Consider the following 57,433-nt stretch of genomic DNA (forward strand, 5'->3'; position numbering starts at 1 on the left):
ACGAAGGTGGTGCCGGTCAGCCAGCCGCCTACGGCCATGAAGGCGCAGGGGAACAGCAGGATGCCCGACCACCCAATAAACACAAAGCGATCGCGCTTTAGCCAGTCGTCAAGAACGTCGAACCATCCTCGCTCGGCTTGCGCGCGTCCCATTGCTATGGTCATACGCTAATCTCCCTAACTATCTAACAACAAGGTATATACACGGAAGATGATGCCGCTACTTCTAAATCGAAGACAGCCAACTGACTAGATCAGTCAACTCCCTACCAATTATGAGTAGTGTTTACTATTCTTTACCGTACGTATCATTATAAGGGTTATTTTTAGGAGGGCTAGTCTTGGAACCCAGATTGTCTTTGAATTTCAGCGGTTTTGGTGAGTATTTTTGCTTATCCCTCAAGGGGAAAATTTTGGCTTGTCTAGTTCAGGCTGCTCTTAATTGTGGCTTAGCCTGAGTATCGGAAGGGAGCAGCGAGATCTCCTTACTCTGATCAAGACTGTAGTTGTCGAGTAGGAACCCTTACACTCTATATATAGATAGGCGAGCTTAGTTCAAGCTGCCTACGTCTCTAAATATTCTATTTACTGAGTAGTAGTCAACCATGTTCACGATCGAGTTAACGCTGAAACACACGCCAATGCCCCTCTCTGTGCAAAAGAAAGAACCAAGTGAGGCACAGGCTCTTTTTGGCTCGATTACAGAGAGCCTACGCAACAACAATGGTCACCTAATCGAAATCACCTGCGACCAACAGCCTCACAAACGCATCAGCATTTTGGGTAGCGAAATTGCAGCCGTCCAAATCTTTGAGAAAAGCGGTACCGCTACGGCATCGGGTCGCCCACCAGGGTTTTTCGCCCTAAGTAGCGATCAATAAGCGATCGCTACTCAAGGAGTCAAAATCAGTGCCTGGTAACATTGCTTCAGCTCAAGAGCCTAGTGCCATTTGGGTCAGTCGTTTGCAGTTCCAGTGGCCATCAGGGCTGTCAGTGCTGCAAGATTGCTCGCTCACGGTGCAGCCCGGTGAGTTTTGCATGCTGCTGGGCAACAATGGTAGTGGCAAATCAACTTTGCTAAAAATCCTTGGCGGGCTGCTGCAACCCCAAGCGGGAGAGTGGTCGGTTGAAAAGCCGTTGGGCTTTGTCTTTCAGAACCCCGACCACCAGTTGGTGATGCCTACTGTGGGGGCTGATGTGGCGTTTGGTCTAGTGGATGAGCACCTTCCCTTAGCAGAGATTCGCAATCGGGTTGACGATGCACTGTCTGCCATCAATCTGTTGGAGCTAAAACGTCGACCCATCTATGCGCTCAGCGGCGGGCAAAAGCAGCGGGTAGCAATTGCTGGAGCCATTGCCCGACATTGCCAGGTGCTATTGCTGGATGAGCCTACTGCCCTACTCGATCCCGATAGCCAAATTGATTTGGTGAAACGGGTAAGAAATCTGGTTAAAGAGCGGGGGCTGACGGCTCTATGGGTAACCCACAGACTGGTGGAACTCGACTACTGCGATCGCGCCTTCCTGCTGGAGTCGGGGCGAGTATTAGACGAAGGCAATCCGGCTCGCATTAAGCAGCGGCTACAAAGTCAAGTCTGAATATCCTCATGGTTGTCTAAAACCTAACGCTAGGCAATTACGCTCAACCGGAGGCGGTGATACCGAAAATTTTTGATAGGATGAGGGCTTGAGTTATTTATTCAGGTTGTTATGGCTAAGCGCTCTCCTTTCGATAGTACACAGGTTATGCGACGCACCGAAGACCTGATTCGGGCTGCTTCAAACCGCTACCGCATCACGGTGCAAGTAGCCAATCGAGCTCAGCGGAGACGCTTCGAAGATTTTGAAAACTACGAAGACCCTAAGATGAAGCCTGTGCTGCGAGCCATCATCGAGATGTCTGATGAGTTGACTCAGCCTGAAATTATTGGCGAGTAGTAGCGTCAAGGCTGGCCGCGTTCATGGGTGAGCGGTTTACAAAGGAAGGTAATGGGTGGCGGCTCGGCTGGGACGCCACCGCCCCCAAATACTGTGGACTGTTAGCTGGCTCTAATTGGGCCATAGAGTTAACCAAGACCGAGTTTCGTGCCTTTCGGCGGTTAGCGATGGAAATAAGTGAAACTATGCAGGCGATCGCCAGCGAGCTTATGGACGATGAACGCGTTACCTGTGAAGCAGAAGCCGATCACCTATGGATAGAAGCAGAGGGCTTTCCAGGAGCCTACGGCATACGGTTCATTCTCAAGTCAGGCCGTCAATGCGAAGGTGAGTGGGACGTGGAGGCGACCCAGCAAATGCTACAGGCCATCTTCCATCTCACGGTGTTTTAAGGATTTTCTAGAACCGGTTGCAAAATTCTCGGATTTCATCTGGCTGTGTACCGCCCTGTGTTATTCTAGGTAAGCACGATTAAAAGACCGGGGCGTAGCGCAGCTTGGTAGCGCACCACTTTGGGGTAGTGGGGGTCGTGGGTTCAAATCCCGCCGCTCCGATTGAGTTAAAAGCCGGAATCGCTGTTAAGCAGTGATTCCGGCTTTTTAAGTTCTGGCGTACTAAAGTACATTTCGGCGCATTTTGGCAGTACTTAACAGACTGGTCTTATGACAACCACCCTCAACCCCTACCTCACTGGTAACTTTGCCCCTGTCGAGACAGAGTTAACGGTCGATCAGCTGCCTGTCGTTGGCGAGTTACCAGCCGAACTGGCTGGCATGTTTGTTCGCAACGGTCCCAATCCTCAGTTTTCACCCTTGGGGCTTTACCACTGGTTCGATGGGGATGGCATGCTGCACGGCGTTCACATCCAAGACGGCAAAGCGAGCTACCGCAATCGCTATATTCGGACGCAGGGATTTGAACAGGAGCGACAAGCAGGGCAGGCCGTGTTTGGTGGATTGCTCCAACCGTCTCAGGCAGGCTTCAAAAACGTGGCCAATACAGCGCTTGTATGGCATCGCGATCGCCTGTTGGCGCTTTGGGAAGGGGGGGAACCACACGCGATTGATGTGCCCGGGCTAGAGACAATTGGTGCCCACACCTTCAACGGCAAGCTGGCCTCTCCCGTGACTGCCCATCCTAAAGTGGATCCGGTTACCGGGGAAATGATGTTCTTTGGGTATTCGCTAGCCCAACCGCCCTACGTCAAATACAGTGTGGTGTCGGCTAAGGGAGAACTGTTGCGAACAGTCCCGATCGATCTGCCGGTAGGGGTGATGATGCATGACTTTGCCATCACAGAGCACTACACCCTTTTCATGGATTTGCCCCTCACCTTCCGCTTGGAGCGACTCCAACGGGGAGAATCTGCCTTTGCCTTTGAGCGCGATCGCCCCAGTCGATTTGGAATTCTGCCTCGCCATGGCGATAACGGGACGATTCGCTGGTTTGAAGCACCCAGTTGCTATGTCTTCCATACCCTAAATGCCTATGAGGCTGGGGATGACATTGTTTTAATCGCTTGTCGCACAGGTAGCACCAACGTTTTGGGGGCGTCTCCTGATGCCCACGAGGGAGACAATCGCCAGGTTGGCAATGACGTGCCTTTGCTCTACCAGTGGCGGTTTAACCTGAAGACAGGAGCTGTGCAAGAACAGGCTCTCGACGATCGCGCCTGCGAGTTTCCTCGTATCAATGAGCAGTATTTGGGTAGGCAGTCCCATTATGGCTACGCTGGCAAGAGTGCGCCTGCCACGATGCCGAAGTTTGATGGATTACTAAAGTTTGACCTAGACAATAGGAGCGTGCAGGCTCATTCGTTTGGAACCGGACGCTATGGTGGCGAAGGGGTCTTCGTACCGCGGCCAAACGCAACCGTCGAGGATGATGGCTGGTTGATGACCTTTGTGCATGATGAAGCCCAAAACATGTCTGAGTTAGTCATCGTCAGCACGCAAGCGATGACAGATGAACCCGTTGCCCGCATTCAAATGCCGCAGCGGGTCCCCTATGGCTTTCATGGCACTTGGGTTTCCTTGCCATAGTGCCAATGAGCTGGTTCCGGCTCAAGCCTGCCACATCCAACTCAGCAAAAACAGAGCCCCCAAGCAGGCTTCCGCCACCACACCGCCAATATTTTTGAGGGTGACGCTGCGGTCAACGATGCTAGATATCAATCGCACGGCCGCAGCCACTAAAGAAGCCACCCCTAGGACGGTAAAGGCATCTGTAGACTGCAACCACAAACAAGTGGCTCCCAGACCCAGAAAGAAACTACCCAGGGTTGAGCGAATTTCAGAAACCCCGACCGGAGCGATGGGACCAAGACCCACAAAGGCAGCCATTGTTTTGGGAAAGAGCAGTGCTGCTCCCCCCAGCAGCATCAAGAGCACTGACGCTAGATTGGGAGCAATCTGAATGGAAGTTTCCACAGGCATTACGGAATTACGACTCCCTCTATTGGAGGCGATTAGGATTGGGGCAGGGTACTGTCGGTTGGTAGACTTCCTGCTGCCTCTAGCTCTCCTATCTCTCAATTTGCTGGGCAAAGGACAGCAGGTGATCCGCAACGACCTGGGGTTGATCAAAGTGGGGAACATGCCCGGCTCCCTCAACCCAGACCAGCTGACTACCCGCAATTGCTTGCTCAAACCGGGTGGCATCTGCTGTTCCGAAGACATCGTCTGATTTTCCCCACAAAATGAGGGTGGGATGCGTGACTTGGGTGATGCGATCGCTCAAGTTCGCGTAACCCCCACTTCGCGTAAAAGATGCGATCGCATCCTTCCAGCCCGGCATCTCCTGATGCAGCAATGAGCAGCGCAAGGCGTCAAGCAGGCTCACATCCAATATCGGTAAGGCTGAGGCAGCAGCCAGAGCAGCATGTTTGCGAAAATACAGCCAATTTGCGCCCAGTTCGATTAGTGGACTTGGGAGAAACTGCCCTACGGGAAAGCTGCCAGAAAAGCCGACGCTGTCCATTAGAACGAGCGATATCACCCAGCTCGGATAATGCAAAGCAAAGTCAATCGCTACGGCTCCTCCCAAAGAGGCTCCCACCAAAATGACAGGTCGCCCAATCCAGGCTTTTACAACGCTAAGCAGATGTTGCCGGATGGTCTGGGGATTGACCGCCAGCGTGGCTATGTATTCGGTAAATCCTGAACCCAACAAGTCAATCGCCCAAGTTTCGTGACGATGCGCCAGCAAGGGCAATAACCGCCGAAATTCCAGCAGGGAACTATCAAATCCGTGCAGCAGCAGAATAGGGATTGTGCCAGGTACAGGAGTTGATGAATCAGGACTGTAATGGGCATAGGCGGTTGCGATCGCCGTTGTACTTTCCCTCACCGGCACTTGAACAACACGACGCTGAATGCATTGCAGCAGGGCGATAGCGGCCCCATCTTGGATCTCACGCGTGGAGGACGGTAAAAAATGAGCAAACATGCGTCTCACCCCAAAACGGGCAACCCTGTCAGTACTAGGCCCCAAATGGCAAAGCTGCTATATCCTAGGCCGTCAAGGCAGGGGGGAGTCGCTTATTCGGCAAATAGTTTAGTAATATCTCCCTGAAACGGTGGCTCTGCACACTCAGCATCACAAAGAAAGTTTGCCTTAAAGGTGCGATCGCTTACCCAGGTAAAGCTACTCAAATCAGCAGGGGCAACTGTGTAGTCAAACATCTTAGATTCTCCGGTCTGGAGATCCAACGCGATGAACCAGGTAACCCCTTCCATTGATTCGGCAAACACGGCGTAACGTTCATCTGGTGACCACTGGACCCAATTTTGTCCACCGTACTTAGCGATAGAGATTTGCTGCACTTTTCCAGCTTCACGGTCAACAAGAAACACAGCCCAACACAAACCGGTTTCATCGGTCAAACCTTCGCAGGCTTTGAAGACGTTAAATCTGCCCGATGGGGATGGCTCTGAAACGAACAGCCGCTGAGCATAGGTGACAGTGCCATCACTCGTATAGCTCACTGGAATCTCATTGAGCAGCAATTTCTCCTGATAAAGTAGTTGTCCTTCCTGGCTAAAGGTCAGCCCTTGCGCAGATTCACCCTTTAGGATCGACCTCCACTGCTGCACACCCGGAGTGCTCGGTGCAGCTGGTACAACAGAGGTTGCTGGAGAGGATACAGCATTCGGCGTAGACGCTATAGCACCTGTGTTTGGCTGGGGGCTGAGCCGGTTATACCCTGCGATCGCACTCCAGATCAGCAAGAAAACTCCAGAGAGATAAAACAATAATTGCGTTTTACGGGTGTAGTTGTTCATCTTCAGGGGCATCTCACAGTGCTAATACCACTATAAAGTTCTCTCCGGAGTAGCCCTGGTCTACATGACCACCTCCAACATTGAGAGTCGGTCACGGATAGCATCAAAGCCCACGACGGCCCCTAAGCGTTCTGGACATATTGGCCTTAGTCACTAGCACTCCGAGGACAAATCCTTGGGAATCGACGACGATATGGCGTTTGCAACCCTTAATCTTCTTGCCACCGTCGAAGCCGTAGACTTCCCCTTTTTTCTGTCGTTTTTACTGATTGTGAGTCAGCGCTAGCGACGCTAGAGTCTGGGTCTTGATTCATCCCTTCCTTTTACCTACGCTACGAGCGATCGCCGTCAAACTGTTTGCAGTACACCTCAACGTGTCTACATCGTCGCGCATGCGCACGTTACTTATTTGTTAGCGATCGTGACGGCCCGATTCACATAGGTGTCTGTGGCTAACTGCTCGACGACGAACGTAGCCAGATCAGCGCGGGTTATCTGTCGGCCCTTCTCTACGCCTGCGAGCACGCGCACGGAGCCGACGGCTGGCTGGTCGTTCAATACGGCAGGGCGAACCAGCACATAGGGAGTTCCCGCCTGGGCGATCGCCTGCTCCATGGCAGTCTTATCTGCGGTAGAGCCACGCAGAAAGGTGGGTAGCAACAAAAGCCTGAACGGTAGTGACGCCTGCGCCTTGCTGTCTCCCACACCTAGAGCTGAGATTGCAATGATTCGGCTTGTGCCGTGCTGCTTTGCGGCTGCGACGACGGCGCGGGCAACCTGTTGTTCGATATCTGTCTTCCGCCACGGCGTTTTGCCGCCGACGGTATCGATCACAGCGTCCTGGCCGGCTGTTGCGTGGGATATTGCTGCTTGATCGGCTGCATCCCCAGTAAGGACGCGAACGTTGGGTGGGGAGTTGTATCGGGCACTATCGCGGACAAAGGCTGTCACGTTGTGGCCAGCGGCAACGGCTTGGTCTACCACCTGCCTTCCCGTCTTGCCCGCCGCTCCGATTACTAAAACATTCATCGTGGTACCTATTTGGGGTGGACTGCGAAGCAGGTCAATGGTTAAGGCTTTTCACCTTAGCCATCGACCGATTACTTGCTCTACTCTGCGGTTGCAGCGTGCTCTATGAGGCTAGCGACGGCATCTGGATGAGAAACCATCACGACATGGGATGCGCCACTGACGACCACCGTTTCCTTCGAGTTGGCGCGCTCCGCCATGAACGAGAGGGCTGCCTCGGGAATATTTAAGTCGCGATCGCCATAGATGAACCAGGACGGGATGGACTGCCAGGCAGGTGTACTCGAGGCTTCGTTAAGAGCAGCCTCTGTAATCGGTCGCTGGGTGCTAGCCATTAGCTGTGCAGCGGCGTCCGGCACATCAGCCGCAAACTGAGCGTGGAACTTGTCTTGCTGAATATAAAGATCTTTGCCGCCATCAGGTGTGGCAACTGGTGGTGCGAGCGCTGGCCCAAGCGTGCTGCCAGGATAACGTCCTGAGAGTTCGACGGCAGTCTCGCCTGTATCGGGAGCGAAAGCCGCAACATAGACGAGTGCCTTCACGTTGTCGTTGTCATTGACCGCATTGGTGATCACTGCACCGCCATAGGAGTGGCCGACTAACACTGTAGGCCCCTCAATGCTTTTGAGAACGTTGGCAACATAGTCCGCGTCGCTTTTCACTCCCCGTAGAGGATTGGCTACGGCAACCGTTGAGTAACCTTTCTCGTGCAGTTGGGTCAAGACGCCATTCCAGCTAGACGACTCAGCGAATGCACCGTGAACGAGAACGATAGTGGGTTTGATGTCTTGTGCGTTTGTGGTGTTCATGACAGGTCCTAATGAAGTGATTAGAGTAGTTCCTAAAAAGAGCGCAGCGGTCAAAAACAAGCGGGTGCCGTTTCTAAAAGCAGGCATTTTCATGTCTTGGTATCCTTTGTGTTCGTTTTCTTGTTAGTCAAAGCAATTACCTCTTTGAGCCCTTTTCTAAAGGTTAGCCAGTGCGATCGCAAAGCCGTCGGCAAGTGTAACTAGTAATGAGGAATTGCAGAATAAACTCAAGAATCAGAAAGCTCTGATAAGTTTTGAAGCGTTTGTAGCCTGAGTAACTATGCTAATTTCTTTCTGTACAGCGTTATTCACAAGGTAGGGATTTCCTCGATACATCAATTTATGAGTTGCTGGTTGCACAGAACCTTCACTCTGCTTTGCATTCGGCTCGATACGATAGGGAACTCCACGGTAAACCAACTTATAAGCGTGACCAGCGCCACGAATTGGCTGAGAGGGCTGTCTTCTGGTCTGGCTTTCAAGCTTAAAGGGATCGTATTCGTAGCTAACACCGCGATAGTAGAGTTTCATGATTACACCTTTTGAATGAATGTCATAGGTTAAATTCAATGCGATCGGAGGTGCTAACTCGACATTATTTATTTCGTTGTCATCATTCTTCAACAGATATTCCATTGAGACCACGCAAGTTCCTCCAGTTAAGCCGCAACTTATCGTGAAGCGTGGTATTCTTCGGGAAAAAAGCCCTGATTTGGTGGTTCGCCATTCGTACAATTCGTACAAAAGAATGCAGCCCCTCATAAAAGAGTAAAAAGACTTGCTTAGCCCTTTAATCCAGCAATTTGCTTATGGATACCAATGGCAAGAAATCCAAACGCAGTAGAGTTGCCTCTACACGAGTGAGAGGAGTGATTCTGTCACCGCATGGATGGCAGCGATTTCAAGTGGCCAAACAGCAAGCAGAATCGGAGGAAACCTGGGGTAAGCGGTTCACGCAGGAAGATCTCATCGAGCGCACAGAACTTTCCTCCAATACCCTATCCCGAATCCTCAATCGCGAACTTGGTGTCGATCGGCAGTCGCTCGAGATCCTGTTTCAGGCATTTGGGCTGGAACTCACAAAGGCTGATTATACGCCTCCTGCCGCAGCCTCTAAAATGTTAGAGTCGCAGCGAGAAGATCCGCAACAAGACTGGGATAGTGCAGTTGATGCCTCAGTGTTTTATGGTCGTGAAACCGAATTGGCGCAACTGTGGCAGTGGGTAGTAACTGAACGCTGCCGCGTAGTTGGGCTACTGGGGCTCGGTGGGATTGGCAAAAGTACGATTGCCGTCAAAGCAGCGCTACAGATGCGGTCTGAGTTTGAGATTGTGGTGTGGCGATCGCTTGCCAACGCACCCTCGTTTGATGGGCTCCTGACCAGCCTACTGAAATTTCTGATGCCGATTCAGGGAGATGATCCGATTATCCCGGCTACGCTCGATGAGAAGCTTGTCTTATTGATGCAGTACTTGCGATCGCAGCGGTGTCTGTTGATTTTGGATAATGCTGAAACCATTCTGCACAGTGAGCAGGTGGGTCAGTGGCAATCGGGGTATGAAGCTTACGGGCAATTTTTAAGAACACTGGGAGAAACACCCCATCAAAGCTGTTGCCTGCTGACCAGCCGTGAAAAACCCCGCGAAATCGCCCTGTTGGAGGGCGAACAGAGCGTAGTGCGATCGCTTTCTCTCAGTGGACTCACGTCCGATGATGGACGCGCCATTTTTCAGCAAAAAGGAGCGTTTACGGGTTCACAAGCCGAGTGGCAAACCCTGGTCAATCATTATGGCGGCAATCCTCTGGCGCTGAAGCTGGTTGCCTCTGCCACACAAGATTTGTTCGACGGCAGTGTTGCAGAGGTTCTAACCTATCTTGAGCAGGGCGTTTTTGTCTTTGAAGACATCCGTGATTTGCTCGCTCGCCAATTCAATCGCCTATCGATAGAGGAACAGAAAATTCTCTACTGGTTTGCTATTCACCGAGAACCGGTTGCGATCGCAGAGATTCGTGAAAACGTTATCGGTGTAGCTTCTGGGCAGACCGTTCCCCAACAAGTAAATTCACTGCTCCGGCGATCGCTACTCGAAAAAACAGATGGATTATTTTTCTTGCAGCCCGTGGTGATGGAGTATGTCACGGAACGGTTGATACAACAGGTTTGTACAGAATTTGCAAACCGACAGCTTGATCTATGGCAAAGTCACCCATTAATGCGGGTACAGGCGAAAGACTATATCCGAGAAATGCAACTGCGATTAATTTTGCAGCCTGTGATGGAATGGCTTTTATCGGCATACCGAAACCTGTCGGAAGTTGAAAACAGAGCAAGGCTACTTCTCGCACAACAACGGTCAGAATACGAAGCAGGATATGCGGCAGGCAATTTAATCAACCTGCTGGTGCAGCTCAAAGTAGATTTGCAGGGTTCCGATTTTTCTAAACTTGTAGTGCGGCAAGCCGACCTGCGGCAGATTAATTTGGTAGGGGTCAATTTTCAAAATTCTGATTTAGCAACATCCCTTTTTTCAGAGACTTTGGGGGTACCAACATCGGTTGACATTAGCCCAGATAGCCAAGTTTTTGCTGTGGGCGATATTAATGGTTTTGTGTATTTGTGGAATATTGCATCCCATCAACTCATTGCGACTTTTGAAGGGCATGAAGGCGGGGTTTGGGCAGTTGCCTTTAGTCCCGATGGCACAACACTGGCGAGTGCTGGCAATGATGCAACGGTACGATTGTGGAATGTGCAAAGTGGTGATTGCTTGAGGGTTTTGGCAGGGCACACGGGCCGAATTTGGTCTTTAAGTTTTAGTGCTAATCATCAATGGTTAGCCAGTGGTAGTGATGATCAAACCGTGAGAGTGTGGAATTTACAGGGTGACTGCTTACACGTTTTGGAAGGGCACACCAAAAACGTTTATTCTGTTCATTTCTCACCAAACCATCCAATTTTAGCCAGCGGCAGTAAGGATACCTCGATTCGGATTTGGGATGTTGAGACTGGAAAATGTCTAAATGTGTTGCAAGGACATGCTTCCGGTGTTCGCTGCGTGCGCTATAGCCCGGATGGTCAACGGTTAGCAAGTAGCGACCTTGATGGTTGCATTCAACTATGGAGTCATCCACCTAATTCTAAAACTTATTCATTTAATCCTGAATTATCGCTGCGGGGGCATACTAACTGGGTTCGGAACATTGTATTTAGTCCAGAGGGTGACACCTTAATCAGCGGCAGTGATGATGGTACCCTTCGGTTTTGGAATGTTCAAGACGGATACTGTACGAATATTCTGGGCGAGCAAACGGTATCGGTACTGATGGCGCTCGCTATCAGTACCGATGGTCAGACCTTGATCAGTGCCAACCAGGAGCGAACCGTGCGGTTGTGGCAGATGCCAAGTGGGCAAAGCCTCAAAACGCTAAGCAGCTATACCTATGGAGAACACGCCTTAAGTTTTAGTCCTGTCACAGTTACGGCAGCTCAAAACCAAAATGATTCTGCCTCAGCGGGAACTGGGTTGCCGCATCAACTGCTGGCTACTAGTAGTAGTCAAGCGGGAGCGATTCACTTATGGCAGTGGCAGGTTGATGGCGAGCTACTCAGTTCGACTCCCTGGAAAACTATCTACCGAGAAAACAGCCTGATTTCAAATTTGAGCTTTAGCCCGGATGGTCAAACCATTGCCACCAACGGGCAGGATGGCTCCATTTTTGTATGGGATGTGCAAACAGGACAAGGCGATCGCTGGATTGCTCACAATGCTCCTGTATTAGCGGTGCTGTTTAACCCCGTTGGGCAAACCCTGGCAAGCAGCAGCCGTGACCGCACAGTGCGTCTGTGGAATGTACAAACTCACCAATGCTTACACGTGCTGGAGGGGCATCAAAGCAGCATGCGGATGATCGCCTTTGATCCTCAAGGCCAAATGTTGGCCAGTGGCAGCTATGACCAAACCATTCGGCTATGGGACGCGCAAACCGGGGAGTGTCTGCGGGTGATAGAAGGACACAAGGGCGGAGTTTACACGCTAGCCTTTCATCCAACTGAGCCGATTCTGGCGAGTGGCAGCTTTGATCAAACCATCCGGTTATGGGATGTGCAAAGTGGATCCTGTTTAAGAATATTACAGGGGCATACCGGCATCGCGTTTACCCTCGCTATCAGCCCTGATGGTCAAACGCTGGCCAGCGGCAGTGATGACCAAACCGTTCGCCTCTGGAATTTGAAGACGGGAGAATGCCTTCATGTGATGGATGGACACACCAGTTGGATTGCATCCGTTGTCTTCAGCCCCGACGGTCAAATTCTATTGAGTGGAAGCTTCGATCGCACCCTAAAACTGTGGGATGTCGCTACAGGACATTGTATTAAAACGGTGAAAGGCGATCGCCTCTATGAAGGCATGAATATTCAAGGCGCAACAGGGCTGACGAATGCTCAAAAAACGACATTAAGAGCATTAGGAGCAATTTCACAGTGAAGCGATTGTTTACAGCACTACCTGCTTAGGCTCATAGCTCCTTATTGCTGATTCACCTAAGCTGAACCAGATTTTCCTCAGTCAAAGTGTGATTGATGGCCACAGCAGCAAGCGTCCCAATCGCGACTGCTACGGCAATCTGTGAGTAAGGGCTAGACACATCGCCCACTGCATAAAGTCCAGGAATCGAGGTTTGCTTACTCTCATCTACTTGTACGATGTCATTGCTGCCAAATTTACACCCTAACTTTGTGGCTAGATGGCTGTGCTGATACGATGGAGGGCGCAGCAATATACCACGACGGGGCAGCACTTCATTGTTGGTAAAGACGATCCCTGTTAGTTTGTCATCTTGATATTCGAGTCGAGCAATTTTTTCTTCGCGTAGCTGAACTCCCCAATTTGATAACTGCTGTCGTTGCTCATGGGTTAATTCGGCAGGACCATCTGAACAGAGCACCAAATCGCGCAGCTGGTCAGCATGAATGTCATTTCAAGTCCTACCTCGCCTTTGCCATAAATGGCTAAAGGTTGATCTCGCACTTCCCAACCATGGCAGTAAGGACAGTGGAAAATGCTGCCACCCCAAAGTTCTGCAAATCCATCAATTGCTGGAAGTGAATCTTTCATGCCCGTGGCTAGCAATAGTTTGCGACCGACAAATTGATTGCCATCGCTTAGGGTCACTTGAAAGCGATCGCCCAATTTTTGAGCATCAACCACTTCACCCACCTGAATTTCAACACCATCGTAAAGACTCAATTGCTCTCGTCCAATTTGCAGCAGTTCTGTAGGTGAAATTCCATCTCTAGAAAAGAAACCATGGGCAGCATGAGCAACTTGATTACGTGGCTTTCCAGCATCACAGAGCAAGACCCGCTTGCAGGCTCGTCCGAGCATCAAGGCCGCAGTCAAACCGGCTGGGCCACCACCAATGATGATGACATCAAAAACATTAGTGTGTAAGTTAACGTTCATAGCTTGTTCTACTGTTGTCAGCATTGAGTTACAGTCAAAGAAAATTGAAACTTGCCATCGAGTGGTGTAGATAAAGAAGGCGAATGTTTTGACCAATCGCCTTCTTTAAGCAGATTTGCTTAGCCAAGACACTTATGCAGTAACCCCATCTTCAAAAGCAGAACTGCTAGGTGTTAAACCCACGATATCTGCATAGGCGGCAGCGATCGCACAAGCACTGACCGGAATCGTCACGAGCAGGCCCACACCTAGTAGCAAAACACCCGCTAGATTTAGTAGTACCAACACAAAAGCAAAACCAAGAAAAGAGAACCAATTCTTAGAAATCAGCTTGCGGCTAAACTCCATTCCAACCCAGAAATTCATCTTCCTTTCGAGTACTAAAGGTAGTGCAAAGATATAGGCGACTGCGAGGTAAATACCAGGAACGAGAAGCAGTAACAACCCAATACCAACTGCTAGGCTAGAAACGAGGCTGACCAGGAGAAGGGGCAGGTAGTTATTGAACCCCCTGAAGAAATCGCCAAACGTTGTAGCGCGATTTTTCAAAAGCTTAAATGCTACGATTAAAAATCCTGCATTTAAGGGAGCAGAAATGAAGAGGCTGATGAACCCCTCCAGAGTAACAGACTGGCTAGCTTTGGCGATCGCAACATTAACCAAGAAAAACACAAGTGTAAAGCCAGCAAACTCAACAGGATTTTTCTTGAATATATTCCAGCCGCTGCCAATATACTCGCCAATCTTAACTGTGTAGGCTTCTTGAAGTATGCCTTCAAGCCCCATCGATCTGTAATTTTTCACAATTGTTCTCTCCAAAATACTGTGTGCGTCGAGTTGAAAGTAAGAGAAATTTAAAACGTGCCATTGGATTAAGTTAGGCAATCGCAACTGCATGGACTAACGTGGAATCAACCGTCACGCCATGCTTGGTTGCGACACCATAACAACACAGTCTTTATCCCGAAATGCCCCCCAGCATGGCAATCAATCCGCTGGCCGCAACTACTGTGATCGCGCTCCATTTGATAGGTGGATTGCGATCGAGCCAATCCGTAAAGCTGGGTACGCTCAACTTGCTAAAGTCGCCCTCTACAACGTCGTAACCAGAGAGTGGGGCATATAGGTTGTCGGGTGCATCTGGTGATTTTGGCTCACCGGTCAGTTGAGCAGTAAAGCCAACCTGAAGAAATAAGCGATCGACAATTGCCGGGGCAATGCGTTGCAGCATCTCTAATACTCGCCCCATATCACCTACAACAAAGTCACGGGTAGGATGCTCAGCCACATATAGAATGGCATCGGCAACGGTGCTGGGTTTGTTGTAAGGCGGTAATCCAGCCGGCTCCACGCCCATCTTTGTCCGAATTTTGTTGAAAATGGGGGTATTCGTGATGGCGGGCATCACATTCGTGACGCTGATCGGCTGTTTTTGGTGCTGCAATTCAATTCGCAGAGAGTCTAAAAAGCCTGCTATGCCATGCTTGGAAGCCGCATAGGGACTTTGCAGGGGAAACGGCACTCTCGCCGCTAACGAAGAAACATGAATGAGCGCGCCGCCGCCTTGTTTGAGGTGTGGTAAAGCCACCATCGCGCCATAGGCTTGCCCATTCAGGTTGACATCAATGACTCTTCTAAATTCTTCCGGTGTGACTTGGTCAAACGGTGCAACAACGCTGGTTCCAGAAACATGTACCCAGGTATCAAGTCGTCCGTAAGTGGCAATGGCCTGATCGGCGATCGCTTTCACCTGTTCAAATTCGCTAACATCGGCAATGACGGCGATCGCGTCTCCGCCCAACTCTTTAATCTGATTCACTAACGTTGCCAACCCAAACTCGCTACGAGCAGCAACAACAACCTTTGCTCCTTTTTTGGCAAACCGCAGGGCGGTCTCTCTGCCAATTCCACTAGAAGCGCCAACGATGGCGACTACTTGCTGATTGATCGGCTTTAATTTCATGGGTTCTACTCCTAAAGTTGAATCTTTTTGAATCCAGTCCCCAATGCTTGCGGCGAATAATTGCCCATACTTACACTGGGGTTCATTTCTTTGAGAAAGATGTCTCACCGCAACGTCTGGTATCAGCCCTTGAGGAACGATAGAAGATCGTTGTTGAGTTGTTCTTTGTGCGTGTCGGTCAGACCGTGGGGTGCGCCGGGATAAATTTTTAGGGTGGAATGCTTCACCAGATTGGCGGCAGCGATCGCAGCGGCACCAATCGGCACAATCTGGTCATCGTCACCGTGGAGGATAAGTGTGGGCACGTCGAACTTTTTCAGATCTTCGGTGAAATCGGTTTCAGAAAAGGCCTTGATACTGTCGAAAGCGTTCTTGTGTCCCGCCTGCATGCCCTGGAGCCAGAACCAGTCGATCATGCCCTGAGAAACTTTGGCACCTGGACGATTAAATCCAAAGAAGGGGCCGCTAGCCAGGTCGCGATAGAGCTGCGAGCGATCGGCGATGGAGCCCGCCCGCAGACCATCAAACACCTCGATGGGCAAGCCATCGGGATTGGCCTCTGTTTTCACCATGAGCGGGGGTACCGCTGAGATCAGTGCCGCTTTGGCGACTCGGCTGGTGCCGTGGCGACCAATGTAGCGGGCCACTTCGCCGCCGCCGGTCGAAAAGCCAATCAGTGTGGCATCGGTGAGGCCTAGCGTTTCAATCAGCGTCGCCAGGTCGTCGGCGTAGGTATTCATCTCGTTGCCGTTCCAGGGCTGACTTGAGCGTCCATGGCCGCGACGATCGTGAGCGATCGCCCGAAACCCGTGGTCTGCTAGAAACAGCATTTGAGCTTCCCAGCTATCAGAATTTAGGGGCCATCCGTGGCTGAAGATAACGGGTTTTCCCGCACCCCAATCTTTGTAATAAATCTGTGTGCCATCTTGCGTTGTGATTGTGCTCATGGGATTTTTCCTCAAATAATATGGGTTGGGTTTAGTGCGAACGAAGGCGCTAACTCGACATTTACTTCGTTGTTCTCATTCTTCAACAGACACTCCATTTAGCCCACGCAATTTCTTTGAGTTAAGCCGCAACTTATTCCTCTTTTGCCACTATCTCTAGATAAAATCTGTAATGCTTGAATTGCACTCGTGAAATGTTTTTCCTAGTTGCCATGCCACGAAGAGATAAGGCATTTATTTTTTCCTGAGGCAACAGAAGAGGGAATAATTTACTTCTTACGACATCTTTTGGCCGGGAAGGCGAGGGAGTGAGTTTTCCCCCATCCCTCTCCCTTCCCATATCACTTGGTGTGCTCGACTTCCCTTGAAAAGTCGGCTTCTAAACGGTTTGAGGCTCCTGATAGCGTACAGCCGTTCCACTCACGGCAACCATCAACATACTGCTGCCACCGCCAGAATCGATTGTTTCGTAGTCCAAGGCGATGCCAACCACAGCATTTGCACCTAAAGTTTCTGCTTGATCAGTCAGCTCTTTTAGGGCAGTCTCTTTAGCTGCTCTAAGGGATTTCTCATAACTCGCTGAGCGCCCGCCTACCATGTCACGCATGGCTGCAAGAAAGTCTTTGAGAATATTTGCACCCAAGATAGTTTCGCTACTGACTATCCCGTAGTAATCAACAATTTTTTCGCCTTCAATCGTAGCTGTTGTAGCCAAAATCACTGTTCCGATCTCCTTAAAAAGCAATAGTTTCAAAGTACATTGAGAACGAGGAAGCCGCCTTCACCGCATTATTCAAAGGAACGAAATCGCTGACTCGACATTTACCTCGTTATTCTCATTCTTCAACAAACATTCCATTTAGCCCACGCAAGTTCATTGAGTCAACCTGCAACTTATGGTGAAGCGTGGTGTTCTTCAGAAAAAAGTCCCTGATTCAGTGGCTGTCTCTGATATTGAGTAGTTTCAAAGAATCATTGACCCGACACCGGCTGCGCTTCTGGCTGGTTCTGCCAATCGTGATCGCGCAAATAAGATTCAAAGTCAGTCTGTGCAGAAAAATCACGCTTCAACTGGGCTAGATCTGCCCCGTAGCCAACGTTCTCAAACCAGCGATACATGATGGTCAACTCCTCTCCGATTTGCTGCCCAAACGCTTCAAACGGAATTTGTTGGTATTCGACGGGCTTGCCTAAAACGCGGCTGAACGCAGCAGCAATTTCCGGCATGGTCATGTCCACACTGGCAAGTTCAACTTCGCCCTTCATGAAGTCTGCGGGGCGATCGAATACGTCAGCGACCATCTCCCCATAATCTTCTTCAGAAAGCTGCTGCAACTTCGTCTCAGGACTCAATGGCTGAAAGAGCTTTCCGGTCTCAAGCATCGGGCGCAGCAGGTTGTAGTTGTAGAAGAAGAATACGGGCCGCAGGATTGTATAGGGCAACTCGCTGGCTCGGATGTATTCTTCGACTTGAAACTTGCTGTCGAAGTGGGGAACACCCGTGTTGCGTTCGGCGCTACCCACCGAACTGTAGACGAAGTGCTGGATGCCCGCCGCTTTCGCCGCGTCTGCAACCGTTTTGCCCTGACGGCCTTCGGTGTCTAATCCATCTTGAAAGATCTGTAGCGAAAAAACGCCGTAGGCACCTTGCAAAGCGCGATCGAGGGAAGCGCGATCGTTGAGGTCTCCAACAGCGAGTTCTGCGCCTGCCTGTTGGAGGGCTTGAGCAGCAGGCTTGTTTGGGTCACGCACCAAGGCACGAACCTTGAAATTGCCGCGTTGTAAAAGATGATGGGCGATCGCGCTGCCCTGATTGCCTGTAGCGCCGGTGACTAGGATGAGGCGGTCTGTGCTGGTTGACTGTGTCATAACTGGTTTCTCACGATTGTTTGTGGAAGGGAATGGAAAGAGGACTTAGTGCCCGTCTATGGGTTTCATTGTTCAACGAGAACCTAATTCAGAACACTCAAGTTCTGTGCGTTAAGCACCGAGATAAGTTGAGATGGGTTTTCTATACGCAAAGGTAGACCTTTGAGTAAAACCATCTTGGGATACAGGTTGGATTTTGGATTTCAGAAATCTGGTGCTTCCCCGTACAATCTCACTCTTCTCAGGAGGTTGATTCCTTCTAACCCTTGCTGGCTAACCCATGGCTGACAATACTCAACAATCCAGACGCGGTAGAACGTCCTCTGCACGCATGAGGGGAGTCGTTCTATCACCCCATGGATGGCAACGGTTTCAAGCGACAAAGCAGCAAGTAGAGCCGGAGGAAAACTGGGGTAAGCGGCTTACCCAGGAAGATTTGAATGAACGCACTGGGCTATCTCTCAACACCCTGGCCCGGATTCTGAAGCGTGAACTGGGGGACGATCGCCAATCGTTAGAGATTCTCTTCCAATCTTTTGAACTGGAATTATTAAAGACCGATCATGTTTCTCCGATCGCATCGGTGGAAACGTTGTCTAGCCAGCTAGCCAATCCTCAGCAGAACTGGGACAATGCTGTCGATGCTTCCGTGTTTTATGGTCGTGAAACCGAGCTAGCGCAACTGTGGCAGTGGATGGTGGTAGACCGCTGCCGTGTGGTTGGGCTATTCGGAATTGGGGGCATTGGTAAAAGTACGATCGCGGTCAAAGCAGCCCTGCAAATGCAGTCTGAATTTGATGTGATCGTGTGGCGATCGCTTGCCAACGCCCCTTCCTCGATGATCTGCTAACTAGCCTGCTAAAATTTTTGATGCCGCTTCAAGGAAACGATCCTGTCATCCCTTCAACGGTGGACGGAAAGTTGTCGAAGGTGATGGAGTATCTGCGATCACAACGGTGTTTGTTGCTTTTGGATAATCCCGAAACCATTTTGCACAGCGAAAAGGTCGGTCAGTGGCAATTGGGGTATGAAGCCTATGGGCAATTTTGAGACCGACTTCGTCGTCGTCAACGTCCTGTAGGTCAGGAATATGATTACTAAAAAGCCGGGGCATGACCCCGGCTTTTTGAGTCTGCGTCGTCTCACTTCAACAGCCGTCTGGGCCGCAGAACTTGTGCGCGTACAGTACCTCCGCGTCACAGATATAAGCGATGCCCGCATAATTGTCGAAAAACTCCAATGCGACCCGATCCGAAATCTTCAGGGCCATATCCTGATTTTCGGTAAGCACCTCAAACTTTATATTCGAGGTTGTGTCAGAAACGCTGGGCTGTCCCGACGAGCGCACGCTGCGACTACCTTTACCACCAGTCTCCACTACCGTATAACCAGTTGCGCCGGCTTCGTCGATGATCTTAGCGACCTGCTTCAACAACACTTTTTCTGTGACGATGACGAGCTTTTTGGCTTGCTTAGCCATGTAGGTTACCTCCTTACATATATATTGATTGAACCACTGGTCTGCGGGTCAGGGGAGCACCGACAGACCGGAACCGTTTGGAATTAGCCACCCGTCATAGCCTGGGCAAGCCCGACGAAGAGCGGTATGCACAATGCGATCGCAACCGGGGTGCCGATGGCTGTGGACGCGCCGATGTAGGCGGAGGGGTTGGCCGACGGAATACCAGCTCGTAACGTGGGCGGTCCTGAGATGTCTGAACTGGAGGCGGCAATGACGGCCAGGAGCGCGACGCCGCCAGCGCTGAATCCCGTTACATAGTGGGCAATCATGCCGAGACCGAAGGCGATAAACCCATGCAAGAAGGGCGACACAAAGGCATATAGGGCGTACCACTGGGCCACCTGGCGCAGTTCGTTGAGTCTTGCCCAAGCCTCCATACCCATAATCAGCATCAGAATCGAAAGCAGGCCGCGGAAGAGAGGATCGTAGAAGCTTTCGTAAACACTTTCCGGTCGAGTGAGGATGCCTAGGGCAAGACCAAGCAGCAGTGCCGATAGAGCAGATCCCTGGATGCTTTCCCTCACGATGGGCCAGATCTTGACTCGGCTGCTTGGGGTGCCGCCCGACCCGCTGGAGTACCCGCCTGAGGAACCGCCAGACTCGCTGGGATATCCGTCTGCAGAACTACGTTGATCGCTGGTGGGATAACCGCCTACGGGAACGGGCTGGTCGATGGGAGCCCCGCCTACAGCAACCGGCTGCATGCCGATATACTCCTCATTTTTGAGATACTTCTCATTTTTGAGATACTTATCGCGCTTCTGCTTATTGGTGTAGATGCTAGCTATTACGATCGCAGTCACGAGCGCTGGGATATCCATGAAGGGATAGAGTGCGCCAGCCCAAGCCTCGTATTCGATGCCTTGCCCTTCCAGTACCGTGATGCCAGCGACCATGGTAGAACCACTCACGGCACCGAACAAGCCCCCAGTCGCAACGGCATCCACAACCTTGATGCCCGGCAGCTTAGCGAACGTGTAGCGCGCGATGAGCACGATTACGATCCCCGTTACCACGGCGAACAGCGCGGGCAGCAGCATCTCCGCCAGACTAGCATTTCGGATCGCCATACCGCCGGTTAGGCCGACTTTGATGAGCAGCATGAAGACGATGAACTTATAGATCGCATCGGGAATTTGCAGTTCGCTACCGAGAGCGGCAATGACGATCCCGCCAATCAGAAAGCCAAGGGTCGGGGACTGCAACTGCGCCCCAAAATTCGCTAAGAACTCGGACATGAAATCCATCAAAACCTCCTTCCACCTCCTCAACGAGGAGTGATTGTTGTGATAAGTGAGCTTTAGAAAAGAAAGGGTGAATCGCTTCACCCCTACAGCACAGGTGTTACGGGAGACCTGCCAACAGGATGTTTAGAGATAGCCGCTCTCTAGATAGGGGTGGAAGGTGTGGCTGTCCCGCACCGCCCTGAATAGACCCTTATCTATCAAGACCTAAATCTCTATGTGTTTAACTCTATCCTGAAACGCGCAGATTTTTGTGCTCCCCCAAACTGAATTTGAAACGCAATGTCAAATCCATGTCATAAGTTTTCCTTTTACTTAGTGCGCCCCAGCATATCCCTGGCTAATGCAAATCGCGATCCCAGACTTTTCTCAATGCTCCACGTCGTTTATAAAGATTGAGGGCAATAAGATTGTTGATGCCGCACCGCTGCAACCGTTAACCGAGCTGCGATCGCTCCCGTTAAGCAACAATCTGGTCACGGATATTGCACCACTGACAAACCTAGGCGAACTCGAAGAGTTGCTGCTAATCAACCCACATTTCGGGGGGAGTTGTTGCTGGCCCATAAGGTGTGGACGGATTAGTACTGGCGAGGTTGAACCACCCCACCGCCAGTAGGAGACCGCACCCACAGCCCAACAAAAAAGTCCAGGCGTGAGACGAATCGAGCACGCAGAGCAGGCGGCGATCGCCGCTATATACCTGCACTAGCCAGCCTTCGCTGGTGTTGTCAAATTTGGTTCGCAGTTTAGTTGAGTCAAACTTGTTCATGGTGTCCGCTCCATGCTGATTGAGTGTGTGTGGCGGTGGCGGGCCAGTGCCCGCCGCTACGAAAACACCTGTTAGAAATTCACCTGTGAATAGAGAGTCTCTCAAGGAGAGACTGGGTCGCTCAAACCTGGATATACATATCCAACAGAAGATAGAAGTCTATGCTTCGATTCTGAACGATACCTTTAAGTCTATAGCTAGATTTGCTGGTTGAAGGGTGGTCATCGCGCCAAAAGGATAAGTGTTTTTTATAAAATGCTTCCGATAATTTGAGCTATTGCAGCAGTTGATTTAGTTAGGAGACTCGAAACCCCAGCAATTCTCATTTTGGCAAGAAGCTGTTCCAGCATTAGGGGCCATGGTCTTGTACCCCCCGAGAGACACCCACACCGCCCAAGAGGCCAGCGAACAAGTCGTGCAGAGTTTTCATGAGCATTAGCAACGCATCGTGTGGTTTCCGGCAACCTCAAAGCAACAGAGAGACCGGAGGCAACACCTGCCGAAACCATGCGATCGCCCTTAGAGCTATTTATGGTGACTAAGGCTTTGCCAGGGAACCGCATCCAGACTCTTTAGAGCCCGGCGGGCTCCAATTAGGCGTAGATACTTTTTTGTGCAAAGCTGAGAACTATACAGTGCAGAAGTTTGGGGATTGTGTAGGAGGCAAAAAAATGGACTTAAGCCATACACCCTAAACGGAAAAACCGCAGACAGTCTTGAATAGACTACCTGCGGCGATCGCTCTCGTAACAGCTCTAAACTAGGGATCTACGCCAAGCTCCTGAGGTTGCAGGTAAGCAATCATTTCGTCTACACCGCGCTGAATGCGACGGGTAACGGTCATGGGGCTGACACCAATTTTCTCAGCTACTTCTTTACGGGACAGGCCTTTGAAGAACACAAACTCAATAGCAGTGCGGGTTTTGGACTCAAGCTGGTTCAACGCCCGCTGAATCTGTTGACGATCTTCTTCCAAAGCCTGCATGAGTTGATAGTGAGAGTCAGGCAGGGTTTCACCAAGGGTGATGTTCGAGTCAACCTGCTGGCAGACAGTAGCGTCAAGGCTAAGGGGAAGGCGATTTTTGTGAGCCATCTTAACTTCGCGCCATTCCTTGACCGGTACACCCAGCGCTTCAGCCATTTCGCTATCACTGGGGTTGCGGCCTAAGGAGCGCATCAGCTCCATTTGAAGTTTTTGAGACTCTTTTTGTAGATCTTGCCAGCGGCGGGGAATCTTAACTGTAGTACCGCGATCGCGCAGGAAGTGCAGCATCTCACCGCGAATATAAGGTACAGCAAAGGAGCTAAAGGCGCAGCCCTGACCAGGGTTAAACCGCTCAATGGCACGAATCAAGCCGATGTAGCCAATCTGCTCAAGATCTTCGTAGGGCTCAGAACACTGATGGCTGACGCGGTGAGCAATTTTGCGCACTAGTCCAGCATTGAGTTGCACCAGCTTGTTACGCAGTTGTACAGAGGGAGACTGCTTGTACTGCATCAGCAGTTCCATGCCACGAGAGCGAATTGTCGAAGTTTGAGTAGCCATATCTGCGGGTGTCCTTACGAGAGCGGGTTCGCTGAGAACTGTCCTTATTCTCGGGATTGACACCGATATTCACCATAGTTGATCCACGGTACTCTAGCGGAGGGTAAGCGCTTATCTACGTAGTTTTACGGGACAAGGGTCTGTCGTCTGAAGCGCTGCTAAACGCCTCTAATCTAGAGATGATGTTTGGTTATCCTACCGAACTGAACTGACCCGCAAAACCCCAAACTCATTGATCTAGAAGGCCGGAAGAGCGTTCTTTAGAGGCCAAAACCGGGCTAAGCTAAAGGCTGCATCTTAGGCATTACATCTCTTAATATCCTTCCGACTAGATCAATGGCTCTTAAGGCAGTTTTACTCGACTTTAACGGTGTCGTGATTAACGATGAAGCCATCCACGGGCGGTTGATTGAGGAGTTGCTCCTAGAAGAAAATCTTCGACCTAACCCCCAGGACTTGGCGGAATATTGCCTGGGTCGCTCTGATGCTGCTTGTCTCAGTGAGCTACTTACTCGTCAAGGACGAGTAATACCTGAGGGGTACTTAGAAAAACTGCTTGACCGTAAAGCTACCCGCTATCGAGAAGTGCTGACCACATTGGATCAACTGCCGCTATATCCAGGTCTTGACGATTTGGTTTACCAAATCAGGGCAGCACAGCTCAAACTGGCGATTGTATCTGGAGCACGACGCGAGGAAATTGAAGCTGTACTAGCACAGACGGCCTGGGGCAATTATGTGGAGCTGATTATTTCGTCAGATGATCTGACTATCGGGGTCAGTAAGCCCGCCCCAGATAGCTATTTACTTGCCATTGAGCGCCTCAATCAGCAGTTCACCGACCTAGCTCTACAGCCGACAGATTGCTTAGCCATAGAAGATTCCTTCGCTGGTATTGAGGCTGCTAAACGGGCAGGAGTGCCCGTACTGGGCGTGGCCCATGTCTACCCCTACCAGATGATTCACCGTCGAGCTACATGGGCGATCGATCATCTCTACGAGCTGAGCCTAGACTGGCTCAAACCCTACTACGAATCTGGACCTGGCAGATCTGAACGGGTTTCAGCTTAGACAAGCGTTAACGCAGTGGGTAGCTGCGTGGCTTAGCATGCCATACAGGAACGTTATCCACAAAGCCCTATCGTTCTTACCTTGAGTCTGCTGTTACTGCACTTCCACAACCGCTATGCCCCATTCACTTACTACCCCTGATCAAGTTATTCAGCAGCTGAACTGGCGCTATGCTACCAAGCAGTTCGACCCAGGCCGCAAAATCTCTGATGCTACGTGGGCGGTTCTGGAGCAGAGTCTTGTGCTGTCTCCATCCTCTTTTGGGCTGCAACCCTGGAAGTTTTTTGTGGTGAGAAACCCTGCTCTGCGGCAGCAGCTGAGAGAACATGCTTGGGGCCAGGCCCAAGTCACTGATGCCTCTCACCTGGTGGTGCTGGCCATCAAAAAAGATGTGGGTACTACGGAAGTTGACCAGTTCGTAGAGCGCATGACAACGGTGCGCCAGGTGCCTACCGAAACGCTCGATGGATATAGCAACATGGTCAAGGGATTTTTGGCAGAGCCTCCTTACCCGATTACGATGGACAATTGGGCAACTCGACAGGTCTATGTTGCTTTAGGGTTTTTAATGTACTCTGCGGCCATGCTAGGGGTTGATACTTGCCCAATGGAGGGCTTTGAGCAGGACAAGTTTAATAAGTTGCTGCAACTACCTGAGCAGGGTTATTCAGCCGTGGTGCTATGCGCAGTAGGTTATCGTGCCGACGATGATAAGTATGCCGCCCTACCCAAGGTACGCTACGCCACTGAAACTGTAGTGGGATACTACGACTAGCGGTGTTTTAGGCTAACTTATAGAGCTGCCAGCTTCTCCAAGTAGGGTTTTGCCAGGTAGAAGCTGGCGATAGACTTAGCGTCTACCGCTTCCCCGGCCAAAATGGCTTTCTCAAACTGGGCAGGGGTAAACCGTACGACTTCGATATCTTCATCGGCATCGGCGTCGGGAGGCACTTCGATGGCATCTAGGTCAGTGGCTAGAAAGGCATAGATAATTTCGTCTGAATAGCCAGGGGCCAAAGGAAAGTTGCCAATGGGTAGCCAGGTTTGAGCGCTGTGGCCAATTTCCTCTTGAATTTCTCGACGAATGGTGTCGGCAGGGGATTCGTCAGCCTCGATTGTGCCGGCTGGAAACTCTAGCAGCCGTCCAAGCACAGCAAAGCGATATTGGCGCACCATGATTAACTCACCATTGGCAGTTACAGGTACAGCTAAGGCCCCACCTGGATGGCGGATGCATTCCCAGTCGCCTTCTGCTCGGTTTGGCAGGCGTAGGCGGTTGACCTCGAAATTGAACTTGCGGCCCTCGTAAAATAAGCGCTGCTTGAGCAGTTGAGGAGGCTCTTGACCCAAAGGCATAGATGACGGATAAGAAAGGGCGCTGGCGGTCAACCCATTGTAGCCGGCTGAGAGTGAGTGGATTAGGCCGAGGCGCTAATTGGGCCAAGTGGCTGAACTCCAGTAGGGTCAACAGCCTGACATAGGGAGCGTATCGATTGACCACTGACAGGATCGCGCCAGTTGGGGGCAATTTCGGCTAGGGGGATGAGCACAAAGGCGCGCTCCCGCAGACGGGGGTGGGGAACATGCAGGGATGGTTCTGTGATGATCGACTGGCCATAGAACAGCAAATCGAGGTCAAGGGTGCGTGGGCCCCATCGCTCGTGACGCACTCGACCGAAGTGCTGTTCTATGGCTAGTAGCTGATTGAGTAGGTCTTGGGCTGATAGGGGAGTCTCGAGTAGGGCGCAGGCATTTAGAACGTCAGGCTGAGGGGGGCCAATAGCGACGGTTTTGTAGAGGCTTGACTGCGCTATCACTTCTATATCAGGACAGTGAGCTAGGGTCGTTAACGCCTGCTGCAAAGTTTTTCGGGAGTTGCCCACGTTGCTGCCTAGGGCGATCGCACAGGGTACAACAGTCATGCCCTAGCCCAGATGAGGCTGAAGCCGTGCCACTAGCTGGTCGGCTGGCAGTACGCCTTCGATGCGATCTATAGGCTGCCCGGCTTTAAATAACACCAGTGTAGGAAGGGCCGCAATACGGTGCTGAGAGGCAATTTGCGGATACTTATCGGTGTCGATTTTGACGATTTTGAGCTGTCCTTTAAGCTGGCTGCTGACGGTGGTTAGAATGCCTGCCATCATCTGACAGGGACCACACCAGGTGGCATAGAAATCAACTAGCACTGGGCCTGAAGATCCGGCCAGTAGGTCTTCAAAGCTCTGAAATTGCTGTTTGACCGCCATCGCGTACTCCTTTGGTAAACCCCTATGGCCTAAGCAACAGCATTGCCCATTTGTTTGGGATAAGCTACTGCTTTAGGCATTATTTTATTGTTCTAAGCCGTTATCGACTGAGCTGGGCTGCGGGGAAGGATGGGTAACATTAGCTGGGCCGTTCAAACTCGGCTACACGGCCATCTGACGCAGGAAGGTATCGAGGGCGGCGGCGACTTTCTCGGCCCAGTCTTCTTGAGCATAGTGACCCACTTCTTCTAAGGTTTGGAGTTCACCGCTGGGAAGGGTTTGAACAGCGGTCTCTGCCAGACTAACTGGCAGCCAGGGATCCTTTTGACCCCACAACACTAGAGTGGGGTGATCCCAGGTAGGCAGGGCAGCGGCGATCGCCTGGCTGCTGGCTTCAATATCCATGCGGCGCACCGTGGTCATCAGTGCCCGCCCCACATCAGAACTTTTTAGAAATGGGCGGCGATATACGTCTAGGTCGGCGTCGTCGATTTGGTAGGGGCCACCGCCTTCCAGGGTGCGATCGACCAGAAGCGGGTCTTGGGTGATCATATCTCCGGCCAGGGGCAAACCCATCTGGCGAATCTTCCAGGGGAGTTTGGCACCAGGGCCAATGGGAGCGTTGATCATCACCAGGCGATCGACCCGCTCAGGATGCTGAAGAGCGTACTGAATGCCAACGGAACCAAGAAATCCTTGGGCCACCAGATGCACCTGGGGTAGCTCTAGGGCGTCGATAAAACTACCCAGGGCCGCGGCCAAGGCAGCGGGGGTGTAGTCAAAGTCGCGGCGATCGGGCTTATCGGAGAAACCATGGCCAAGCCAGTCGGGGGCGATCGCTCGAAATCCTCGCTGGGCCAGGGTAGGCATGACCTGTCGCCAGCTATAGCTTTGCGATACCAGACCGTGGAGCAGCAGCACCGGCAGCCGAGAGGAGTCGCCCAGGGGCTGAAGGTCACGGTAAAACCAGGTCAACCCGTTGACCGACACCGTGCGCTCTGCGATCGCAGCATCTTGACTCATAGCCTTTCCTTAACCCAGCCCACCGAGCTTACCGCTCCACGGAATGGGAACGCAACAGCGGTAACTTAGCCAGTCCAATCTCCCCAGCTTAACTGTGGTGGTACCGTCACTGCCCCAAACTGGCTACAGTAATCAATAGGGGGGATCCTCCTCTACTGTAATTTTGGGCAAAGGCACTACAAAGCACAATGAACTGGCAAGAGGTCTCTGGCAACTGGATTTTAGTGCCGCCTAACCCCACGGCGATCGTGCATTTTTTGGGGGGAGCATTTGTGGCAGCTGCCCCCAGCGTCACTTACCAATGGCTGCTAGAAAATCTGGCTCGACAGGGTTATCTGGTGGTAGCAACGCCATTTATCAATACCTTTGACCATGCGGCCATCGCCCAGGAAGTGCTGGTCACCTTCGATCAAGCGCTGCGGTATCTCGACAAGCGAGGGCTGGCTAACTACCGAATGCCTATTTACGGCTTAGGGCACAGCATGGGCTGCAAAGTTCATCTGCTAATCAATAGCCTGTGGCAGGTGGAGCGGGCTGGCAATATCTATATGAGTTTTAATAACTACCCAGCCCGGCGATCGATTCCCTTTTTAGAGCAGGTGGTGCAGTTTAACCCGGCCTTCAATGTGGAATTTACCCCCGACCCTGAGGCTACTCTGGGGTTGGTGCGCGATCGCTATCCCGTATCCCACAATCTACTCATTAAATTCCGCAGCGATACCATCGATCAAACCCGCCCCCTGTCGGAGGTGCTGGTGCGGCGGTTTCCCGAGTCCACTACCGTTCAAATTTTGCAGGGTTCTCACACCACACCTATTGCCCAAGAGTTGGGCTGGCAGCCAGGAGCAGCCTTCAGCCCCCTTGATGCTTTGGGGCAATTTATGCGCCAGGAGTTTTATCGAGACCTCACTCACCTACGCCACCATCTGCTGACCTGGCTCAATCCCCTAACGGTGATGGGGCGATAGGCGATGTAAAACTCTTGCCCTTAAGGCTTTTGCCAGGGTGGGGTTAGGCCTATGATGCAAAGGTGAGCTATCTAGCCGTTGCCTGTTTTGACTTACCAGCACACTAGCCAGATTGAAACCCAAACCGACCCAACGGCGCTAAAGTCGGTCTTAGCGTGGTTTGACCAGTTTCAGACAACGCCTATTCCCCACAACATTTGGCTTCAGTGTCAGCTTGCTCTGATTGAAGGGTTCACCAATGCGGTACGCCATGCCCATGCCGGGCTGCCCTTAGAAACTCCTGTTGGCATCGAAGTATCGGTGAGCGATCGCACCATCGACATTCGCATTTGGGATCGCGGCCCTGGCTTTGATCTAGCCTCAATGCTGAGGCACAAAATTAGCGTCAACAACCCTGACTCAGAGGGAGGACGGGGACTAAAAATCATGTACCTCGTTGCCGATCGCCTCACCTATGAACCAGCCCCCGACCAGGGGAACTGCCTGCACCTGCACAAGACCTTTGCCCTATAGAGCAAGAATGCCTCTAAAGTGACGCTATGGCTTTATCTGCGGTTTTCTCGGCGCTAACTCCATCTATTCAAGGCTCTGGGCAGCTAACTGACTGGCTCATAGGCGGGCTGGTAAATACCCTACTGCTGGCGATCGCCTGGAAACTGCCCAAAAAGCTGCTAACTCCAGCCGGCTACGGCCATGCTTGGGCACTGGGGGTGATTGTTTGGGGCTGTCTAGGTTGGCGTGGCTATGCCGTGATGATGGCTTACTTTCTGGCTGGAACAGCGGTTACCCGCTTGGGTAAAGGCCGTAAGGAAGCAGCCGGAATTGCCGAAGGGCGATCGGGGGTCAGGGGGCCAGAGAATGTCTGGGGCTCTGCCCTAGCAGCAGCAGTCTGTGCCGGAGCGATCGCTATCCTTCGAGCAACCACTAGCCCCACCAGCCAAGCCCTCTGGCTGCCATTGCTGGCGCTGGCCTACGTCAGCAGCCTCAGCACCAAACTCTCCGACACCACCGCCAGTGAGGTGGGCAAAGCCTACGGCCGACACACCTTTCTGATCACCTCGCTCAAGCCCGTCCCAGCTGGGACCGAAGGGGCCGTTAGCCTAGAGGGCACCTTGGCTGGAGTAGCAGGGTCGGTGGTGATGGCCCTAGCAGGCTGGGCCGTCGGGCTCATTAACCTCTGGGGCATCGTCATTTGTCTGGTGGCGGCCTTTGTGGCAACCACTTTAGAAAGCCTCATTGGAGCCACGCTGCAAACCCGCATACCGTGGCTAACCAACGAGGTCGTCAATGGCATGAACACGACTATCGGCGCCCTGATTGGACTTTTACTGGGTCTAGCAGTGGCACAAATGAACTAGTGAAGGCGATCGCGACTCGAATTCCGTAGGTTTACAGATGACTGGTTCAAACTTTTGTTGGGGCCACTAGCTCAAGACACTAGCTCTCCCACTGGAATTTACCGGAATCCGGAAAGTTTTAGGAAATTTTATACAATCCTCACAAACCTTTGCCTTGGGTTTAGAAAAGTTCCGTAAATTTTCGTAATCCTAAGTTCCGTGGGTCCTCCGTCGATGGTCATCACTAGCTTCAGCCTTAATAGATTTAGGCTTCGCTACTTTGTAGAGTAGGCCTGGGTCGCAAATGTTGTTTAGGGAGCGTCTACCCTCAGGTCAAATTTATTTACTTGAGGACACAACGATAACTGTTATGCAAACTTCGCTAAAGTACACGGTTCGTTCTCACCCTCCGGTTCTTACTATTGGAATACTATCGCTAGCTATATTGATCATTTTGCAGGCCTTTGGCACAGGGTCAGTGGCGAGCGCCAACAGCCGAGACGAATTCCCTGGCCGACGCCAGGGCGGTGGCACTCACTGGGTAACTCCCCTTCAACCTAGTAGCCACTAGTACAGAACAATTGCCCCATGCCGTCCTCAGCAGCGGCAGCGGTGCACTATCAGTAGAGATATCGAAACCTAAATGTCAACCCAAGGCGGCAGTTCCAAAGCTAGGAGCAGCCGCCTTTAGCTTGTATTACGAAAGCCAAAGCCAGCATCGTTGCCAGCCTCAGCTGTTAGGCTACAGGGACAGATGCACACGAGGCTAGCAACTACCTGGAGAGAGTTGCACAACTCCATCTGGGCATGCTTAACAAATGTCCTTTGCCTCGGTCAACGTTTCAACAAGGTTAGGGGACTGGGTGTGCTACCTGAGACATTCTTCGTTATTTAGTTTCTGTCTTCAAAGGCCCAGCGATTGTGAAAGCGACGCTCAACAGAATAAACCACCGGCTGTGGCGCCGGGTGGTTCCCCAGGTGCTCCACTGGTGGGGAGCAACCCCCCTGACCACCGGAGGCAAAATTGTGCTGTTGGCCAGTTTGGTGGCCAGCGCCCTAGTGACCAGCGCCAAAGTATTGACTGTTTTAGAACCAGCTGAATTCTTTCTCTTCGACCATCTGGTGCGGTTGCGCCCTAGCCAAGACCTTGAACCCCGTATGACGATTGTGGGCATTACTGAGGCAGACATTCGCCAGTACGGCTGGCCCCTCAACGACGACATATTAGCCGACGTCATTCAAACCCTTCAAGTTCATACCCCAAGGGTTATAGGGCTAGACCTCTACCGCAGCACGCTGCGTCCACCAGGGTCGGCTGATTTGGTTGAAGCCCTAGCTGCGCCCAACTTGATAGCCATTATGAATGTGGGCAGCACCCAGGGTCAGGGCGAAGTGCCGCCCCCACCTACCGTTGAGCCAGAGCGGATCGGCTTCAACGACTTTCCTACCGATTCTGACGGCATTATCCGCCGCAACTTGGTTTTTGTGGGCAGCCGCGACGGCGGCTACTATTCCTTCGCCCTGCGGGTGGTTATGGCCTATGAGGGCTATGCAACTGACGCTCTAAAGGCTGGGGCCAATCACCTCTATCTGGGCGATCGGGCGATTCCGGTGCTTTCGGGCCGAGATGGCGGTTATCAAGATGTAGACAGCAGCGGCTATCAAATTTTGCTGCGCTATCACACCGACCAAATGCCGGCCCGTCACCTCTCTATTAGTCAAGTGCTTAGCCAGCAGTTTGATCCAGCCTGGATTGACGACAACATTGTCCTCATCGGCACCACCGCCGCCAGCCTCAAAGACCGCTTCTACACCCCCTTCAGCTTCAATCAAGACAGTGAGTTAACCATGCCTGGGGTAGTCATCCACGGGCAGATGGTGCGCCAGCTGCTGGATGTTGTTACCGGACAGCCTGCTAGCTACCGATTCCTGCCCCCCTGGGCCGAAGGGCTATGGCTTTGGAGCTGGTGTTTAGCCGTCGGCACCCTAGTTTGGATCGTTAAGCGCCCTAGCGGGCTACTGCTATCCTGCGGCCTGCTCCTAGGAACCTTAGGCGGAATTGGCTGGCTAGGGGTCAATGGCTTAGTGTGGCTTCCCCTAGCCGAACCGACCCTGGGCATGACAACCACAGCAGCAGTGGTTTTAGCTTACAAGCTGCTCTACCGCACCACCCATGACTCCCTCACCGGTTTGCCCAACCGTGAAGCCTTTATCAATACTATTCAGCAGGCCCTCCACTACCGACAAAGTCCCGAACAGCCTGTGATAGTGGCATTTATGGGCGTCGATCGCTTTAAGGTAATCAACGAAAGTCTCGGTCACCAAGTGGGTGACGAGGTGCTGCAAATGATGGCTAAACGGCTGGGGCAGCACATACCCCCCGAGGCTCAAGTAGCCCGGGTTGGCGGCGATGAGTTTGCCCTCCTACTCACCCAGCTCTCTAGCACCGCTGCCGGAGAACTGATGGATAAACTTCAGTACGTCCTTTCAGAACCTCTCACCCTGCATGGCCAAAAATTGCCCAGCACCCTCAGCATTGGGGTGGCTATTAGCCAGCCAGGGTTAGAGCACAAACCAGCAGATTTGCTGCGCGACGCCCACACCGCCATGTACCGAGCCAAGGCCCTAGGCAAGTCGCGATTTGAGGTATTTGCTGCTGGCATGCTGACCGAAGCAGTCAACCGCCTTCAGCTCGAAAGCGACTTAATTAGTGCCATTGACAACCACGAGTTTTTGCTCTACTACCAGCCAATCATCAATCTCAAAACGGGAGCACTGGCTGGGTTTGAGGCTCTGGTGCGATGGCATCAGAAAGATCGCGGCTTTGTTCTGCCCAGTGCCTTCATTCCAGCGGCAGAAGAGACCGGGCTAATTATGACCCTAGGGCAGTGGATTTTCCGCGAGGCCTGTCAGCAACTGCACCAATGGCACACCTTGCTGCCTCACTATCGCCACCTGACTATGAGTATCAATCTCTCTAATCGTCAGTTTGGTCAAACCGATTTGATCAGTCAAATCGAAGTCGCTTTGAAAGAAACCCAGGTTGACGGCCACTGCATTCGGCTTGAAATTACCGAGAGCATGGTGATGGGCGATGTGGATGCTGCGATCGATCTGATGCTCAAGCTCAAGTCTTTAGACCTGAAGCTGGCCATTGATGACTTTGGGACCGGCTATTCGTCCCTTAGCTACCTGCACCGATTTCCTATGGATACTCTGAAGGTGGATAAATCTTTTGTAGGACGCTTGGAGAAAAGCAACGAAGATCGAGCCATCATCAACACTATTTTGGCTCTTGGGCAAAAACTTGGCATGGAAGTGGTGGCTGAGGGGGTAGAGACTGCTACCCAGGTTGCCATGCTACAGCAGGAGGGATGTGACTATGGTCAAGGCTACTTTTTTGCCAAACCTTTACCGGCTGCTGAGGCTTTGAACTTACTCCGGCAGCACCAGCCCCTCGGGTGCTAGATCTTCGAACTGAGGGTAAAACTACGTCCAGTATCTTGAACAGCGCGGCTACTTATGAGCGCTCCATGATGTAAATCAGCGGTAGCTTCCATTGCCAAAGCCCTATGTTAGGCTTTGGCACAATCCTTATTCTGACCTATTAACTTCCATTCTCAACTGGTCTACAATGATCCCGATAGCAACCGCATATTTCTCCCCCCAACTTCAACAAGCTCATATTTGTCCAGCGGTTCTGCTCAGGAATTGGCCTGGAGAGTTAGTTAAATTCCTTTATTAACTTATAGATGCCGATGTCTGTTGGCGAAGCCACGTTTAGAACAGCTGTGCTCGAGTCACAACTCCCCGTACTAGTTCATTTTTGGGCGCCTTGGTGCGGGCTCTGCAAGCTCATTATCCCAGTTCTGCAAAGCTTTCAGGCCGAGTGGGAGGGCCACGTCAAGCTGGTCGATATCAATGCCGATGAAAACCTACGTTTGGCCAACACCTACCGCCTCTCAAACCTGCCAACGCTGCTAATATTTGAGCAGGGTGAGGTGCGTCAGCGAGTAGATTCATTTCGCGGCAAAGACGATCTACGGCTGGTGCTTGAGGCCTCTATGCGCAACCGAGAGTTGATGTATGACATCCCTCGGCTTGTACGCATTTATCCCTAGCTCTCAATGCCTAGGCAGTAGCCCCATACAGCTGTAGCAGTCTGCTTCAATGTTGGCTATGCTAAGCGTCAGAGGGCAAGTCTAAATAGCCTTCTAACAGCAGGTCATCTCCTAGAAGACGCCAGGTAGTGCGACTCAAGGTTAAGGCTTGGCCCATATTTTGCAGGCCTAGGTCGCCGATGGGGCTTGGAGCAGCCACGCCGCCTATCAGCTTAGGGGCCACAAAGGCCCAAAGCTTGTCGATGACGCCATCCTGAATAGCCTGAGCCGCCAAGAAGCCTCCGCATTCCCACAGCACCGTTGCACAGCCGCGCTGGTAAAGCTGCTCGGTGACTGTCCGAGGGGTGAGTGCCGGTAGCACAACGACATCAACGCCTTCAGCGGCTAACGCTTGGTGACGGGCTGGGTCGGCCTCAGGTTCAGTAAAGACCGTGGTTGGTGCGGTTTCTGTGTGCCATAGATTAGCCGTAGGGGGAAGTTCGAGGCGGCGGCTCATAACGACACGCAGAGGGTTGTGGGAGCTATGACCATGGCTGGTCAATCGGGGATTGTCGTGGCGAACAGTGTTGCCACCAACGACTACCGCATCGCAGGTGGCACGTAGCTGATGCACGGCGGCGCGAGCTGTGGGCCCAGTGACCCAAGCACTATGGCCGCTGACAGCGGCAATTTTGCCGTCTAGGGTCATGGCATACTTCAGCAGACCTAGGGGGCGCTGGCGGGTTATTCGCTGCACAAAGGCTTCATTGAGCTGTCGGCAGGCGTCTTCTTCGACTCCAACTATGACCTCAAGACCGGCCTGGCGAAGTCGCTCGATGCCTGTGCCGGAGACTCTGGGATCGGGGTCAACCATACCCACCACCACCCGACTAATACCCGCTCGGATCACCGCTTCTGTGCAGGGAGGAGTGCGCCCGGTGTGATTACAGGGTTCTAGGTTGACATAGAGGGTGGCGTCTTGGGCACGGGCTCCGGCTTGGGCTAGGGCAAACACCTCGGCGTGGGGTTGCCCAGCCTTTGGATGAAAGCCTTCTCCAACCACTAAACCCTGCTGCAACACTGCGCACCCCACCATTGGATTGGGGGCTGTTTGGCCGACCGCGAGACGAGCCAGCTCTAGACAGCGCTGCATCCAGCGAGTGTGCTCGTCCCCGGGGATAGACGAGCCAGTAGAAGTAAGGGATGAATTGAGCACGGGAAACTCCTAGACCACAGGGCCATGGATAGATTGGGCAGGGGCAGCGATCGCCCTTTGGACAGCACATAACGCACTCGACGGGGCCGTGGGGTAGGGTAAACTAGGCCTATCCACTAGGTGAGTGTGAGCGAGTGAGTGTAATTCCTCCTGTTGATCTTACGGAGCAGTTTCGAGCAATTCAATCGGATGTGAATGCTGCCGTGGCCGAGGTGCTAGCCTCTGGACAATACATCAATGGACCCATCGTCGAAACCTTTACCCAGGCCTTTGGAGACTATGTAGGCACTAAGCACTGTATTGGGTGCAACTCTGGCACAGACGCCCTCTACCTGGCTTTGCGGGCATTGAACATTGGCCCCGGCGACGAGGTAATCACTTCGCCCTTTACGTTTATTGCCACGGCGGAAGCGATTAGTGCCGTGGGGGCAACGCCCGTGTTCGTTGATATTGACCTCGACACCTTCAATATAGATGTGGCCAAAATTGAGGCCGCTGTCAGCGATCGCACCCGAGCTATCATGCCCGTACATCTGTTTGGTCGGCCCGTAGATATGGGGCCAATCATGGATTTATCGGCCCGCTACAACCTGATGGTGATCGAAGACTGTGCCCAAGCCACTGGCGCGGAGTGGATGGACCAGCAGGTCGGTCGGATTGGGCAGGTGGGCTGCTTTAGCTTTTTCCCCACAAAAAACTTGGGGGGCTGCGGCGACGGTGGTGCCCTGACCACTAACGACGACAGTCTAGCCGCTACGGCCCGCATGCTGAGTGAGCATGGCAGTCGGGTGAAGTATCACCACGAGGCTATTGGCGTTAACAGCCGTCTCGACTCAGTGCAGGCAGCTATTTTGGCCATTAAACTACGCCACCTCGATCGCTGGAACCAGCAGCGATCGCAGGTAGCCGATCGTTACCACGACTTGCTAGCCCCAGTCACCGAAGTCGTACAACCCCTACCCGTGACCTTTGGTCGCTCGGTATGGAACCAGTACACCCTGCGTCTACCTCAGGCTACCGCTGAGGGCCAAGAGCGCAACCAGGTGCAACAGCTGATGCGAGAGGCCGGAGTGATCTGCATGGTGTACTATCCACTGCCTCTGCACCTACAGCCCGTTTATCGCGACCTGGGCTATCAACCGGGCGATCTTCCCCAAGCAGAAACTGCGGCTCAGCAGGTGCTGTCGCTGCCTATGTTCCCCGAACTAGGAGCAGCGGCTCAGGAACAGGTAGTGCAAACTTTAAAATCTGTGTTGACCGAGGTAGGACTCAAGGCCGCCCAGTATTGCTAAGCCTGTCGCCCCAACCTAAGGTCAAAATTCCGACAAGCCCTGAATCTCTCACTGGGCTTAGTCGAATTTGTTTGTAGTTTTATATACTATATTTAAGGTAGATTAACCCAGCTTAGGGGTTCTTGATCGCCGCTATGTCTCAACGCGCTTTTGCCCGTTGACGGCATCCCTGAACCAGCGATAGCCCCACCCGCTAGGGCAGCACCGCACAGTAATGTAAGGGGCAGGTGGCATAGTGGCAACGACAGATCTGGCTTTGATGGGCACCTACGATGCAGCGGCGATCGCCCGCTACTTTCGCTGGCGACTGGGCACCCTGGCCTGGAGAGTTTTACAAATTTTGTGGTGGCTAGGCACCTTTGTGCTGGGCCTGCAGATGGATCAGTGGTTCGGTAAAGAGGAGCAAAATCGCCCCCGCCGAGCGATTCAGTTGCGTCAGGTGTTGACTAACCTAGGACCGACGTTTATTAAGGTAGGTCAGGCGCTCTCCACGCGGCCCGACCTGGTGCGGCAAGACTTTCTCGATGAGCTCACTAAGCTGCAAGACCAGCTACCGCCCTTTCCGACCGCCAAGGCGATGGCGATCGTAGAGGCAGAACTCAACTACAGCCCCGAAGAAATTTTTAGCAATCTATCGGCCTTACCGGTAGCCGCAGCTAGCCTGGGACAGGTATATCGGGGCCGGCTATTTACGGGGGAGGAGGTTGCCGTCAAAGTGCAGCGCCCCTACCTACGGCCAGTGCTGTGCCGCGACCTCTATTTGATGCGCTGGGCCGCGCGCTGGCTAGGCAACTTTTTGCCCCTCAATCTGGGGCACGACCTGACTCTGATTGTGGATGAGTTCGGCACCAAGCTGTTTGAGGAAATCGACTACCTCAACGAAGGTCGCAACGCCGAGCGATTTGCCGCCAATTTCAAAGATGATCCCACGGTTAAGGTGCCTGTTATCTACTGGCCCTACTGTAGTCAGCGGGTGCTCACCCTCGAGTGGATCGAGGGCTGTAAGCTCACCGATACGGACTCGCTCAAGGAAGACAACCTTGACCCCGATCGCCTGATTGAGATTGGCGTGACGGCGGGGCTGCGCCAGCTATTAGAGTTTGGGTTTTTCCACGCAGACCCTCACCCCGGCAACCTGTTTGCCCTAGCCGATGGGCGGATGGCCTATATTGACTTCGGCATGATGGATCAGCTTGATCAGCTCACGAAAGAAACCCTGGTGGATGCGGTCGTTCACCTAATTAACCAAGACTTTGTCAACCTGGGACGAGACTTTGTCAAGCTGGGCTTTCTTACGCCTGAAACCGATCTGGGTCCGATTATTCCCGCCCTCCAGCGGGTGTTGGGCAGCGCCCTGGGCTCCAAAGTGAGCGACTTTAACTTCAAGACCGTCACCGATCAGTTTTCAGAGCTGATGTACGAATATCCATTCCGGGTGCCGGCTAAGTTTGCCCTGATCATTCGCTCACTGGTCACTCAGGAGGGGTTGGCTTTGAGCCTCAACCCCAACTTCAAAATTATCAATGTAGCCTATCCCTACGTGGCCCGTCGCCTGCTGGTGGGTGAAACCCCGGCCCTGCGCCAGCGGCTGCTGGAAGTGCTGTTTCAGGATGGCCAGCTGCAGTGGGAGCGGCTAGAAAACATGCTGGCGATCGCCCAGGGAGACACCGGCTTTGACCTGCTGCCCACGGCGGGAATGGGCATCGGCTACCTGATGTCTGAGGAAGGGGCGCGCCTGCGCCAGATGATTGTGCTGGCTCTGACCGAGGACGATCGGCTGCACACCCAGGAGGTGCAGCGGCTATGGTCGTTGGTGAAGAACGATATTACCCTTGACCGCGTGCTGGGGGTAGCTTGGGGAGCGTTAGCCAGCTATTCTTTGGAGCGGGCGGAGCAGCTGGTACCGGTCGTTGGCGACTTGCGCCAGGTGCTGCGATCTTAGCCATTGGGCAAGCTCAGCTAGGTCATAGTCTGGGCGGACGGGTACGGTGAGGGGTAGGGCCGGCTCTCCCCTATAATCTGGGAAAGTGAACTATTGTTTCGTTTTTCTAAACCCGTGTACCCACAACCGCCCTACATTTTGTTTTTTGCTGGTTTTCTGGCCGCTGTAACTTCGGGCTTTGCCTTTAGCACCGCCCTGCAGCAGTCGGTTAACGAATGGAATAGCAAACGCTCTACGCGCATTTTGGCCACAATGCGTGGCCCTCAGCTGCAAATTCCCTTTTTTGGCATCTGTGCTGGAGTTTGCGTATTTTTGGCTTCAGGCATTCAGCTGTTTGGCTTTTCGGCTAAAGCCGCCTACGCCATGGGGGTGCCTATGACCCTGCTCTGTGGGCTGCTGATCTGGTCACAGCTGGGCAAGATTTTGGTGCTGATTGAAGAAGGCGGCTCTAAAGCTTTGGATCTAGACGCATTTTAGGGGGTTTAGCCAAGTCATTAACGCGATCGCGATTCGTTAAGTTGCTGAGCCTGTGCCAACCTGGGGCAGGGTAACCATCACCTCAGTGCCAGCGGCGGCGGAATGGATGGTTAGCTGCCCCTGATGGGCGTCTATAATGCGCTTGGTAATTGCCAAGCCTAAGCCATTGCCTGAGGCCTTGGTGGTGAAAAAGGGCTGGGTTAGCTTAGGCAACAGTTCTGGCGCGATCGATGCGCCGCCGTTGTGAATGCTAACGGTGACCTGGCCTGCGATCGGAGGCTGCACCACCCAGGTGACAACGCCGGTGGGGTCGGCCTCTTGGGCATTAGAGATGAGATTGATAAAAACCTGCTTAAGCTGGTCGCGATCGCCGCTAACAACCACGGGATAAGGCAAAGTAGTCACTCGTAGCAACGGCTGCCTATTGCCCAGCTCATGCTCGATGACGGTGGCTAGGTGCTCGATCAGACCATTGATTTCCAAGGGTTCTACCCTTAGGGTAGGCTCTCGAGAATACATCAAAATGCCGTTAAGCAGCTTTTGTAGCCGCTCCGACTCTTCTAGGGCTAGGTCGAGACGGGTTTGGAAGCGCTCGGGCAGCTCTAGAGAGCGAAAGGAATTTAACCCTAGCAGCACCGTGTTGAGGGGGTTGCGCACCTCATGGACAATCATGGTGGCCAGCTCGCCAATTTCAGCCAGGCGGGCCTGGGCCGCCTCGGAAGCTCTGCGATCGCTGATGTCTCGGGCCAGGGCCAGCCCATAGCGTTCGTCAGCCAGAACCAGCAGCCCCAGCCGCACTTCCACCGGAAAGCCGCTGCCGTCTTGGCGCTGGTGCCAGCCTTCCAGGGTTTGGGGCACCCCCGGCCTCAGCTGCTGCCAGAAAGCCTCAAAGTCGGCTTGGTTATAGGTGGTTTGAATATCGGTCACCGATAGCTGGAGCAGCTGATCGCGACTGTAGCCCAAACTGTCGCAGGCGTTTTGGTTGATATCAATAATTTGCCCCACCGCATCGATTACAAAAAACGCGTCCGCCGCCTGCTCAACTAGGGTACGAAACCGCATTTCACTCTGCTTGCGGGTGGCTACGGCAGCGGTAATCTGCTCAAACATTTGCCTAAAGGTGGCAATCACGTCTCCCAATTCGTCGGCGCGGGCATAAGGCCACGATTCAAAAGCCAGGGTTTGGGTATCGCTGTCGTCACCGATGGCCTGGCCTGCGGTCATTAGATCCTGACGCAGCAGCATGATCGGTTTAATCACCAGTCGGCGCAGCACGATTAAGGTGGCCCCGGTCACAAAGACTGAGATAATTACCACCAGTCCGATGATGCGACCAATAAACGCAAAAAATTCTCGCTGCACCCAGCGGGCATCGTGGCGCACAATCAGTATGTAGCGATCGCGCAGGGGCGGCATATCCCAAGGGGCATCGTAGCGCTGCTGGTGGCGAAAGTAACGATCAGACAGTCTACCCTGTTCGCCCTCGGCTAGGGTAAGCTGGGGCATCTCACCAAAACCGCCCACCTGAGTACCATCGAGGTCGTAGATCGCCCCGCCGAGAATCACCTGGTTGGTTTGAATGGCTTGTAGGTAGTCGATTAGCTTGTCGTCATTGAGAGTAGCCAGGGTAGCTTCATCTAGCCGCCCGAGGGCCTGGGCGGTAGATAGGGAACGCATGTAGTTCAGCAGCTCCCGCTCCCGCCGCATCACTGAGGGCACTAAAATCACGCCCTCAATCACGACAATGCTGACAAACACCCAATAGGCAATACGTTTGGATAGCCTGGCCGTCAAAAAATCACCGAGGGATTGCAGCGTTGGGCGAGGCCGGGCCATTCTAAATCTGACGTTACTAGAGATCTTTTTGGATTTTTTGAGCACAATACTAGCATTCGCGCCGGGGAGGCCTTTAGATTTGCCCGCCGAGCGCAGTTGATGACCGCACCCTGAGAGACATACCCATGGGGCCCTCTGACCATCTACCCGATTTCGCCACTGCCCAGCCTGAACCTCAGTCGGCTGAGGCTATTTTGCGGGTTTTGGGCCACGACCTTGAGACCCTGCGTCACCAGGTCTCAGGCTATCTATCCGAGGACATCGCCCATCTGCAAGCCAAAAGGCAGCGGCTGATGGCCGATATTGAGGCTTTAGAGGGAGATTTTGAAACCCTTCAGGCCCAGCACCAGCAGCTGCAAACCACCTACGCCGAAGGGCTGAGCCAGCAGCAAATTGCCCAGCAGCAGGCCTGGGCTAAGCGCCTGGCGATCGCCCTGGCCACCCACCTGCAAGGACGGCTCGAAACCGCCCTGACCAACGTCCACCCCAATGCCCTTCAGGCTGCTCCCTACGAGGCCGTGATTCCGCCTTTGGCTAACACCAGCCAGCGCCTAGCCGCCCTCGACGCGACGCTTCAAAGCACCCTGGCCTCACTAGAACACGATCTGACTAGCTATCAGAGCAACATCTCTCAACAACTCAACCGCATGCAGAGTGTTGAGCAGCAGGGAGAGGCCATCTTAGAAGCCCTAGTCGCCCGGCTCAGCCAACAGCTGCAAAGCCAAATGGTACAACCCCCAGGGGCAGCAGCTTCCAACTGGAACGGCCACAGCACCCTGCCCGCTAAGCCCGGAACCCTGGCAGAACCTGCATTACCTCCTAGCCCCTACCGAGGGCCTCAGTTGAACTCAGGTTATCCAGGGTCAGAATCTATGGCTCCTGGCCACGCCCCACTACCGCAAGCCATCGCCCAGCACCCACCAGCGTCTCGGCAGCGATCGCAGCCCAACCCCGCAGCAACTGCGCTCCCGGAGACCAGTCGCCGCTCCTCCCCCACCGATCTCCAGCTAGGGCTGCTGATGGTGGTGCTCTCGACGTTGGCCCTGTCGATGCATAACGTCATCGTGGGTGTGATCGGCTACGGTGGACAGCTGCTAGGGCGCATTCCGGTGGCGGAGGTCTTGTCCTTAACGATTCCTAACTCGCTGCTGCTGCTGTGGTTGCGCATGGTGGTCGTCGTACCGCTGCTGGCGCTAGTCGCCCCCCGTCTCTATCCCAACGTTGGCAACGATTTGCGCCAGATCTTCCACCGCGATCAAAGGCGTCCTCTGGTACAAGTGATCGCCAGTGGCTTCTTCTTATTTTTGTCGCAGGTGCTGATCTATAAAGCGATCGCCGACGTCGGCCCCGGCGTAGCGGTGACGCTGCTGTTTATGTATCCGCTCATCACGGTACCGCTGGCCTGGTTTTTGTTTGGCGATCGCCCTACCCCCCTGCGCCTGGTGGTGATGTTTGCTATCACCATGGGAATCGTATTCACTGCCCTGCCCCGAATCTACACCGACCTCAGCGGCAATGGCGTATCGCTGTGGGGGGTAGGGGCTGCTCTGCTGGCTAGCGTTGCCTTTTCGCTATTTTTGGTGGCCATGCAGCTGTGCTTTAAGCGGCTGCACCCGGTCTCGGTCAGCCTGCTTCAGTTTTCGACTATCTTTATTCTCACCAGTTTGATTTTGATTGTGGGGTCTTTCTTTGGCCTCGACCCTGGTGAACCCACTCGTCCTCTCGGCCTCTATCTCGGAGCCGGGCTGCTAGGGCTGCTAACGCTGCTGGGCTATCTTTTTAACAACTACGGTGTCAAGCTACTTGGGGCATCCCAGGCCTCAATTGTGGCGGCTAGCGGGCCGGTAGTGACCGCTATTTTGGCCTACTTGATTACCCCCGGCGAAAAGTCAGCCCTGCTATTTATTCAGTGGATGGGGGTGATTTTAGTCACTCTGGGCGTGATCTCCCTCAGCCTAGAGCGCCTCGCCAGCCAGCGACGCCAAGCCAAACGACGCAGTGCTATCCCTCCCAACACAGGGCAGTGGCCATAGCTCACCTCCCATTCAGGCGAGGCAGAATTCAGCGGCGGAAATACTTGCTTGCGGGTTGGCAGATTGAGAGGATCAAATCTGCCCCTTCAACGAAGAGAACCACGTTAGGTTTAATGCCTAGCCTATGGCTGGTAAAGTCTGGGTCAGAACAGCCCAGAGCCTCAGGCTTTAAGCCTATCGGTCATTTTTTCGTTTTTTTTGTTCTTTTGCTACAGCTCAAACAGCTGAGCAAAGCACTAGCTAAATCCTGAAATTGCCAGGGAATTAGCACTGAGCCAGATTAAAACGGAGAGAGAGGGATTCGAACCCTCGTTAAGGTCACCCCTAAACAGCATTTCCAGTGCTGCGCCTTCAACCGCTCGGCCATCTCTCCAGGGGGCGGTTCATCACCGCTGAGAGGCTATCGTAGCAAACTATGGAGCCAGAGAACAGAGGTCAAGCTAGTTTCTATCGCAGAATTAGGCTCGTCTGCCCCAGCGGAATTGTTTCGTGAGAGCATAACAGGGGTGATTGACGATTGGGGCACTGGCCTGCGATCGCCCCCTCGACCCCGATTTCTCAATTTATTTTCTCCCCACCGTTACTCCGCCAACACCGACCTACCCCATGGCCCGCACACACACCGTTACTGTCCACCACCGCCAAACCGGGCGCATATACACCGTAGAAGTGCCCGAAGACCGTTATATTCTTCAAGCCGCCGAGAGCCAGGGGGTAGAGCTGCCCTTTGCCTGCCGCAATGGTGCCTGCACCACCTGCGCGGTACGCCTGCTAGAGGGCGAAGTCGAGCAACCCGAGGCCATGGGGCTCTCCCCCGATCTGCGCGCTCGGGGCTACGCGTTGCTGTGTGTCAGCTACCCTCGAAGCAACATTCAAGCCGAAACCCAGGATGAAGACGAGGTTTATGAGCTTCAGTTTGGCCGCTACTTTGGCAAAGGCAAAGTACGCCGGAGGCTACCCCTAGACGAAGACTAATCAGCCTCGTCCCCATTACCTTGAGCCGTTTCAACGATTAACCCCAACGCTAATTCCATGCCTCTTCCTGCCGAATCCGATTTACAGCGCTGGTTAGACAGCGCCACCGAGGCCGCCCTAGCCGCCGGAGCGGTGCTCCAACACCACTGGGGCAACCTCACCACCATTGATGAAAAAGGTCGGTCTGGCGATTTGGTCACCGAAGCCGATCGCGGCGCAGAGGCGGCCGTTATGGCCGTACTTGAGCGACACCTCCCCGCTGATCACGGCATTTTAGCTGAAGAGTCCGGGGTAATTAGAGACCGAGGGACCGGCCTTCTATGGGCAATAGACCCCCTCGACGGCACCACCAATTACACCCACCAGTACCCGTTCTGTGCGGTGTCCATTGGGCTGCTAGCCGAGGGAGAGCCGGTGCTCGGGGTGATCTACGACCCGATCCACCACGATCTATTTCGTGCCGCCAAGGGTTTAGGGGCCACCCTCAACCGCAGTCCGATCCGAGTCTCGACCACGAATCAGCTGGCCCAGAGCCTGCTAGTAACCGGATTTGCCTACGATCGCCGCGAAACTCCCGACAACAACTACGCCGAATTCTGCCACCTCACCGACCTCACCCAGGGGGTGCGCCGCGGGGGGTCCGCCGCCATTGACCTCGCCTATGTCGCCTGTGGCCGCCTGGATGGCTATTGGGAACGAGGGCTGTCGCCTTGGGATATTGCCGCTGGAATTGCGATCGTGCAAGAAGCCGGGGGCCAGGTGACCGCCTACGATGGCTCACCCCTGGATGTGATGTCGGGGCGGCTGTTGGCCACCAACGGCCAGATTCATGGGGCCATGAGCCAGACCCTTGGGAAAGTTCAGCCGCTAGTGCTCCCCTCCCTCATCTAGCCAGTTCGCAACTCGATCTTCGGTTCTAGTTAGCCTCAAACCGCTAAAAAAACCAGGGGATGGTTAAACTGAGGTTGACTGGGTAGAGTGAAGAGAATCTAATTTGTGTCTTATTGCTCCCTGAGTCGTCCCTCGGGTAAGTGACCATGAAACCAGATCAAGGGCTGTTTCAACTTGACTTTGATGATCATCACGCTGTGCTGGGAGTGCCAGTAACGGCCGATGCCAAGGCCGTGCGCAAGCGCTACCTGGCGATCGCTCGCATGCTGCATCCCGACAGTTTGTCTGGGTCCACCACTATTGATGCCCAACGGGCCAGCGACGTTCTCTCTAAGCTGGTCAACCCCGCCTACGAGGCCCTGACTCAAGAAAAATCAAGCACTGAGCATGGCATCATGCTCAAGCTCAAAGGGCAGTCCCTGCGCCAAGTCGGCACAGCACCCACAGTTAGCTCTACAGAAGCTCAGACCCTGCTCAAAGCTCCCCATGCCGACGCGGCCTACCGCAAAGCCGTCAGCAGCTTAGCCGAAAACCAATTTGACAACCTGGAGAATGTGACTGAGGTCATCGGCGAACTGAGTGAGCTCAACTTAGTTTATCTGTACCGCAGCAGTGCTAACGATGGCCCGTCGGTTGGCGCCCCGGCTAGCGCCGCTAAATCGCGCCCCAATGCTGCCCCTACCGCCCCCACGCCGACAGTGCCAACGCCTAGACAAAACCAGGCGGCTATTCTAGAGAGCTACGTTAACCGAGCCCAAGAGTACGATCAAAACCGCGACTATAGCCGAGCCATTTTAGAGCTGCGGGAGGCCGTCAAAGCCTATCCCAACAATGTTCAGTGCCATAGTTACCTATCGGTGATTTATCTCAAAGCCGGTCAGAGCACCATGGCCCGCATTCACGCTAAACGCGCCCTCGAGATCGACCCCAATGACGAAAGGGCGCAATCCGTTCAGGCTCGGGTAGATAAAACTAGTGGCGGGTCTACTACTGGGTCGGCCCAGACTGCCAAATCAAAGGGGAGTAATGCCAAAGCCTCTAACCCCAAATCTGCCAATCAGAGCGGCGGTTTCTTTGGCCTGTTTGGAGGCAAGAAAAAGTGATGACCTACCAACCCCCTGCCGGCGCGCGCGACTTACTGCCCCTCGACGTTGCTCAAAAATACTGGATTGAGAATCGCCTAGAACAGGTATTCCAGCGCTGGGGGTATCATCGCATCATCACTTCCACGATGGAACAGATGGATACCCTGATGGCGGGGGGGGCCATCGATCAGGAAGCGGTGATAGAGCTTCAGCCCGTCGCGGGTAAGCGTTTGGGGTTGCGGCCTGAGCTGACCGCCTCGATCGCCCGCACCGCTGTTACCCGTCTGGCCCGAGTCACCTATCCCCAGCGGCTTTACTACAACGCCAACGTGTTTCGCCAGGCCACCCAGGGTAGTCACGGGGGCCAGCAGGAGTTTTACCAGGCCGGGGTTGAGCTGCTAGGGGCCGGGGCAACAGTGGCCGATGCCGAGATCGTGCTGCTGCTAGTGGACTGTCTGCACAACCTCTCCCTCGGCTCCTGGTGCTTGATCTTGGGCGACGCCCAGCTCACCCAGGCGTTGCTCACTCCCTTTGCTCCTGACCAGCGTCAGGCGGTGCGCCAGGCCCTTGCTACCCTCGATCGGGTAGCCCTTGATGGCATGGGCCTATCCCCAGAGCTGCATCACCATGCCCTGCATCTACTCGACCTACGTGGTCATCCTGAAGACGTGCTCCAGGCTTTGGGGCAGCTTGCCCTAGAGCCTGAGGCCCAGACAGCGGTGGAGCGTCTAAAATCGCTGGTTGCCCTAGTGCGAGACGTCATCAACACGGGAGGCGATAGTCAGCGGCTGACCCAAGGGAGCCAACGCCCCGCCCTGACGCTCGATCTCAGCCTGATTCAGCCTTTTGACTACTACACCGGGCTAGTATTTGAGGTAGTTACTGGCCCTGAGCAGGGCTGCCAAGTGCTCGGGCAGGGGGGCCGCTATGACCACCTACTGGGCGTCTTTCAGGGGCAGGGCCAGGGATTTCCAGGCATTGGCTTTGTGCTAAATATTGAGGCCCTGCACCAGACGCTGTTGCCCATGGGCTATCTGCCCCAGGAGACGCCCCCTAGCGATTGGTTGGTGGTACCTACTGCGCCCCAGGCGGCGGCAGCAGCCTTTACCTACGCTCAAACTCTGCGGGCCTCAGCCAGCCTGGTGAGGGCTGAGGTTCACCTGGCCGACGGCGAGTCGCCCGCCACCACCCGCGACCTAGCCCGGCAGCGCCGCATTAGCCGCATCGCCTGGATCGGCCCTGATGGGTTGCCAGATATCGAAGCGCTGAACTAGCGTGGAGGATGGCCTCTGCCCTGGCTCAATTCCTTACTGGAAAAGAGTCACGGGGTTAGGGTAGCCAATCGGTTTGCGAGGGGAATTTTCAAGTCCCTGCTGTTATTTTGTGCCCGTGAGGAGAGATTATGGCCCATACCATTGTGACTAACGTTTGTGAGGGCGTCGCCGACTGCGTTGACGCCTGCCCGGTAGCCTGCATCAGCGAGGGGCCCGGCAAAAATACTAAGGGCACTGACTGGTACTGGATTGACTTTTCCACCTGCATTGACTGCGGTATTTGCCTCCAGGTGTGCCCAGTGGAAGGCGCTATTCTGCCCGAAGAACAGCCCGACTTGCAAAACACTCCGACCTAATTTGGTCTAGCCTAGGGTTCTGAATTTTCTCTCTGGGCCAAACTTCAAGGTTGTCCTGTAACTATGGCCAAAATCAGCCTGCGTAGTCGTCTCTTCATCTCTCACCTGGCGGTGATGGGAATTGGCATTTTGGCCTTGGCCATCTTTGGCAGGCTTTACACGCCTCGTCTCTTTGTGATCTCTCTGGAGCGCTACGAGAATGGGGTGCTGAGCGTGCAGCGCCGTACCCAGCTAGTCAAGGGGTTTGAGGCGGCCTGGAGCCGGGGCATGCTGTGGGCTATTTTAGTGGGCGGCGGCACCGCCGGGGGGCTGAGCTATTTGGTATCGCGACGCATTATTCGCCCGCTCGATCAGATGACGGAGGTGACGCGATCGTTTGCCGCTGGCCGATTGAACGCCCGTGTGCCGCCCTCGGAAATTTTGGAAATTCAGCGGTTGGCCAGCAGTTTTAACCGCATGGCGGCAGACCTAGAGGGCGTTGAAGAGCACCGCCGCGAGCTGATTGGCGATCTCACCCATGAGCTGCGCACCCCGCTGACAATCATCCACGGCTATCTGGAGGGGTTAGCCGATGGCACCGTTGCTCCAGAGCCCGAACTTTATCAGCGGTTGGCGGGGGAAACAACGCGTCTCCAGCGCCTGGTTAATGACCTGCAAGAGCTCTCTAAGCTAGAGGCCGGCTATCTACCCATTCAGGCCCAGGTAGTGGCGCTGTGCCCACTACTGACCGCGCTGGTGCGACCTTTCGCTGACCAGTTTGTCAGCACCGATCGCGTCGCGATTACATTGCAGTGTCCGCCCGACTTGCCCCTGGTGCACGCCGACCCCAGCCGCATTGAGCAAATCGTGATCAATTTGCTGGGCAATGCTCTGCGCTACACCGAGAAGGGTGCAGTTACAGTCAATGCCTGGGCCCGGAGCGGCCGAGTCTACGTCAGCGTGACTGACACAGGCATTGGGATTGCTGAGGCAGACCTACCCTACGTGTTTGAGCGATTTTGGCGGGCCGATCGCTCCCGCAACCGCAATTCTGGAGGCACGGGTCTAGGCCTAACCATCTGCCGCCGCTTGGTCGAGGTACAAGGGGGCAAAATTGAGGTTAAAAGCACCTTGGGCCAAGGCAGTGAGTTTACGTTTTGGCTTCCCCAGGCGAAGGGGAGTATGGCCAAATGAGGAGTTGGGAGTTGTCCACTGCTGAGTTTGGACTTTGTAGTCTAGAGGTTTTGGTTCAAAAGGTTCGATAGATTTTCTGGAGGAGTGAGGAGCTGCTGGCGGAGGGAGTGAGACTGGGTGCGATCGCACTGTACCTCCAGCAACCTCACTCCGGTGGTGGGTAGCCAGCTGACGCTGGCCGTTAGCTGGCTCCAGGTTTCAACCCGCTCGTAGTTCACCCCGTAGGCGGCGCAGAGACGATTGAAATCAACGGTTTGAGGGGTGGTAAAGAAGTCTTCGAACCAGCGATCGCCAGGGGCGGGCAGGGTGGCGACGGGTAGTTGATCAAAGATGCCGCCCCCCTGGTTATTCACGACTACCACAGTGAGATGGCCCCGCAGGCGCGGCACGCTGAGCCAGCCATTGGTGTCATGCAGCAGCGCCAGATCGCCCGTAAGTAGCACCGCAGGGGGGCCGCCATGGGCGATTCCTAGGGCCGTCGAGAGCGTGCCGTCGATACCGTTAGCCCCCCGGTTGCAGTAGGGACGCAAGGCGCGATCGCCCGGTGGCCAAAACCATTCCACATCGCGGATTGGCATACTGTTAGCGATCACTACCGCAGTCCCTTTCGGCAAACAGCGAGCCAGCAGCCAGGGTACTTTGCCTTCAAAGGGTTGATCCAGCTCGGCCAAGGCGCGATCGAGCTGTTGGCGCAATCCCACCTCTAGAACCAGCCATTGGTCGTGGTAGCGACCAGGCAAACGCACTTCTAAGACTGGGGGCAAGACCTGGGCCAGGGCAGTAACGCTGAGGGACAAAGGCGTCACCGGGCCATGGAGGGGGTCGAGGTTGGTGTTTCCAGGGTCAACCACCCAGCGGCGGGGCTGGGAATCCTGTAGCCACTGGCGCAACCGTTTACTGGTGGGCAGCGGGCCAAGCTGAATCACCTGCTCAGGCACCAGATCTTTCGCCCAGGGAGACTGTCTCAATGCCATGTCGTAGGTGGTGACCAGAGAAGTATTCAGCGCAGCAGCATTGCGCAGCGGCGATAGCCCCTCGGCCAGCACTGGCCAGCCCAGGTAGTGAGCTAGGGCAGCAACGGCCTTGCAATAGCCCAGCGGGTCAACGGGCTGGGCCGGTCCAGCAATAATTAAGCCGCGATCGCATTTCCGCCAAGTCTCCAGCCAGGGCAAATCTATCCTTGACGTCGAGAATTCCTCAGGCATTGGCACTCCAACCGCCGCTAGAAAGTCGTCGCTGATCTCGTCTTTTAAGTGTGTTACCGAGCCATCGGCGATGGGGGCTAAGGGGTCACGGAAGGGACAGTTGAGGTGCACTGGCCCCGCTACCGGATAGAGCGATCGCCCCCAGGCCTGCCCTAAAATCTGTCGCAGATAGCGCAGCATGCCCGCCTCGGCCACGGGCACCGCCAACTCTGCATACCAATTCGGGAACGTGCCAAACAGCCTTTGCTGATCGATGGTTTGGCCCGAGGCACAGTCGCGCAGCTCGGGGGGGCGATCGGCCGTCAGCACCAGCAATGGGATGCGGCTTTCGCGCGCCTCAATGACGGCGGGGTAGTAGTTGGCCCCGGCGGTGCCGGAGGTGCAGGCCAAAGCCACTGGCTGCCCGGTTCGCCGAGCCAGGCCCAGGGCAAAAAATGCCGCCGATCGCTCATCGAGCACCGGCACCGCCTCGATCTCAGGATGGCTGACCAGGGCGATCGTCAGCGGCGTTGAGCGTGAGCCGGGCGAAATCACCGCAGTTTTGAGCCCCAGCCGAGCCAGTGTGGCCACCAGCACCGAGGCCCAGAGGGCGTTAGTATTGCGAAAATCAAAGGTCATGAATCAACAGCAGGGGCCTACACCAGCGACTCGCCCAGGGCGCGCAGCTTGAGCTTAATTTCTGCCCACTCGCGATCGGGGTTAGACCCTGCCACAATACCAGCCCCGGCGTACAGCCGCACCCAGGTATCCCCCACCAGAGCCGAGCGAATGCCCACAATAAACTCGCTGTCACCATTCACACCCACCCACCCCAGGGGCGCCGCGTAGAGCCCCCGATCAAAATCTTCAAAGCGCAGAATTTGGTCGCAGGCTTCGCGGGTCGGCACCCCGGCCACAGCAGGGGTTGGGTGCAGAGCTTCGACAATGTGCAGCGGGTGAATATGGCGAGGCACACGAGCCCGCATTGGCGTGTGCAAATGCTGAATGTTGGACAGCCGCCGTACCTTAGGCCGAGGCTGGTACTGGGGCCATAGCCCAACCCCCCGAAGCTGGCGGGCCAAAAACTCCACCACCAGCCGGTGCTCGCCCCGTTCTTTAGGATTGTGCAATAGCCCCTGAGCGAGATAGTCATCCTGAAAGGGCGCAGCCCCGCGCGGGGCCGACCCGGCCAAGGCATCGGTGATCAGTTGGCCCTGGGTGAGGCTGAGCAGCCGTTCGGGACTGGCCCCCATAAAGGTTTTGCCGTTGCCTTGGCCCACCGAAAACACGTGGCAGTCTGGGTAGCGCTGCCGCAGACGCCCCAAGGCCGCTAGAGGCTGTATTGGCTCGGTGCTGACCCAGTCTAGGGCGTGGGCCAGCACAATTTTCTGCACCGGATGCCGGGTCATATAGCTCAGGGCGCGGTCTACGGCCGTCCTGAACTGCTGGCCAGCCTCGGGCATAGGCTGTACCGGCAGCCGAGCCGGATGCAGCGGATCGCGCCAGGGAGCTGTGCCCAGGCGCTCTACTGCTCGCAGCTGGTTAGCCAGGTCGTCAATGATAGTGTCCACGTCGGAGGTCGCCGTCACCAGGTGATTCAGCGTCAGTACGCCCTGATCCCCCTGGCGCACCAGCTGCCACTGGGGTAGCACCACCGTCGCCGCCGGAAAGGTCGCCTCGCCATCCTGAGAGTCGGCAAAAAAGGTGAATGCGCAAAAAAATCGGGGTCCATCGGCCCCACTGAGGGCCGCAGCTGGCCCTGCTTCGCTGTAGCGGTGAGTTTTGCCGCGCCACTGCTCAATAAATCGGCGGGCTTGAGCAAACCGGCGCGCTCCGGCAGTTTCATAAACCAGCGCGGCCCCAAATCCCACCACCGATCGCTGGGCTGCAGGGGTTTCCAGATACAGGTGGCGATCGCCACTCGGGGCCAGCCGGGCTAGCACCACCAGTGGGTCAACCGGGAGAATATCAAAACTGAGGCTCACCAGCTGGGGCTGATGACTCTGCCGCGCCTGACCCAGCCGACGATCTAAAAACCGGTAGGCCGACTGCAACGTCTGGTCGCGATCGGAGCAGTGAGAAACAACGGGCATAAACCTTGGGATTTTAAAGCGGTTTACTGTATGAGCGGTTAACCTCGTCACGGTCGGCGGTGTTGGCTATAGAATGCCCAACCGCCCCGGTTGTCTAGGCCCACTGAACCCAAACCCCGGCACCCTGACCCAATATTGCCCCGCCCGCTGAACCTACGATCTAGGTTTCATGGCGAGCTGAAACAGGCTCCAGTTAAGCCGCTCAGCCCCTTGGGCAGTATCCCTACTGGTAGCATATTCGGTTATGGCGTAACCACTTCGGGGCCAGTCGTTCACGCAGCTTAATAGTGGGTGCCGGTCTTGCGGTGGTGAATGGCGGTTTTACCATTGCCATCTAACAGCCGGCCCGCCTGCACCGTGGCATATACCAGCCAGTGATCACCGCACTCCATGCGCTGCTCGACGGTGCACTCTAGGTAGGCGATCGCCTCTGCTAAAATCGGCGCGCCATTCTCGGCTACCTCAGTCTCAATTTCGGCGAAGCGGTCTTCGCCAGGGGCAAAGGGTTTGAGAAAATGCTTCATTGGCCCTAGATGCCGCCCCTCCGCCAAAATATTCAGCACAAACCCATAGCCGGGGTACAGCAGCGACTCGATCGCCCGATCTTTGGCCACCGCCACTGTGAACCCCGGCGGCGCAAAGGAAGCTTGGGACACCCAGGAGGCCAGCATAGCGCTCGACACCTCCCTGTGGCGGGCCGTCACGATGCACAGCGACCCTACAATCCGGCCCACGGCCTGCTCCACCGATGAGGCCGGGGTGCGGGGCTGCTTCACCCGAGTCGCTTTCTTTAGCCCCTGAGCAAAGTCGGTGCCGACCTCTTCGCAATACTTGAGGGTGACATCGGTGGGCTTAAACTTAACGCGGATGGGCTCAAAAGCCAGGCTATAGCCGCCGTCCTTCAGCTTGCTCTCCAACAGATCGATGGCCTCCCCGCTCCAGCCAAAGGAACCAAACACTCCAGCAGGTTGGGTCTTAGAAGCGGTCGACAGCACAATACCCAGGGCCGTCTGCATAGGGGTAGGGGTATGGCCACCCAGGGTAGGCGAGCCCATTAAAAACCCAGCCGAGCCTTCGACGGCCGATTTGATTTCGTCAGGGCTGGCCTGCTCAGCGTTGATCGACTCCACCGACACCCCAGCCTTGGTGATGCCTCGGGCTAGCGCCTGGGCAATGGTGGCCGTATTGCCATAGGCCGAAGCATAGATCAGCGCTACCGAGAGGTCTTGGCTAGTTTGGGCTTGTCCCCAGTCGCGGTAGCTCTGCACTAGTTCTCGAGGGCTGTAGCGCACCACCGGCCCGTGGCCAGGGGCCAAGATTTGAAAGGGCAGGGTTGTCACACGACCTAGAGCAGCCAACACCTGGCGAGCACTGGCAGCAAACAGACAATCGAAGTAGTAGCGTCGGTCTTCGAGCAGGTCTTGCCAGCTGAGGTCAAAGACCGCATCGTCGCAGCGGTGAGCCCCAAAGAACTTGTCGGAATATAGCACCTGAGAGTAAGGGTCAAAGGTAGCCAGCCCACCGGGATAGCGCGGAGTAGGAATCAGCTCAAACTGAAGGTGATGGCCCTGGCCCAAATCGAGGCGATCGTCGCCGCTGCGAATCACTCGGAGGTGAGGCGAGGCTTCAGGCAGCAGGTCTTTGAGGGCCAGAGCGGCAGGGTTTGAGCACACCACAGTGACATCGGGCAACCGCTTCAGCAGAATCTTTAAAGTCTCAGCTCGGTTGGGGTTAATGTGTCCCAAAACGATGTAATTCAGCTGAGCGAGGTCGATATGGCCCTCTAGAGCAGCCAGAAATATGTCGCTGAATGATTCACCAGGGGGATCGATGAGAGCGGTGCGATCGGCCTGAATTAGATAGCTGTTTGCCGTAGTGCCGCGCTCTAACCCGTACTCAATCTCAAACCGAAGGCGGTTCCAACTGCGGCAGCGCAGCACCGTGGTGCCTGCGGCCATAGCAAAAAGCTGAACATCGCGAGGAGGAGAGGTCATGGGCGATAGGTAACGGCAGTTTTCAAGCGCCCTGGTGGTAGTCTGTACTCGGTGAGAGTCCGTACAGAGCCGCCAAAGCATCAGATCAGACTGCTGCAATTCTAAAGGATGGAGGGAACAGCAGCCCGAGCCGCTACCGCCTCAGGTTTCTGCGTCCTGAGATTGTGGTGAAGTCAAAGCCAGCTTCACAGAGGTATTCAGCTTTTATGAACTGTGTCAATGCTGTCCGTGCTTTCTCGCACCCTACCCTAGACTGGGTGAGTCTCCTGAGACAGCAAGCGAAGCTCTGCGCACTGGGTTGAGTTGGGTCACCCCTTCCCACTACCCAACCAGCAAGCACCCCGATAAAAGGCCGTGATTATACTGAGATGGCTAGTTATTTCCATAACACTAAGCTAGTTTGTAGCAGCGGTCGCATTTGCCCAACGGGCCATCGAGGGTTGAGCAAGCGATAGGGATAGTCTGGCGTAGGCCAACAGTTACCTAAGCGCTGTAGTTAATCGATATCTCTCTGGTTCTTGAAGTTGGATAATCCTATGGAGTCACAGTCTACTGGACAGGTTGTTACATCAGCTATTGACGCCGCTGTTATCAACGAAGCCGTTATTAATCCAGTTGTGGAGCAGGGCTTAGAGCCCAGTGATTTGTCATTGGTTGACCCAGAAGGTGCTTCCCTAGCGGCGGTTCAAGATGGGCAACCGGTGCCAGCGGAAAATGTCAAACAGCTGTATCGGCAGTTTCGTAAGGCCGCCCTAGAATCCACCGCCCGCGAGCTGCGCAAACAGCAGTACGAGCGCATTCAAACCCAGGTCGAAATTCTCAGTATCCCGATCGACAACATTTCGGTCAATGACTTTTTGACCCAGCTTAAAAAGGGCGTGGTGTTTACCCCCAACGTCGATCACCTGATGAAGCTCCAAAAGGATATGGACTTTGTCAAGGCCTACAGCAAGGCCGACTATCGCGTCTGCGATAGTCAGGTGCTAATGTTTGCGTCAAAGTTTTTGGGCACCCCCCTCAAGGCTAAGATCTCGGGGTCGGATTTGTTCCCAATGTTTTGTGAGCACCACCGCAATAATGAAGCCATTAAAATCTTTTTGATGGGGGGAGCTGACGGCATTGCGGCTCAGGCGATGGAGCGCATCAATGCTCGCATTGGTCGGCAGATTATTGTGCAGGCCCACTCACCCTCTTTTGGCTTTGAAAAGAATGAGGCCGAATGCGATCGCATTCTAGAGATGATTCGCCAGTCGCCTGCCAACGTGCTGGTCGTGGGCGTTGGCGCGCCCAAGCAAGAAAAGTGGATCGCCAAGTACCGCGAGCAGCTGCCCAATATTGATATTTTCCTAGCCGTGGGGGCCGCCATCGACTTTGAAGCAGGCAACAAGCCTCGCGCTCCAGAATTGTTGAGCAAGCTGGGTCTGGAGTGGCTCTACCGCCTGAGCACCGAGCCGGGGCGTTTGTGGAAGCGTTACCTGGTGGATGATTTCCCCTTCCTGTGGTTAGTCATCAAGGAGCGCTTCGCCCGGCTCTGGCGCAAACCTACTGTGGATGGAACCGCATCTCGCAAGGCTGGATAGTCTCAGTAGCCTCACTTGAATAGGGTTACTCTAAAAACTTACCCAGGTGGCCCTTAGGTTGCCTGGGTAAGTTTTTAGGGTCGAAAGCGGTGGCATTGGGCAAAATATGGCACCTTAGGAGGGTTCCCCGTGGTCGCTGCACTATGGTTCCTGTGTCGGTAGGTGGCATTGCTCAGTCTGCGCTCTTAACAGACCAGTTGTTGGCCTATTACCGCCAGCTGTCTGAGGGGCTGCTGACCGTAGTCGATGTAGAAACGACCGGGTCTCGCCCAGACGAGGCCAGGGTGATTGAAATTGCGGTGGTGCAGGGTTCGCTAGACCAGGGGATTACTCACGAGGCATCCTTTGTAGTCAATGCCAAGGTGCGCGTACCGCATACCATTACCCGGCTGACGGGCATCACCACCGCCATGGTCGAGCAGGGCACCGCCGTCGATGTGGTGTGGCAGGCGCTGCGATCGCCCCTAGACCAGGGAGTGCTCACCGGCCACAACCTGGCCTTTGACTACAGTTTTATTCAGGCGGAGTACCAGCGGCTGGGCCAGGGCTTTAAGCGCCCCCTGGCTCAGCAGTTTTGCACTGTAATTTTGTCGCGGCTGCTGCTAGCCGATTTGCCCTCCCGCAGTTTGCCGCAGCTGGTGCGACACTTTGGCTTTGACGTGGGGCGATCGCACCGCGCCCTAGCCGATACCCAGGCCTGCTGGCTACTGGCCAACCTGCTGCTAGAGCGCTTGGCCAACACCTCAGACGATGCCCTGCGGCAGCAGTTTGCCGAGCAGTGGGTGCCCCTGCGAGATGCTGTCAAGGTGTTTGACTGCTCCCGAGTCGATCTGCAGCGGCAGCTCGATGCCCGAGGCTGTGAACGCCGCACCTCACGGCGCGGCAACCGCCACATGTATCGCCGGGGCGATCTGGAAATCCTTTACCGCGAGCTCTACCCAGAGCAACTGCCCTTAAACCTGGGCGAGGCGGGAGGTTAAAGGGCGTCACCGGCGCTTGCTCTCCATGCGTCCTAAACCTGGATTTTTCTGAAGGTTTTCCCACAGCCGGCGCAAAATTCGTCATGGTTACAGGGGTAGGGAAGCTGCTAATGCAGGTCAGGGGAAGCTGAGGTCAGGGGAATCTTATGGCGCGATCGCACAGACGACAGCGGACGTGGACCTGGGGTGGAGTAGCCCTGGCGCTACCGACCCTGGTGGCCTGTGGGCCGCCCCTAGCTGCCTTTGACGGCATGCCGCAGCAGACCATCACGATGCTAGAGTTCATAAACCCTCAACCCATTGCCCTGGCGAGTGCGATGACTAGCCCTCTGCTGTTCGATACCGTCTCAGACTTTGCCGAAGGGGTCGCCTTGGTGCGCCTCAAAACCAGCTTGGGCTATATCGATCGCGAGGGCAACCTGACCATCAGGGTCGACGACGACAACATTACTGTGGCCACTGACTACGCCGAAGGGTTGGCGGTGGCCCAAGCGGGAGCCTACTTTGGCTACCTCGATCGCCACGGTGAGTGGGCCATACCGGTGCAATTTCGCAAGGCCAAGTCGTTTTCCGAGGGGCTGGCGGCGGTGCAGGGGGGCACCAAGTATGGCTACATCAATCTCCAGGGTGAGTGGGTGATTGAGCCCCAGTTTGACCTAGCGGAAAAGTTTGTGGGCGATCGCGCCCTGGTGAAGCTCGGGGAGACCTATGGCTATGTCGACCCCGAAGGCCGCACCGCTATTCCCCTAGAGCTGAGGGATGCCTGGAGCTTTTCTGAATCGCTGGCGGTGGCGCGGGTAGATCAGCTCTATGGCTACATTGACCCCAGCGGCACGATGGCGATCGCCCCCACCTACGATGGGGCCTTTAGCTTTTCTGATGGCCTGGCCCGGGTGCGCCAGGGCCGCAACTTTGGCTTTA

Annotated in this window: 53 protein-coding genes, 2 tRNA genes and 2 pseudogenes (1 of these 57 cut by a window edge); 28 read left to right on the forward strand and 29 right to left on the reverse strand. The window is 54.3% G+C overall.

The window, feature by feature from the left end:
• Positions 1-164: pseudogene (locus tag H6F57_RS19080) on the reverse strand (photosystem II D2 protein (photosystem q(a) protein)); the annotation flags it as partial.
• A gap of 440 nt (positions 165-604) precedes the next feature.
• On the opposite strand from H6F57_RS19080, the gene H6F57_RS19085 reads away from it, so the two are divergent.
• The 6 genes from H6F57_RS19085 to H6F57_RS19110 all read left to right on the forward strand — a co-directional run bounded on the left by H6F57_RS19085 (position 605) and on the right by H6F57_RS19110 (position 3,979).
• Positions 605-880 (forward strand): hypothetical protein, encoded by a 276-nt coding sequence (locus H6F57_RS19085; RefSeq protein ID WP_190626599.1) that lies wholly within the window; start codon positions 605-607, stop codon positions 878-880.
• 28 nt (positions 881-908) lie between these two features.
• Positions 909-1,598, forward strand: a complete 690-nt coding sequence (locus H6F57_RS19090) for an ATP-binding cassette domain-containing protein (RefSeq protein ID WP_190626600.1) — start codon at positions 909-911, stop codon at positions 1,596-1,598.
• Between the two features lie 111 nt (positions 1,599-1,709).
• Positions 1,710-1,937, forward strand: a complete 228-nt coding sequence (locus tag H6F57_RS19095) for a DNA-directed RNA polymerase subunit omega (RefSeq protein ID WP_073610122.1) — start codon at positions 1,710-1,712, stop codon at positions 1,935-1,937.
• A gap of 23 nt (positions 1,938-1,960) precedes the next feature.
• Positions 1,961-2,329 (forward strand): DUF1818 family protein, encoded by a 369-nt coding sequence (locus tag H6F57_RS19100; protein WP_190626602.1) that lies wholly within the window; start codon positions 1,961-1,963, stop codon positions 2,327-2,329.
• 88 nt (positions 2,330-2,417) lie between these two features.
• A tRNA-Pro gene (locus tag H6F57_RS19105) sits at positions 2,418-2,491 on the forward strand.
• A gap of 108 nt (positions 2,492-2,599) precedes the next feature.
• On the forward strand, positions 2,600-3,979 hold the full coding sequence (locus H6F57_RS19110; protein ID WP_190626604.1) for a carotenoid oxygenase family protein: 1,380 nt from the start codon (positions 2,600-2,602) through the stop codon (positions 3,977-3,979).
• Positions 3,980-4,000: 21 nt separating this feature from the next.
• Here H6F57_RS19110 and H6F57_RS19115 read toward each other — a convergent pair whose 3' ends face one another.
• The 7 genes and pseudogenes from H6F57_RS19115 to H6F57_RS19145 all read right to left on the reverse strand — a co-directional run bounded on the left by H6F57_RS19115 (position 4,001) and on the right by H6F57_RS19145 (position 8,694).
• On the reverse strand, positions 4,001-4,366 hold the full coding sequence (locus H6F57_RS19115) for a DUF4345 family protein (protein WP_190626605.1): 366 nt from the start codon (positions 4,364-4,366) through the stop codon (positions 4,001-4,003).
• 94 nt (positions 4,367-4,460) lie between these two features.
• The gene (locus tag H6F57_RS19120; protein ID WP_190626607.1) at positions 4,461-5,384 is read right to left on the reverse strand and encodes an alpha/beta hydrolase; all 924 of its coding nucleotides are present in this window, start codon (positions 5,382-5,384) and stop codon (positions 4,461-4,463) included.
• Between the two features lie 92 nt (positions 5,385-5,476).
• A complete protein-coding gene (locus tag H6F57_RS19125; RefSeq protein WP_190996088.1) occupies positions 5,477-6,220 on the reverse strand; it encodes a hypothetical protein in 744 nt (247 codons plus the stop codon).
• A 126-nt stretch (positions 6,221-6,346) separates the two neighbouring features.
• Positions 6,347-6,504, reverse strand: a pseudogene (locus H6F57_RS27670) (transposase); the annotation flags it as partial.
• 121 nt (positions 6,505-6,625) lie between these two features.
• Positions 6,626-7,249, reverse strand: coding sequence for an NAD(P)H-binding protein (locus tag H6F57_RS19135; RefSeq protein ID WP_190626610.1), 624 nt, complete (start codon positions 7,247-7,249; stop codon positions 6,626-6,628).
• Between the two features lie 80 nt (positions 7,250-7,329).
• Positions 7,330-8,151 (reverse strand): alpha/beta hydrolase, encoded by an 822-nt coding sequence (locus H6F57_RS19140; RefSeq protein WP_190626612.1) that lies wholly within the window; start codon positions 8,149-8,151, stop codon positions 7,330-7,332.
• A 141-nt stretch (positions 8,152-8,292) separates the two neighbouring features.
• Positions 8,293-8,694, reverse strand: coding sequence for a DUF4278 domain-containing protein (locus H6F57_RS19145; protein ID WP_199289678.1), 402 nt, complete (start codon positions 8,692-8,694; stop codon positions 8,293-8,295).
• Between the two features lie 173 nt (positions 8,695-8,867).
• Here H6F57_RS19145 and H6F57_RS19150 point away from each other — a divergent pair, with 173 nt between their 5' ends.
• Positions 8,868-12,545, forward strand: a complete 3,678-nt coding sequence (locus H6F57_RS19150; RefSeq protein ID WP_190626614.1) for an NB-ARC domain-containing protein — start codon at positions 8,868-8,870, stop codon at positions 12,543-12,545.
• A gap of 52 nt (positions 12,546-12,597) precedes the next feature.
• Here H6F57_RS19150 and H6F57_RS28100 read toward each other — a convergent pair whose 3' ends face one another.
• The 7 genes from H6F57_RS28100 to H6F57_RS19185 all read right to left on the reverse strand — a co-directional run bounded on the left by H6F57_RS28100 (position 12,598) and on the right by H6F57_RS19185 (position 18,302).
• A complete protein-coding gene (locus H6F57_RS28100) occupies positions 12,598-13,005 on the reverse strand; it encodes an FAD-dependent oxidoreductase (RefSeq protein WP_313933589.1) in 408 nt (135 codons plus the stop codon).
• Positions 12,975-13,547, reverse strand: coding sequence for an NAD(P)/FAD-dependent oxidoreductase (locus tag H6F57_RS28105; RefSeq protein WP_190626618.1), 573 nt, complete (start codon positions 13,545-13,547; stop codon positions 12,975-12,977). Before H6F57_RS28105 ends, H6F57_RS28100 begins: the two co-directional genes overlap by 31 nt.
• Before the next feature lie 108 nt (positions 13,548-13,655).
• Positions 13,656-14,327, reverse strand: coding sequence for a hypothetical protein (locus H6F57_RS19165; RefSeq protein WP_313933586.1), 672 nt, complete (start codon positions 14,325-14,327; stop codon positions 13,656-13,658).
• Between the two features lie 154 nt (positions 14,328-14,481).
• Positions 14,482-15,486, reverse strand: a complete 1,005-nt coding sequence (locus H6F57_RS19170) for an SDR family oxidoreductase (protein WP_190626619.1) — start codon at positions 15,484-15,486, stop codon at positions 14,482-14,484.
• A gap of 122 nt (positions 15,487-15,608) precedes the next feature.
• Entirely contained in the window at positions 15,609-16,433 is an 825-nt protein-coding gene (locus tag H6F57_RS19175; RefSeq protein ID WP_190626621.1) for an alpha/beta hydrolase, read from the reverse strand.
• A 379-nt stretch (positions 16,434-16,812) separates the two neighbouring features.
• On the reverse strand, positions 16,813-17,154 hold the full coding sequence (locus H6F57_RS19180; RefSeq protein WP_190626868.1) for a heavy metal-binding domain-containing protein: 342 nt from the start codon (positions 17,152-17,154) through the stop codon (positions 16,813-16,815).
• A 251-nt stretch (positions 17,155-17,405) separates the two neighbouring features.
• A complete protein-coding gene (locus H6F57_RS19185; protein ID WP_190626623.1) occupies positions 17,406-18,302 on the reverse strand; it encodes an NmrA/HSCARG family protein in 897 nt (298 codons plus the stop codon).
• Positions 18,303-18,633: 331 nt separating this feature from the next.
• Here H6F57_RS19185 and H6F57_RS19190 point away from each other — a divergent pair, with 331 nt between their 5' ends.
• Positions 18,634-19,152, forward strand: a complete 519-nt coding sequence (locus H6F57_RS19190; protein ID WP_199292404.1) for an NB-ARC domain-containing protein — start codon at positions 18,634-18,636, stop codon at positions 19,150-19,152.
• A 297-nt stretch (positions 19,153-19,449) separates the two neighbouring features.
• On the opposite strand, the gene H6F57_RS19195 is transcribed toward H6F57_RS19190, so the two are convergent.
• The 4 genes from H6F57_RS19195 to H6F57_RS19210 form a co-directional block, all read right to left on the reverse strand.
• On the reverse strand, positions 19,450-19,782 hold the full coding sequence (locus H6F57_RS19195; protein ID WP_190626625.1) for a hypothetical protein: 333 nt from the start codon (positions 19,780-19,782) through the stop codon (positions 19,450-19,452).
• A gap of 83 nt (positions 19,783-19,865) precedes the next feature.
• The gene (locus H6F57_RS19200; RefSeq protein WP_190626627.1) at positions 19,866-21,071 is read right to left on the reverse strand and encodes a sodium-dependent bicarbonate transport family permease; all 1,206 of its coding nucleotides are present in this window, start codon (positions 21,069-21,071) and stop codon (positions 19,866-19,868) included.
• A gap of 523 nt (positions 21,072-21,594) precedes the next feature.
• Positions 21,595-21,840, reverse strand: a complete 246-nt coding sequence (locus H6F57_RS19205) for a hypothetical protein (protein ID WP_190626628.1) — start codon at positions 21,838-21,840, stop codon at positions 21,595-21,597.
• A 760-nt stretch (positions 21,841-22,600) separates the two neighbouring features.
• Positions 22,601-23,386 carry an RNA polymerase sigma factor SigF gene (locus H6F57_RS19210; protein ID WP_190626630.1) on the reverse strand — a complete coding sequence of 262 codons (786 nt, stop codon included), beginning with the start codon at positions 23,384-23,386 and terminating at the stop codon, positions 22,601-22,603.
• A 336-nt stretch (positions 23,387-23,722) separates the two neighbouring features.
• On the opposite strand from H6F57_RS19210, the gene H6F57_RS19215 reads away from it, so the two are divergent.
• Both H6F57_RS19215 and H6F57_RS19220 read left to right on the forward strand, forming a co-directional pair.
• Entirely contained in the window at positions 23,723-24,457 is a 735-nt protein-coding gene (locus tag H6F57_RS19215) for an HAD family phosphatase (RefSeq protein WP_190626632.1), read from the forward strand.
• A 115-nt stretch (positions 24,458-24,572) separates the two neighbouring features.
• Positions 24,573-25,232: an NAD(P)H-dependent oxidoreductase gene (locus H6F57_RS19220; protein WP_190626634.1), complete on the forward strand. Its 660-nt coding sequence runs from the start codon at positions 24,573-24,575 to the stop codon at positions 25,230-25,232.
• 17 nt (positions 25,233-25,249) lie between these two features.
• Here H6F57_RS19220 and H6F57_RS19225 read toward each other — a convergent pair whose 3' ends face one another.
• The 4 genes from H6F57_RS19225 to H6F57_RS19240 all read right to left on the reverse strand — a co-directional run bounded on the left by H6F57_RS19225 (position 25,250) and on the right by H6F57_RS19240 (position 27,726).
• On the reverse strand, positions 25,250-25,813 hold the full coding sequence (locus H6F57_RS19225; protein ID WP_190626636.1) for an NUDIX hydrolase: 564 nt from the start codon (positions 25,811-25,813) through the stop codon (positions 25,250-25,252).
• A 62-nt stretch (positions 25,814-25,875) separates the two neighbouring features.
• Entirely contained in the window at positions 25,876-26,379 is a 504-nt protein-coding gene (folK, locus tag H6F57_RS19230; RefSeq protein ID WP_190626637.1) for a 2-amino-4-hydroxy-6-hydroxymethyldihydropteridine diphosphokinase, read from the reverse strand.
• 3 nt (positions 26,380-26,382) lie between these two features.
• A complete protein-coding gene (gene trxA / locus H6F57_RS19235) occupies positions 26,383-26,703 on the reverse strand; it encodes a thioredoxin (protein WP_190626639.1) in 321 nt (106 codons plus the stop codon).
• 162 nt (positions 26,704-26,865) lie between these two features.
• On the reverse strand, positions 26,866-27,726 hold the full coding sequence (locus H6F57_RS19240) for an alpha/beta fold hydrolase (RefSeq protein ID WP_190626641.1): 861 nt from the start codon (positions 27,724-27,726) through the stop codon (positions 26,866-26,868).
• Between the two features lie 188 nt (positions 27,727-27,914).
• Between H6F57_RS19240 and H6F57_RS19245 the strand changes: the two genes are divergently transcribed.
• The 5 genes from H6F57_RS19245 to H6F57_RS19265 all read left to right on the forward strand — a co-directional run bounded on the left by H6F57_RS19245 (position 27,915) and on the right by H6F57_RS19265 (position 34,152).
• Entirely contained in the window at positions 27,915-28,694 is a 780-nt protein-coding gene (locus H6F57_RS19245) for a DUF1350 family protein (protein ID WP_190626643.1), read from the forward strand.
• A gap of 87 nt (positions 28,695-28,781) precedes the next feature.
• Positions 28,782-29,207, forward strand: a complete 426-nt coding sequence (locus H6F57_RS19250; protein WP_190626644.1) for an anti-sigma regulatory factor — start codon at positions 28,782-28,784, stop codon at positions 29,205-29,207.
• Between the two features lie 26 nt (positions 29,208-29,233).
• Entirely contained in the window at positions 29,234-30,052 is an 819-nt protein-coding gene (locus H6F57_RS19255) for a TIGR00297 family protein (RefSeq protein ID WP_190626646.1), read from the forward strand.
• Positions 30,053-30,952: 900 nt separating this feature from the next.
• Positions 30,953-33,499, forward strand: a complete 2,547-nt coding sequence (locus tag H6F57_RS19260) for an EAL domain-containing protein (RefSeq protein ID WP_190626647.1) — start codon at positions 30,953-30,955, stop codon at positions 33,497-33,499.
• A 284-nt stretch (positions 33,500-33,783) separates the two neighbouring features.
• The gene (locus H6F57_RS19265) at positions 33,784-34,152 is read left to right on the forward strand and encodes a thioredoxin domain-containing protein (RefSeq protein ID WP_190626648.1); all 369 of its coding nucleotides are present in this window, start codon (positions 33,784-33,786) and stop codon (positions 34,150-34,152) included.
• Between the two features lie 61 nt (positions 34,153-34,213).
• Here the strand turns inward: H6F57_RS19265 and ribD are convergent, their stop codons facing one another.
• Positions 34,214-35,311, reverse strand: coding sequence for a bifunctional diaminohydroxyphosphoribosylaminopyrimidine deaminase/5-amino-6-(5-phosphoribosylamino)uracil reductase RibD (gene ribD / locus H6F57_RS19270; RefSeq protein WP_313933590.1), 1,098 nt, complete (start codon positions 35,309-35,311; stop codon positions 34,214-34,216).
• A gap of 170 nt (positions 35,312-35,481) precedes the next feature.
• On the opposite strand from ribD, the gene H6F57_RS19275 reads away from it, so the two are divergent.
• From H6F57_RS19275 to H6F57_RS19285, 3 genes are all read left to right on the forward strand, one after another.
• Positions 35,482-36,639 carry an aminotransferase class I/II-fold pyridoxal phosphate-dependent enzyme gene (locus tag H6F57_RS19275; RefSeq protein ID WP_190626650.1) on the forward strand — a complete coding sequence of 386 codons (1,158 nt, stop codon included), beginning with the start codon at positions 35,482-35,484 and terminating at the stop codon, positions 36,637-36,639.
• Positions 36,640-36,898: 259 nt separating this feature from the next.
• On the forward strand, positions 36,899-38,581 hold the full coding sequence (locus H6F57_RS19280; protein WP_190626872.1) for an AarF/ABC1/UbiB kinase family protein: 1,683 nt from the start codon (positions 36,899-36,901) through the stop codon (positions 38,579-38,581).
• A gap of 114 nt (positions 38,582-38,695) precedes the next feature.
• Positions 38,696-39,058: a hypothetical protein gene (locus H6F57_RS19285; RefSeq protein ID WP_190626651.1), complete on the forward strand. Its 363-nt coding sequence runs from the start codon at positions 38,696-38,698 to the stop codon at positions 39,056-39,058.
• A 36-nt stretch (positions 39,059-39,094) separates the two neighbouring features.
• Here H6F57_RS19285 and H6F57_RS19290 read toward each other — a convergent pair whose 3' ends face one another.
• Positions 39,095-40,894 carry an ATP-binding protein gene (locus H6F57_RS19290; RefSeq protein ID WP_190626653.1) on the reverse strand — a complete coding sequence of 600 codons (1,800 nt, stop codon included), beginning with the start codon at positions 40,892-40,894 and terminating at the stop codon, positions 39,095-39,097.
• Between the two features lie 125 nt (positions 40,895-41,019).
• Between H6F57_RS19290 and H6F57_RS19295 the strand changes: the two genes are divergently transcribed.
• Positions 41,020-42,927, forward strand: coding sequence for a DMT family transporter (locus H6F57_RS19295; RefSeq protein WP_199289681.1), 1,908 nt, complete (start codon positions 41,020-41,022; stop codon positions 42,925-42,927).
• Positions 42,928-43,213: 286 nt separating this feature from the next.
• Here the strand turns inward: H6F57_RS19295 and H6F57_RS19300 are convergent.
• Positions 43,214-43,300 (reverse strand) — tRNA-Ser (locus H6F57_RS19300).
• Positions 43,301-43,533: 233 nt separating this feature from the next.
• On the opposite strand from H6F57_RS19300, the gene H6F57_RS19305 reads away from it, so the two are divergent.
• The 6 genes from H6F57_RS19305 (at position 43,534) to H6F57_RS19330 (ending at position 48,681) form a co-directional block, all read left to right on the forward strand.
• Positions 43,534-43,902 carry a 2Fe-2S iron-sulfur cluster-binding protein gene (locus H6F57_RS19305; RefSeq protein WP_190626875.1) on the forward strand — a complete coding sequence of 123 codons (369 nt, stop codon included), beginning with the start codon at positions 43,534-43,536 and terminating at the stop codon, positions 43,900-43,902.
• 57 nt (positions 43,903-43,959) lie between these two features.
• A complete protein-coding gene (locus H6F57_RS19310) occupies positions 43,960-44,793 on the forward strand; it encodes an inositol monophosphatase family protein (protein WP_190626655.1) in 834 nt (277 codons plus the stop codon).
• Between the two features lie 146 nt (positions 44,794-44,939).
• Positions 44,940-45,896 (forward strand): tetratricopeptide repeat protein, encoded by a 957-nt coding sequence (locus H6F57_RS19315; protein ID WP_190626657.1) that lies wholly within the window; start codon positions 44,940-44,942, stop codon positions 45,894-45,896.
• Entirely contained in the window at positions 45,896-47,152 is a 1,257-nt protein-coding gene (locus tag H6F57_RS19320; protein ID WP_190626659.1) for an ATP phosphoribosyltransferase regulatory subunit, read from the forward strand. The genes H6F57_RS19315 and H6F57_RS19320 overlap by 1 nt, the downstream gene beginning before the upstream one ends.
• A gap of 128 nt (positions 47,153-47,280) precedes the next feature.
• A complete protein-coding gene (locus H6F57_RS19325) occupies positions 47,281-47,508 on the forward strand; it encodes a ferredoxin family protein (RefSeq protein WP_190626660.1) in 228 nt (75 codons plus the stop codon).
• A 63-nt stretch (positions 47,509-47,571) separates the two neighbouring features.
• Positions 47,572-48,681: a HAMP domain-containing sensor histidine kinase gene (locus H6F57_RS19330; RefSeq protein ID WP_190626662.1), complete on the forward strand. Its 1,110-nt coding sequence runs from the start codon at positions 47,572-47,574 to the stop codon at positions 48,679-48,681.
• Between the two features lie 41 nt (positions 48,682-48,722).
• Here H6F57_RS19330 and menD read toward each other — a convergent pair whose 3' ends face one another.
• The 3 genes from menD to H6F57_RS19345 form a co-directional block, all read right to left on the reverse strand.
• A complete protein-coding gene (menD, locus tag H6F57_RS19335) occupies positions 48,723-50,504 on the reverse strand; it encodes a 2-succinyl-5-enolpyruvyl-6-hydroxy-3-cyclohexene-1-carboxylic-acid synthase (RefSeq protein WP_190626664.1) in 1,782 nt (593 codons plus the stop codon).
• Positions 50,505-50,521: 17 nt separating this feature from the next.
• The gene (locus H6F57_RS19340) at positions 50,522-51,958 is read right to left on the reverse strand and encodes an isochorismate synthase (RefSeq protein ID WP_190626666.1); all 1,437 of its coding nucleotides are present in this window, start codon (positions 51,956-51,958) and stop codon (positions 50,522-50,524) included.
• A gap of 281 nt (positions 51,959-52,239) precedes the next feature.
• Positions 52,240-53,952 (reverse strand): diflavin flavoprotein, encoded by a 1,713-nt coding sequence (locus H6F57_RS19345; RefSeq protein ID WP_190626668.1) that lies wholly within the window; start codon positions 53,950-53,952, stop codon positions 52,240-52,242.
• Positions 53,953-54,488: 536 nt separating this feature from the next.
• Between H6F57_RS19345 and H6F57_RS19350 the strand changes: the two genes are divergently transcribed.
• The 3 genes from H6F57_RS19350 to H6F57_RS19360 all read left to right on the forward strand — a co-directional run.
• Positions 54,489-55,532, forward strand: coding sequence for a WecB/TagA/CpsF family glycosyltransferase (locus H6F57_RS19350; protein WP_199289682.1), 1,044 nt, complete (start codon positions 54,489-54,491; stop codon positions 55,530-55,532).
• Positions 55,533-55,675: 143 nt separating this feature from the next.
• The gene (locus tag H6F57_RS19355) at positions 55,676-56,512 is read left to right on the forward strand and encodes a 3'-5' exonuclease (RefSeq protein ID WP_190626669.1); all 837 of its coding nucleotides are present in this window, start codon (positions 55,676-55,678) and stop codon (positions 56,510-56,512) included.
• Positions 56,513-56,658: 146 nt separating this feature from the next.
• Positions 56,659-57,433, forward strand: partial view of a WG repeat-containing protein gene (locus H6F57_RS19360; protein WP_199289683.1) — the 5' portion only. It continues 359 nt past the right edge of the window; only the first 775 of its 1,134 coding nucleotides appear in the window; it begins with the start codon at positions 56,659-56,661; its stop codon lies off the right edge, out of view.

Origin of the sequence: Leptolyngbya sp. FACHB-60 (assembly GCF_014695775.1) — a bacterium.
Taxonomy (GTDB): Bacteria; Cyanobacteriota; Cyanobacteriia; order Phormidesmidales; family Phormidesmidaceae; genus Nodosilinea.

Coding starts and splice junctions, on each gene's coding strand:
- H6F57_RS19195 (WP_190626625.1), bottom strand. CDS start 19,782: ATGGCTAAGCAAGCCAAAAAGCTCGTCATCGTCACAGAAAAAGTGTTG.
- H6F57_RS19225 (WP_190626636.1), bottom strand. CDS start 25,813: ATGCCTTTGGGTCAAGAGCCTCCTCAACTGCTCAAGCAGCGCTTATTT.
- H6F57_RS19150 (WP_190626614.1), top strand. CDS start 8,868: ATGGATACCAATGGCAAGAAATCCAAACGCAGTAGAGTTGCCTCTACA.
- H6F57_RS19245 (WP_190626643.1), top strand. CDS start 27,915: ATGAACTGGCAAGAGGTCTCTGGCAACTGGATTTTAGTGCCGCCTAAC.
- menD (WP_190626664.1), bottom strand. CDS start 50,504: ATGACCTTTGATTTTCGCAATACTAACGCCCTCTGGGCCTCGGTGCTG.
- H6F57_RS19345 (WP_190626668.1), bottom strand. CDS start 53,952: ATGACCTCTCCTCCTCGCGATGTTCAGCTTTTTGCTATGGCCGCAGGC.
- H6F57_RS19210 (WP_190626630.1), bottom strand. CDS start 23,386: ATGGCTACTCAAACTTCGACAATTCGCTCTCGTGGCATGGAACTGCTG.
- H6F57_RS19280 (WP_190626872.1), top strand. CDS start 36,899: ATGGGCACCTACGATGCAGCGGCGATCGCCCGCTACTTTCGCTGGCGA.
- H6F57_RS19200 (WP_190626627.1), bottom strand. CDS start 21,071: ATGGATTTCATGTCCGAGTTCTTAGCGAATTTTGGGGCGCAGTTGCAG.
- H6F57_RS19085 (WP_190626599.1), top strand. CDS start 605: ATGTTCACGATCGAGTTAACGCTGAAACACACGCCAATGCCCCTCTCT.
- H6F57_RS19220 (WP_190626634.1), top strand. CDS start 24,573: ATGCCCCATTCACTTACTACCCCTGATCAAGTTATTCAGCAGCTGAAC.
- H6F57_RS19340 (WP_190626666.1), bottom strand. CDS start 51,958: ATGCCCGTTGTTTCTCACTGCTCCGATCGCGACCAGACGTTGCAGTCG.
- H6F57_RS19325 (WP_190626660.1), top strand. CDS start 47,281: ATGGCCCATACCATTGTGACTAACGTTTGTGAGGGCGTCGCCGACTGC.
- H6F57_RS19295 (WP_199289681.1), top strand. CDS start 41,020: ATGGGGCCCTCTGACCATCTACCCGATTTCGCCACTGCCCAGCCTGAA.
- H6F57_RS28105 (WP_190626618.1), bottom strand. CDS start 13,547: ATGCTGACAACAGTAGAACAAGCTATGAACGTTAACTTACACACTAAT.
- H6F57_RS19240 (WP_190626641.1), bottom strand. CDS start 27,726: ATGAGTCAAGATGCTGCGATCGCAGAGCGCACGGTGTCGGTCAACGGG.
- H6F57_RS19330 (WP_190626662.1), top strand. CDS start 47,572: ATGGCCAAAATCAGCCTGCGTAGTCGTCTCTTCATCTCTCACCTGGCG.
- folK (WP_190626637.1), bottom strand. CDS start 26,379: ATGACTGTTGTACCCTGTGCGATCGCCCTAGGCAGCAACGTGGGCAAC.
- trxA (WP_190626639.1), bottom strand. CDS start 26,703: ATGGCGGTCAAACAGCAATTTCAGAGCTTTGAAGACCTACTGGCCGGA.
- H6F57_RS19265 (WP_190626648.1), top strand. CDS start 33,784: ATGCCGATGTCTGTTGGCGAAGCCACGTTTAGAACAGCTGTGCTCGAG.
- H6F57_RS19100 (WP_190626602.1), top strand. CDS start 1,961: ATGGGTGAGCGGTTTACAAAGGAAGGTAATGGGTGGCGGCTCGGCTGG.
- H6F57_RS19120 (WP_190626607.1), bottom strand. CDS start 5,384: ATGTTTGCTCATTTTTTACCGTCCTCCACGCGTGAGATCCAAGATGGG.
- H6F57_RS19140 (WP_190626612.1), bottom strand. CDS start 8,151: ATGAAAATGCCTGCTTTTAGAAACGGCACCCGCTTGTTTTTGACCGCT.
- H6F57_RS19320 (WP_190626659.1), top strand. CDS start 45,896: ATGACCTACCAACCCCCTGCCGGCGCGCGCGACTTACTGCCCCTCGAC.
- H6F57_RS19205 (WP_190626628.1), bottom strand. CDS start 21,840: ATGAACAAGTTTGACTCAACTAAACTGCGAACCAAATTTGACAACACC.
- H6F57_RS19135 (WP_190626610.1), bottom strand. CDS start 7,249: ATGAATGTTTTAGTAATCGGAGCGGCGGGCAAGACGGGAAGGCAGGTG.
- H6F57_RS19355 (WP_190626669.1), top strand. CDS start 55,676: ATGGTTCCTGTGTCGGTAGGTGGCATTGCTCAGTCTGCGCTCTTAACA.
- H6F57_RS19125 (WP_190996088.1), bottom strand. CDS start 6,220: ATGAACAACTACACCCGTAAAACGCAATTATTGTTTTATCTCTCTGGA.
- H6F57_RS19290 (WP_190626653.1), bottom strand. CDS start 40,894: ATGGCCCGGCCTCGCCCAACGCTGCAATCCCTCGGTGATTTTTTGACG.
- H6F57_RS19170 (WP_190626619.1), bottom strand. CDS start 15,486: ATGAAATTAAAGCCGATCAATCAGCAAGTAGTCGCCATCGTTGGCGCT.
- H6F57_RS19310 (WP_190626655.1), top strand. CDS start 43,960: ATGCCTCTTCCTGCCGAATCCGATTTACAGCGCTGGTTAGACAGCGCC.
- H6F57_RS19215 (WP_190626632.1), top strand. CDS start 23,723: ATGGCTCTTAAGGCAGTTTTACTCGACTTTAACGGTGTCGTGATTAAC.
- H6F57_RS19110 (WP_190626604.1), top strand. CDS start 2,600: ATGACAACCACCCTCAACCCCTACCTCACTGGTAACTTTGCCCCTGTC.
- H6F57_RS19315 (WP_190626657.1), top strand. CDS start 44,940: ATGAAACCAGATCAAGGGCTGTTTCAACTTGACTTTGATGATCATCAC.
- H6F57_RS19185 (WP_190626623.1), bottom strand. CDS start 18,302: ATGACACAGTCAACCAGCACAGACCGCCTCATCCTAGTCACCGGCGCT.
- H6F57_RS19350 (WP_199289682.1), top strand. CDS start 54,489: ATGGAGTCACAGTCTACTGGACAGGTTGTTACATCAGCTATTGACGCC.
- H6F57_RS19145 (WP_199289678.1), bottom strand. CDS start 8,694: ATGGAATATCTGTTGAAGAATGATGACAACGAAATAAATAATGTCGAG.
- H6F57_RS19305 (WP_190626875.1), top strand. CDS start 43,534: ATGGCCCGCACACACACCGTTACTGTCCACCACCGCCAAACCGGGCGC.
- H6F57_RS19175 (WP_190626621.1), bottom strand. CDS start 16,433: ATGAGCACAATCACAACGCAAGATGGCACACAGATTTATTACAAAGAT.
- H6F57_RS19255 (WP_190626646.1), top strand. CDS start 29,234: ATGGCTTTATCTGCGGTTTTCTCGGCGCTAACTCCATCTATTCAAGGC.
- H6F57_RS19190 (WP_199292404.1), top strand. CDS start 18,634: ATGAGGGGAGTCGTTCTATCACCCCATGGATGGCAACGGTTTCAAGCG.
- H6F57_RS19095 (WP_073610122.1), top strand. CDS start 1,710: ATGGCTAAGCGCTCTCCTTTCGATAGTACACAGGTTATGCGACGCACC.